Origin of the sequence: Pseudomonas sp. 21, from assembly GCF_000955805.1 — a bacterium.
Classification (GTDB): Bacteria; Pseudomonadota; Gammaproteobacteria; order Pseudomonadales; family Pseudomonadaceae; genus Pseudomonas.
Map to the genome: position 1 here is coordinate 1 of NZ_JYOA01000014.1, position 55136 is coordinate 55136.

The following is a 55136-nucleotide window of genomic DNA, read 5'->3' on the forward strand; positions in this document are numbered from 1 at the left end:
CCTCTCCCCCGCCCTCTCCCTGAAGGGAGAGGGAGCCGCCCGTGCCAGCTGACACATCAGTTTGATCCTGCACCGAACCAGTCCCCTCTCCCTTCGGAGCGGGGCGCGCAGCCAGGGTTAGGGAGAGGGCAAAGCCCAGGCAGGTATCTCCCGACAAGTGATCTTTGCACTTCCGCCCATCGAAAAACTGTCCACCTGATCAGCAATTGCATTGGTCGGAACGTCGCGCAGAACCCCACGGGCATTGTAGAATTACGCGCTTCATCAGCGACAGCCGCTCCGGAAGCACCCCCGTGAACACTCTCAAAGACAAAATTCGCAGCGAAGGCATCGTTCTTTCCGAACAGGTCCTCAAGGTAGACGCCTTCCTCAACCACCAGATCGACCCGGCGCTGATGAAGCAGATCGGCCACGAGTTTGCCGAACGCTTCAAGAACCAGGGCATCACCAAGATCGTCACCATCGAGGCCTCGGGCATCGCCCCGGCGATCATGGCCGGCCTTGAGCTGGGCATCCCGGTGATCTTCGCCCGCAAGTTCCAGTCGCTGACGCTGAAGAACGACCTGCTGATCTCCAAGGTGTTCTCCTTCACCAAGCAGACCGAAAGCACCATCGCCATCTCGGCCAAGCACCTGACCGCCGCCGACCACGTGCTGGTGGTGGACGACTTCCTCGCCAACGGCCATGCCGCCAAGGCGCTGATCGACCTGATCCAGCAGGCGGGCGCCAGCATCGCCGGCCTGGGCATCGTCATCGAGAAGTCCTTCCAGGAAGGCCGCGCCCTGCTGGAAAGCGAAGGCTTCCGAGTGGAATCCCTGGCTCGCGTGAAGTCGCTGGCCAACGGTCAGGTCGAGTTCCTCGAAGACTGATCCTGCGCCGTACAAAAAAGGCGGGCACCGACAGGGCCCGCCTTTTTTCATGCCCGCTCGACGGACCTGGCATGTCCTGTAGGAGCGAGCTTGCTCGCGAACCGCACGGCGCCGTTGCCATCCCGGAGAGCTTCGCAAGCCATAACGATGGCGCCCCCTCGCGCCTACAAGGTTTGTTCGGCGCTGGCTTTCAGGCCGGCCAGCACCAGGCGCTGGTACAGCTCCTCGCGCAGCCCATCCGGATTTGCCAGCCCCATGCGCTCCAGATGCGCCGGGTAGGCCTCCGGCGCCGGCGCATCGAGAGTCGCCTTGCCCAGCTCGAGAATCTCGCTCAGCTTCAGCTTGCTCTTGAGCCAACCCAGCGCGCGCAACAACTCGCGCTCCTGTTCGGTGAAGTCGCACCCCAAGGGGAACTCCGGCAGCAGATGACGATGCTGTCGCGCCGCGTCCCGCAGGCGCTCCGGGGTATTGTCGCGATAGCGCTGGTCCAGCTCGAAATCCTTCGGCAGCTTGCCAGCCTCCTGGGCCTGGGCGATCAGCTCGTCCTGGAAGCGCGAGTCGGCGATGGACAGCATGGCGGCGATCACCTCGGCATCGTTGCGGCCGCGCAGGTCGGCAACGCCGTACTCGGTCACCACCATGTCACGCAGATGCCGGGGAATGGTCGTGTGACCGTAGCTCCAGACGATGTTGGAGCTCAGCTCGCCCTCGGATTCGCGCCAGCTGCGCAGCATCAGGATCGAGCGTCCGCCCTCCAGCTCATGGGCCTGGGCGACGAAGTTGTACTGCCCGCCGACGCCGCTGAGTACCCGGCCGTCCTCCAGTTGGTCGGCCACGCCGGCGCCCAGCAGGGTGACGGTGAAGGCGCTGTTGATGAAACGCGCGTCGCGACGCTGCTCGCGCTTGAGCTCCTCGTCGCGGTAGAGGTTGTTGACGAAGCCGATGCCGGTCATGCCGATCCCGGCCAGCTCCTCGCGGGGCATTTCGCGCAGGCGCCGGTAGAAGGCCTGCGGGCCAAGGAAGAAGCCACCGTGCAGCCAGACGCCCGGCTCGGTCGGTGCGGCGCCGGGGCGCGCCGCTACCCGGCGGTTGAGCACACCCGCCTCGGCCAGGGCCAGCAGGCCGGGAACGAACATCTCGCTGCAGCCATACAGCCCGTGCTGGAAAGCGCCCAGCCCACCGTCGCGCTCGATCAGCCCGGTGTGGCGGGCGGTGGAGTCGAGGCTGTCGAGCAGCGCACGATAACCGTCGTTGTCACGCTGGCGGGTCAGCAGCGCCGAGGTCAGGGCATCGCCCATGGAACCGATGCCGATCTGCAGGGTGCCGCCGTCGCGCACCAGGGCGCTGGCGTGCAGGCCGATGCAGTGGTCCTGAAGGCCCACTGGCAGGTTGGGGGTGGAAAACAACGTGCTGCTGTCGCCCGGTGCATCCACCAGCAGGTCGAAGAAATCCTCGTCCACCTCGGCGTCGCCGGGCATGTACGGCAACTGGTCGTGGACGACGCCGATAATGACGATGGTTTCGCCCGCCGCGCGGCGACGCTGCAGCATCGGTAGCAGGTCGAGGGTGATGTCCGGGTTGCACGCCAGGCTCAGCTTGCCCGGCCGCGCCGGGTCGCGGGCCACCAGCTGGGCGACGGCGTTGACGCCCTTGGCGTTGATGTCGCGCGCCACGTGGCTGTAGTTGCAGCTGATGTAGTTCTGCTGCGCCGGGGCGCTGTCCAGCAGGCTGCCGGGCTGCAGGTAGAACTCTTCGACACGGATGTTTTCCGGCACGTTGCCGCTGCGCAGGTCGTGCAGGTAGTCCAGTTCCGGGTAGTCGCCGTAGATGCGCTCGACAAAGGGTTCGAGGAAGCGCCGCTGCAGCTCGCCGCCGGCCTGTGGGCGGCCCAGCGACAACGCGGTGTAGAGCGTCAGCTGTCGGCGCGGGTTCTCGCGCATGTGCCGGTACAGCGCATTGGCCAGCTGATTGGGCTTGCCCAGCCCGAGCGGCAGACCGAGGCGGATGTGCCCATCCAGGCGTTGCAGCAGTTGTTCGACGGCAGTTTCGATCGAGCAGGATTGCACCAGACGTTCCTCCTGATTCGTGTCAACGACAGGAGTTTGGACCGGTATTACGCAAAAGTTGCTCCCGCGACTCACAAGGTGACAAATCGCGGGCATGAAAAAGCCGCCCTTGGGCGGCTTTTTCGCACAGGTCGGCTGTTACAGGCCGGACATGTGGTGAATCGCAGCTTTCAGCTCGTCATCGGAGCAATCAGCGCAAGTGCCCTTGGGCGGCATGGCGTTGATACCCGAGATGGCCTTGGCCAGCAGGCCGTCGAGGCCGCCCTGCTCTTTCGCACGCTTGCCCCAGTCAGCCTTGTCGCCGACTTTCGGTGCGCCCAGCAGGCCGCTGCCGTGGCAGTTGGTGCAGACCTTGCCGACAATCTCTTCGCCCGAACGCGGAGCACCACCACCGCCAGCAGCGGCTACGGCGCCAACGCCTTCGCATTCCTTGCCCTGGACGCAGACTTTGCCGACAGGTTCGAGGCGCTTGGCAATGGCGTCATCGTTGGTCGCGGCCTGAACGCTCACTGCCCACAGGGCCAGTACGGCAGCTTGGGCTGCCAGGATTTTTCTAATCAGGTTCACCCTTTCACCCTCATCGTGGCTTATCACGCCCGGTCGCGGTGCAGTCACAGTCTCGGGCCGCGCGAGCGGGCGCAAGTATAACGGCAAAGCTTCGAAGCTCGAAACCATTGCGCCACCTCGCCGTGCTTTCTTACCGGGCTTTGCGGCATTAGGTCGCAGCTGATCTGGCCGGTCCTACCGGCTGTTCAAAAATTTGCCGGTGTGGTCGCGCTGATCAGTCGTGCCGGGGTTTCGAACGGATTGCGGAAGCGGTGCGGCTTGGTGCTGTCGAAATAGTAGCTGTCGCCACATTCGAGGACGAAGGTCTCGTCGCCGACGGTCAGTTCCAGACGGCCTTCGACCAGTACGCCGGTCTCTTCGCCTTCGTGGGCGTACATGTCGTCACCGGTGTCGGAGCCCGGCGGATAGGTCTCGTCGAGCAGGGTGATGGCACGGCTGGGGTAGTCCTTGCCGATCAGCTTCATGATGATCGAGCCGCTGGACAGGTCGCTGAGTTCGTCTGCCTTGTAGACCACAGGAGTGTTGCTGCTCTGCTCAAGATCGAGGGAAAAGAACTCGACCAGGGACATCGGAATACCACCCAGCACTTTCTTCAGCGAACTGATGGAGGGGCTGACGCTGTTCTTCTCGATCATCGAGATTGTGCTGTTGGTCACACCCGCCCGTTTGGCGAGTTCGCGCTGGGACAAACCTTTGAGCTTACGGATGGCTTGCAGACGAGCACCGACGTCCAAGGGTGGGGTCCTCCTTATTCTTGTGATCAGGCAGGCTCTGAAAGGCAGAACCCGCAGCGGCTTGAGCCGAGCGGGTTCCAAGTGCCACGTATCATGGCAACACCGTTCAGTATTTACAACAGATCGCCCGACGATCCTGCGCAAACTTTACGGGCGGTATCCGTCACTCGCCGCTATAGACCCGCGGGACCCGCTTGAGGTTGCAGAACAGCTGGTAGGGAATGCTGCCGCACAGGGAAGCCAGCTGGCTGGCGGGGACGTTCGGGCCCCAGAGTTCGACGCGACTGCCCAGGCCGGCCTGCGGCAGGTCGGTCAGGTCCACGGTGAGCATGTCCATGGACACACGGCCGATGATGCGGCTGGGCTTGCCGTCGATGAACACCGGCGTGCCGTCCGGCGCGTGGCGCGGATAGCCGTCGGCGTAGCCCATGGCAACCACGCCGACGCGCACCGGGCGCTCGGCAATGAAGCGCGCACCGTAGCCGACGGGCTCGCCGGCCGGCAGTTCGCGGATGCTGATGACCTGGGATTCCAGGGTCATCACCGGGCGCAGTTGGTCCGCCAGCGGATGGGTCTGCTCGAACGGAGTGGCGCCGTAGAGCATGATGCCGGGGCGCACCCAGTCGCTGGGCACTTCGGACCAGCCGAGGATGCCGGGGGAATTGCGCAGGCTGATCTCATGACCCTGGCCCGCGGCTTCGCGCACGGCCTGGAAAGCGGCGACCTGCTCCTCGGTGCGGGGGCAGTCCAGCTCGTCGGCGCGGGAGAAGTGGCTCATCAGCACGACCTTGGCCACATGGGGCAGCGCCTTCAGGCGCGCCAGCGCGGCAGCGTAGTCCTGCGGGAAGAAGCCGACGCGGTGCATGCCCGAGTCCATCTTCAGCCAGACGGTCAGCGGCTTGCTCGGGCGGGCACGCTCGATGGCCTCCAGCTGCCAGGCCGAGTGCACCACGCACCAGAAATCATGGGCGTCGATCAGCTCCAGTTCGCTGGCCTCGAAGAAGCCTTCGAGCAGCAGGATCGGCGCGCGGATGCCGGCTTCGCGCAGCTCCAGCGCTTCCTCGATACAGGCCACGGCGAAACCGTCGGCCTCGCCTTCCAGGGCGCGGGCGCAGACCACTGCACCGTGGCCGTAAGCGTCGGCCTTGACCACCGCCAGCGCTCGCGCGCCGGTGACTTCACGAGCCAGGCGGTAGTTGTGGCGCAGGGCGGCGAGGTCGATCAGGGCACGGGCGGGACGCATGGCGAGGCTCTCTTATGGTGGTTGGAACAAAAACGACGGACGAAAAAAACCCGGCGCTCCGGCCGGGCCACGCAAAACGGTCAGGGCAGTGCAGCGACGATGGAGACCTCGACGAGGATCTCCGGATAGCACAGCGCCGCCTGGACGGTGGCGCGCGCCGGGGCGCAGCCCTGCGGGACCCACTGGTCCCAGACGCCGTTCATGCCGGCGAAGTCGGCGGCGACGTCCTTGAGGTAGATGGTTGCCGAGAGGACACGCGACTTGTCGGTGCCGGCCTCGTCGAGCAGGCGCTCGACGCTGGCGAGGACTTCGCGGGTCTGTTGCTCGACTCCGGCGGAGAGGTCATCTGCCACCTGGCCGGCGAGGTACACCGTGCCGTTGTGGACGACGACCTGGCTCATCCGCTGATTAGTGTGCAGGCGCAGGATGGCCATCGTGGGCCTCCGAGGCAGAGCCGTAGCGGGAAATATCCAGGCCTTCGGTGCTGATCTGCGGGCGCTTCTTGGCCATCAGGTCGGCGAGGTAGCGACCCGAGCCGCAAGCCATGGTCCAGCCCAGGGTGCCGTGGCCGGTGTTGAGGAACAGGTTGCGGTAGCGGGTGGCGCCGACGATCGGGGTGCCGTCCGGGGTAGCCGGGCGCAGGCCGGTCCAGAATTCCGCCTGGCTGACATCGCCGCCTTCCGGATACAGGTCGGTGGTGATCATTTCCAGGGTGGCGCGGCGACGCGGGTTCAGCGACAGGTCGAAGCCGGCGATTTCCGCCATGCCGCCGACGCGGATGCGCTGGTCGAAGCGGGTGATCGCGACCTTGTAGGTCTCATCGAGAATGGTCGAGGTCGGCGCCATGTCCGGGTTGGTGATCGGCACGGTCAGCGAGTAGCCCTTGAGCGGGTAGACCGGGGCGTCGATGCCCAGCGGCTTGAGCATCTGCGGCGAATAGCTGCCCAGCGCCAGCACGTAGCGGTCGGCGGTGACCAGTTGGCCATCGACCCAGACGCCGTTGATGCGGTCGCCGGCGAAATCCAGGCGCTGGATGTCCTGGCCGAAGCGGAATTCCACGCCCAGGGCCTTGGCCATCTCGGCCAGCTTGGTGGTGAACATCTGGCAGTCGCCGGTCTGGTCGTTGGGCAGGCGCAGGGCGCCGACCAGCTTGTCCGCCACCTTGGCCAGGGCCGGCTCGACGCGGGCGATGCCGGCGCGGTCGAGCACTTCATAGGGCACGCCGGTGCTTTCCAGGACGGCGATGTCCTTGGCGGCCGAGTCCAGCTGGGCCTGGGTGCGGAACAGCTGGGTGGTGCCCAGGGAGCGGCCCTCGTAGGTGATGCCGGTCTCGGCACGCAGTTCGTCGAGGCAGTCGCGGCTGTACTCGGACAGGCGAACCATGCGCTCCTTGTTCACCGCGTAGCTCTTGGCGTTGCAGTTGCGCAGCATCTGCCACATCCAGGTGTACTGGCTCGGGTCACCGGTCAGCTTGATGGCCAGGGGAGCGTGGGTCTGCATCAGCCATTTCATGGCCTTCAGCGGAATACCCGGGGCGGCCCAGGGCGATGCATAGCCAGGCGACACCTGGCCGGCGTTGGCGAAGCTGGTTTCCAGGGCCGGGCCGGGCTGGCGGTCGACGACGACCACTTCGAAGCCGGCACGGGCGAGATAGTAAGCACTGGCGGTACCGATCACACCGCTGCCAAGCACCAGAACGCGCATCTTTGCCTCCTACGTCGCGCCAGGGGCGCAGACGTTTCTTATTCTGAACGTAGATGCGCGCAGTATAGGAAGTCAGGCTCAGCGATATTCACTGATTGCTATGCGGTATTTGACGAAAATTCCTGGCAAAAGCGGCTTTCACGGAGGGACATCCACCAGGATTACGGCGTTTTCACCCGAGACCGAAGGGTCGAGGATCTGGTGAGAATTTCGCCAGATCCAGAGGAAATAGCGAACGGAATGGGATTGACCAGAACTTCTCGCGCCAGAGCATTTGCCGACGGGAATTACCTGCTTCCGCCGCAGCTCCCCGGACTCGCCGCCGCAAGCGACGGCGAGCAGGGAAATCCCCTTGGCGCGCTTACTTGCGCACCCACTGGCCATTGACCTGTACGTACTGCCCCGAAGGGGTGCGCTCGATGGCCTTCTTGCCGGCCAGGGATTCCACGTCCTTGAGGGTGGCGCCACTCTGGCTGGCGACCTTCTGGTACTCGGCGCGGCGCGCGGCGTTGATCTGCGCGGCGACATCGGCGGCATCGCCGCCGTTCTTCACGACACCCAGGTAACCGTCGGCCTGCTCGCCGACCAGCCCCTGGGACTTGGCGCCGCCCAGCGCGGACATCGCCTGCTCCAGGCTCATGGCCATAACCGGCAGGCTCAGGCAGAGGGCGACCAGCGCGACGCCCAGTTTGCGGTGCAATCTCATGCAAAGGCTCCTTCTTTAGAACAGGCCGCTGTTCTCATTGATGATGCCGTCGAGCGCCTTGTCGACCTTGATATAGATCTCGTGCTCGATCTTCACGTTGAGGTTGATGTTGATCGGCTCCTTGGGCGCGGCCAGCTGCACGGTGGGCGTGCAGCCCTGGACGACGCCTGCCAGGAGCAGGAAGGGTAAAACGGCGCGAAGGCGCATCGGGGTTCTCCTTGCGGTCATGGTGCGGCGGCCGGGTCGTTGCGCAGGCGGTCCTGCACGCGCTTGCGGATGGTGTCGCTGACCCGGTCGCTCAGTTGCAGGCTGGTGAGCAGCTTGGGCACGTTCTCCTCCAGGTTGACGTTGAGGTTGATCGGCCGGCCCTGTTCCAGTTCGGGATTGCGCCCGCTCAGGCTCAGGGCGAGGAGCAGCTTGCCGGATTCATCATAATCCACGCGGCTGCTCAGCTTGTCGTAGCGGAAATCATCGATGGCGGTGGCCACCAGTTGCATGGCCGGGTTGCTCTGGCCCAGCGACTGGATCTTCGGCGAACGGAACTGCAGCACACCCGGCTGCCGCGCGGCCACTTCGCCATTGCGGATCACCAGCTTGCCCTCGTGCAGGCCCAGCGGCAGGTTGCCGTCGATGATGCCGTTGCCGGACAGACCTTCCGCCGGATACGCCGCGAGGATCGCCTCCAGCGCCAGCCCCTCCAGCTTCAGCGTCAGACCCTCGCGGCGCGCGGAAAGATCCACAGCCCCCGGCGGTAGCCATGCACGACCGTTGAACAAACCGAGCTCCGCCTGCTGCCAGTCGACCCGCCCGGCCAGCGGCGCGTCCAGCGAGCCCTTGTAGTTGCCCTGCAGCGACAGCGGGCCGAGGGTCACGCCGGGGTTGAGCGAGGCGACTTTCACCTGCGGCAACTGCAGCTCCAGCTGCGAGCCTTTCAGGGAAACCTTCGCCTGCAGGTCAAGGCCATGGACCTCGCTGCGGTCGTAGACGCCTTCCAGTCCGCTGCCGCGCAGGTTCAGCTCGAGACCCTGCGGCTCAGCGCCCGGCGGCAGGCGCCAGTTCAGGTCGAAGCTGGCCTTGCCGTTGTTCAGGCTGAGCAGCGCCGGCCAGTCGCCAAGTGACTTCTCCAGCGGGTTGCCGGTGCGCAGGAAGAACTCCGGCTGGCGCGCAACCAGCGCAACACCCTGCTTGGCGGAATTGTTCAGATCGACTTCGGCATTCAGCCCGCCGCTGTTCAGCAGGCGGCCCTTGAACTGCTGGCTGTCGAGGCTCGCCGCCAGCGTCCCGAGGGCATTCCAGGACAGCGGCTTGACGTGGGACTGGCGCAGCTCGCCCACGGCCAGTTTCAACGGCGCATTCAGTTGCAGGGTGGCCGGCGCATCACTGGCGTACCCCAGGCCCAACACACCTTTGCCCAGCGTGACGGCAAGCTTGCTGGCCTTGAGCAACTGCGGGCCGCTCAGCGTGCCGACCTGCCATTGCGCGCCATCGGCCAGGTTGAAACTCGCCGACTGCTGATCGAGGCGGCCGTCGAAACTCAGGTCGATACGACTGTTGTCGCCGCGCAGGCCGGCCATTTCCAGGTGCGGAATCTTGCCCTCCAGCCGCGAGTCCATCAGTTGCAGCGCCAGCGGCACCGCTTCCAGCAACGCCACGCGGGAACGCAGGCGCAGGTCGGCAGCGCCTACAGCGTGCAGGTCAGCGCGAACACTACCGGCCTCTTCGTCCACGCCGGGTTCCATATGCAGGGTCAGTCGTGCCGGGCGCAGGCCGACTGGCAGCGCCTGCAGCCAGTCGCCGTAGAGGTCCGACAGGCGCAGATCACCGCTGAGCACCGAGGGCCGCCAGCCGGCACCGCTGCCGTTGGCGATCAGCCGCAGGTCGCCCTGCAGGTTGCCCAGGCCCGGCAGCGGCCAGGGTTGCGGCAGTTGCAGGGACAGATCGATGTTGCCGCGGCCATCGCGCAGGCCGGGCCAGTCAGGCCAGGCAGCGTCTCCCGCCGATTGCGTGTCCCAGCTCAGGCGCAGGCGCCCGGCTTCGGGGATCGGCAACGGCAGGTTCGGCGTTGGCAACCACATGCCCAGCCAGTTGCGCACCGCCTGCACCGGCGGCACGGCGGGGCTGGCAAGGCTGCCGCTGAGCTGGCGGGCGCCCGGCGCCCAGGTCGAATCCAGCGACAGCAGCTGTTCGTTATCGAGGAAGCTGTCCAGCTGCAGGCGCCACTGCCCGTCGCCGGGCTGCAACAGGCCATTGAAGGCAAGCTGCTGCCCGCCCTGGCGCAGCTCGCCGCCCAGGGCCGCGGCGCCGCCCTGGATCTGCTGCCAGTGGGCGCTGCCGTTGAGGGTGCAACGCTGTTCGCGGGCACAGGGCAACTCGAGGAAAACCTGCTCCAGCGCCAGCCGCCCGGGCAGCAGCGCCAGCCAGCGATTGAGCTGCGCCAGGTCCGGCAGGGCAGCGTCCTCGTCTTCCGCCCTCTCTCCCGGCCATTGGCGGACATCGATCCTGCCGGCGGCCAGCTCCTTCAGGCGCCAGCGGCCGTCGGCATGTTCGGGCCAGCCAACGCGGACCTCGCGTAACTGGATGGCCAACCGCGCGCCATCGGCTGTCTGCCGCTGAAGCGTCATTTGCTCCAGGGTCAGCCCTTGTCGCGAAACGCTCAGGCCCTGCCACTGCTCGATGCTCACCCCGGCATTCGCCAGCAGCCGCGGAACCGCCAGCCACACCGCGCCGACCGCCAGTGCCAGGAGCAGCAACAGCAGCAGGAGGACGGTGCGCAGGCGGGGGAACGACATGCGAAGGCTCCGGAAAAAACACACGATTGCAGCCGGAAACGGCAGAACTCTGGCCTACAGGCTGGCCGCCCGGCGCGGGAAGTTCAAGGGATGCCAGTGATATTCCCTGCACAACCGACTATATTGCCGACATTCCCCCAAAGCTCATCCCAGAGTCTTTCCCATGAGAACCCAGCACCAAAGCCGCCGCGAACTGGACAAAATCGACCGCAACATCCTGCGCATCCTGCAGGAAGAGGGTCGCATCTCCTTCACCGAACTGGGCGAGCGCGTCGGTCTCTCCACCACGCCGTGCACCGAGCGCGTGCGCCGGCTGGAGCGCGAGGGGATCATCATGGGCTACAACGCCCGGCTGAACCCGCAGTACCTGAAAGCGAGCCTGCTGGTGTTCGTCGAAATCAGCCTGGACTACAAATCCGGTGACACCTTCGAGGACTTCCGCCGCTCGGTGCTCAAGCTGCCCCACGTGCTGGAGTGCCACCTGGTGTCGGGCCACTTCGACTACCTGGTGAAGGCGCGTATCTCGGAGATGGCCTCCTACCGCAAGCTGCTGGGCGACATCCTGCTCAAGCTGCCCCACGTCCGCGAGTCCAAGAGCTACATCGTGATGGAAGAGGTGAAGGAAAGCCTCACCCTGCCCATCCCCGACTAAATAGCCGGACTAGAAAGCCCGACTGGTTCCCCGCCGTTCCCGGCAGGCTCATCGAGTTTATTTACGACTTCCCGACGCTTTTTGCGCCGCTGCCTATTGGCTGGGCGGGAAGTCGGCGTTTATCCTGCGTAAAATTTTAACAACACAAAAATCAGGATATCGCACATGAACGCCCGCGTTCACCAGCCGGTGCACACCGACCGCCACGCCCCGTCCTACTACGCCGCGAGCGTCAATCGGCGCCTCGAAGTACCGCCCCTGGCCGGCGAGGAAAGGGCCGACGTGTGCATCATCGGCGGTGGCTTCTCCGGGCTGAACACGGCCATCGAACTGGCCGAGCGCGGGTTCTCGGTGATCCTGCTGGAAGCCCACCAGATCGGCTGGGGCGCCAGCGGCCGCAACGGCGGCCAACTGATCCGCGGCGTCGGCCACGGCCTGGAACAGTTCGAGCCGGTGATCGGCGCCGATGGCGTCCATGCCATCAAGCAGATGGGCCTGGAGGCGGTGGAAATCGTCCGCCGCCGCGTCGAGCAGTACGCCATCGACTGCGACCTGACCTGGGGCTACTGCGACCTGGCCAACAAGCCTTCCGACGTCGAAGGCTTCCAGGAAGACTTCGATGAACTGAAGAGCCTCGGTTATCGCCACGAACTGCGCATGGTGCCGAAGGAGGAGATGCGCTCCATCGTCGGCTCCGACCTCTATGTCGGCGGCATGGTGGACATGGGCTCGGGCCACCTGCACCCGCTCAACCTCGCCCTGGGTGAAGCCGCCGCGGCGCAGAGCCTGGGCGTGAAGCTGTTCGAGAACTCCGCCGTCACCGGCATCGACTACGGCAGCGAAGTGCGCGTGCGTACCGCCCAGGGCAGCGTGCGCGCCAAGTCCCTGGTGATCGCCTGCAACGCCTACCAGAACCGCCTCAATCCCTACCTCGACGGCAAGGTGCTGCCTGCCGGCAGCTACGTCATCGCCACCGAGCCGCTGTCCGCCGAACAGGCCCATGCGCTGCTGCCGCAGAACATGGCCGTGTGCGACCAGCGCGTGGCACTGGACTACTACCGCCTTTCCGCCGACAACCGCCTGCTGTTCGGCGGCGCCTGCCATTACTCCGGGCGCGACCCGGCGGACATCGCCGCGTATATGCGACCAAAGATGCTCAAGGTCTTCCCGCACCTGGAAAACCTGCGCATCGACTACCAGTGGGGCGGGATGATCGGCATCGGCGCCAACCGCCTGCCGCAGATCGGCCGCCTGCCCGACCAGCCCAACGTGTACTTTGCCCAGGCCTATGCCGGCCACGGCGTGAACGCCACGCACCTGGCCGGCAAGCTGCTCGCCGCGGCCATCGCCGGCCAGCAGGGCAGCGGTTTCGAGCTGTTCGCCAGGGTGCCGCACATCACCTTCCCCGGCGGCAAGCTGCTGCGCTCGCCATTGCTGGCCCTGGGCATGGCCTGGTACCGCTTCAAGGAAACCCTCGGCGGCTGACCGCCACGGCGATCCAGCGGCTAGAATCTTCCGCAGCCCGTCACCGGCGGGCTTGTCGGAGAGTCCCTTTGTTTCCACGCCTGCTCCTGCTGATCCTGCTGGCACTGGGTGGCTGCGCCAGCGCGCCGCCGCCCGAGCCGTCGCACGTGCTGCCAGTGCAAGGCACGCGGCTGGACAACCAGATCAGCGAACAGGCCGCCGCCCATCCCGGGCAATCCGGCTTCCACCTGCTGGCCTCCAGCGTCGACGCCTTCCTCGCCCGCGCCGAGCTGATCCGCAAGGCCCAGCGCAGCCTCGACGTGCAGTACTACATCGTCCACGACGGCCTCACCACCCGCGCGCTGATCCGCGAACTGCTGCACGCGGCGGACCGCGGCGTGCGCGTGCGCATCCTGATCGATGACACCAGCAGCGACGGCTGGGACTACGAGCTGGGTGCCCTCGCCGCCCACCCGAACATCCAGGTGCGCCTGTTCAACCCCCTGCACCTGGGCCGCAGCACCGGCATCACGCGCAACCTCGGGCGGCTGTTCAACCTCTCCGAACAACACCGGCGGATGCACAACAAACTGCTGCTGGCGGACAACAGCGTGGCCATCGTCGGCGGCCGCAACCTGGGCGACGAATACTTCGACGCCAAGGCCGAGATGAATTTCAGCGACCTCGACCTGATGGGCGTCGGCCCGGTGGCGCAGTCGCTGGGGCAGAGCTTCGACCAGTACTGGAACAGCCGCATCAGCCGGCCCATCGAGGACTACCTGTGGGGCGACCCGGACCTCGACGAACTCAGCCGCATGCGCCGCAAGCTGGACCACTACCTGGCGAAAGAGCGGGTGAAGAGCTCCAGCTACATCGCCCGGCTGAATCGCAACAGCGATCGCCCACACCTGCAGGATTGGCTGGACGACCTGGTCTGGGCGCCGGGCAAGGCGGTCTGGGACACCCCGCTGAAAGTCCTCGACCACGGCGATCCGAAGGGCGAGTACCTGCTCAGCACCCAGCTGCAGCCGCTGTTCGACGGGGTGTCGAAGGAACTGATCCTGGTCTCGGCCTACTTCGTGCCGACCAGCGCCGGTGTCGAGTACCTGACCCAGCGCGCCGACAACGGCGTCAGCGTGCGCCTGCTGACCAACTCACTGGAGGCGACCGACGTACCCGCCGTTCACGCCGGCTACGCGCCCTATCGGCTGGAGCTGCTGGAGCACGGGGTGAAGCTCTACGAGCTGCGCGCCGACCCGGACCAGCGCCTGTCCGGTGCACCGTGGATGGTGCGGGGATCGAGCAGCGCCAGCCTGCACAGCAAGGCGGCGGTGTTCGACCAGCGGAAGGTCTTCGTCGGCTCGCTGAACTTCGACCCGCGCTCGGTGCTGTGGAACACCGAGGTCGGCGTCATCGTCGACAGCCCGGAACTGGCCGACCAGGTGCGCCGCCTGGCGCTGGCGAGCATGTCGCCCAGCGTCAGCTACCAGGTGAAGATCGCGCCGGACAGCGACCCGCCGAAGCTGGTCTGGGTCGAGGAACGCGGCGGCAAGCTGGTGGCGCTGGAGCGTGAGCCGGGCAACGCCTGGCGCCGGCTCAACGCGTGGATCGCCGGCGCCATTGGGCTGGAGAAGATGCTCTAGGAGCGCTCCTGCTGCAGCTCGGCGTCGGTCGCGCGCATCACCGGCGGCAAGCCGCGATAGGACACCAGCACCACAAAGCCCGCAGCCCCCAGCGCCATCACCAGCGGCAGCGCATGGCCGCTTATCCACTGGCTGGCCGCGCCGGTGGCCAGCGGCCCGATCAGGCAGCCGATGCCCCAGAGCTGGGCGATGTGCGCATTGGCGCGCACCAGCGCGTCGTCACGGTAGCGCTCGCCAATCAGAATCAGCGACAGGGTGAACAACCCGCCCGCACTGGCGCCGAACAGCACCAGCACCGGCCAGATGGCGCTATGGTGCAGCAGCAGCGGCATGGCCAGGCTGCTGAGGAGCAGCACGATGCCGCAGCCCTTGAACAGCGTCTGCCGCGAGATGCGGTCGGCCAGCCAGCCGATGGGCAGTTGCAGCAGCGCATCGCCGACCACCACGGTGCTGACCATCGCCAGTGCCACGGCCTGGGTGAAGCCCTGCTGGATGCCATACACCGGCAGCAGGGTGAGGATCATGGCCTCGAAGCCGGCGAACAGCACCACCGCCCAGGCAATCGCCGGAAGCTGGGCGCAGAAGCTGAACAGCCCGCGCCCGTTGGCACTGTGCGGGTCGACCTTGGGCGCGCCGGTGCGGCCGAGCAGCAGCAGGGAGCCGCCCACCAGCAGGCAGACGCTGAACCAGAAACCACGGTCGTCGGCGGTGCCGATGAAGGTCAGCAGCACCGGGCCGGACAACTGGCTCAGTGCATAGCCGGTGCCATACAGGGCGACCAGGCGGCCACGCCATTTCTCGATGGCCAGCTGGTTGATCCAGCTCTCCCCGAGGATGAACACCACGGTCAGCTGGACGCCGATCAGCAGGCGCAGGATCAGCCAGACCGGATAGCTCTGCAGCAGCGCCAGCAGGCCCACCGAGAAGGCCCCGGAAATCAGGCAGATGCGCATCAGCAGCGGTGTGCCGACCCGCGCGGCGAGGCGGCCGGCGATCATTGCGCCCAACAGCACGCCCACCGCAGGCGTGGACGCCATGACGCCGATGGCGAAGTTGCCGTAACCCCAGCCCTCCAGTCGCAGAGAAACCAGCGGCATGGTCAGGCCCAGGGCCAGACCGATGCTGATCACGGCAGCACACACAGCAAAATAAGGACCCCAACGCATTGTCTTTCTCCCGTTCCATCCGGAGCGCACGCCAGGCGCGAGGGTGCCCGATGCGCAATGCACAGCGGCCGGGTTTCCCTGAGGGAAACCCGGCCGCGGGTGTGGCTCTTTGTCAGAGCCGGCCCCTGGATCGGGGCCGACCTGCTTCAGCCGAGGATCAGAGTTTGATCCAGGTGGCCTTCAGCTCGGTGTACTTGTCGAACGCGTGCAGCGACTTGTCGCGGCCGTTGCCGGACTGCTTGAAGCCGCCGAACGGAGCGGTCATGTCGCCGCCATCGTACTGGTTCACCCAGACGCTGCCGGCGCGCAGCGCCTTGGCGGTCAGGTGGGCCTTGGACAGGTCGCTGGTCCACACCGCGGCGGCCAGGCCGTACGGAGTGTCGTTGGCGATGCGTACGGCTTCTTCGGCATCGGTGAACTCGATGACCGACAGCACCGGGCCGAAGATCTCTTCACGGGCGATGCGCATGGCGTTGGTCACGCCGTCGAAGATGGTCGGCTCGACGTAGGTGCCGCCAGTCTCTTCCAGGGTGCGCTTGCCGCCAGCCACCAGCTTGGCGCCGTCGTCGTGGCCAGCCTGGATGTAGCTCAGCACGTTGTTCATCTGGGTGGTGTCGACCAGCGCACCGACGTTGGTTTCCGGGTCCAGCGGGTTGCCCGGTTTCCAGGCCTTGATGGCTTCGACGACCATTGGCACGAACTCGGCCTTGATCGACTTCTCCACCAGCAGGCGCGAGCCGGCGGTGCAGACTTCGCCCTGGTTGAAGGCGATGGCGCTGGCAGCGGCTTCAGCAGCGGCTTTCAGGTCCGGCGCGTCAGCGAAGACGATGTTCGGACTCTTGCCGCCGGCTTCCAGCCAGACGCGCTTCATGTTGGATTCGCCCGCGTAGACCATCAGCTGCTTGGCGATCTTGGTCGAACCGGTGAACACCAGGGTGTCGACGTCCATGTGCAGGGCCAGGGCCTTGCCCACGGTGTGGCCGAAGCCCGGCAGGACGTTGAACACGCCTTTCGGGATGCCGGCCTCGATGGCCAGCTGGGCGATGCGGATACCGGTCAGCGGGGACTTCTCGGAAGGCTTGAGGATCACCGAGTTACCGGTGGACAGCGCCGGGCCGAGCTTCCAGCAGGTCATCAGCAGCGGGAAGTTCCACGGCACGATGGCGGCAACGACGCCGACCGGCTCGCGGGTAACCAGGCCCAGTTCGTTGTGGGCGGTGGCGGCCACTTCGTCATAGATCTTGTCGATCGCCTCGCCGCTCCAGCGCAGGCTGTTGGCGGCGCTGGACACGTCGATGCTCAGCGAGTCGCTGATCGGCTTGCCCATGTCGAGGGTTTCCAGCAAGGCCAGTTCCTCGGCGTTCTCCAGCAGCAGCTCGGAGAAGCGGATCATGACCTTCTTGCGCTTGGCCGGGGCCAGGCGCGACCAGGAGCCGGAATCGAAGGCGGCACGGGCGACCTGCACGGCACTTTCGGCATCGGCCAGATCGCAGCTGGCGACCTTGGCCAGGAAGCGGCCATCCACAGGGCTGATGCAATCGAAGGTGGCGCCGGATGCGGCGTCGACGTATTCACCGTTGACGAAGGCGCGGCCTTCGATCTTCAGGTCCTTGGCGCGAGCTTCCCAATCGGCGCGAGTGAGGGTACCCATGACAACGTGTCCTCTTATTAATGTACTTATCAGGTGCAGGCGCCCGGCGGGCGCGCTGTCAAATATTCCGCAAGGCGGAGCAAACGCATGCTGTTGGCAACCCTAAACCGGAGGCCGCCAATTTTCAATATTTTTTACACTAAGCGGCCAAATGGCCTTGTCACGTTCGTTTTATTAAACATAGACTGCCCTGATTCGTCGGCTGATGGTTTTCCGACAGCCGCTTCGGAGTAAATATCCAACAGCGCTGCGCGTGCCCGCACGCACTCTCGCCAACAACTCTAAAGAACCGAGACCGCCATGAACGTCGAGCAGATCGTCGATTTCGCCCAGGCCACCACCGCCCCCGAACACTACCGCCCCGCTCCGGACCGCATCATCAAGGGCGACCCGGCGCAGAACGTGCGCAACCACTACGCCAGCGACTGCGGCCAGTTCAACGTGGGCATCTGGGAAGGCGAGCCGGGCCACTGGAACGTCAGCTACACCGAGCATGAATACTGCGAGATTCTCCAGGGCGTGTCGGTGATCCGTGACGCCAATGGCGGCGCCAAGACCGTGCGCGTCGGCGACCGCTTCGTCATCCCCGCCGGCTTCAGCGGCACCTGGGAAGTGCTGGAGCCCTGCCGCAAGGTCTACGTGATCTTCGAGCAGAAGGCCTGATCCACCGAACATGAAAAAGCCCGCCGATCGGCGGGCTTTTTTGTGCCCGCGGTTCCGTGAGAAACCGCGGGCAAGAAAAAACCCGCCACGAGGGCGGGTTTCTTCACAAGGGCGAAGATCAATTACTTGATCTTGGCTTCCTTGTAGATCACGTGCTTGCGAACAACCGGATCGTATTTCTTGATCTCGATTTTCTCAGGCTTGGTACGCTTGTTCTTGTCGGTGGTGTAGAAGTGGCCGGTACCGGCGCTGGACACCAAACGGATCAGTTCGCGCATGACTGCAGCTCCTTAGAATTTTTCGCCGCGGGCGCGCAGGTCGTTCAGAACGGCCTCGATGCCACGCTTGTCGATGATACGCATGCCTTTGGCGGAAACGCGCAGACGCACGAAGCGCTTCTCGGATTCAACCCAGAAACGGTGATGCTGCAGGTTCGGCAGGAAACGGCGACGGGTTTTGTTGTGTGCGTGGGAAATGTTATTCCCGGTAACCGGACCCTTACCGGTCACTTGGCAAACTCTCGACATGGCTCAGCCCTCTGTAAACCACATGCCAAACCCGGCATGGGTTGGCTGCTTAACTCAATAGGATTCTCAGTTTCACCGGGGTCTTAACTGCCGCTTCGCCGCGATCGAGTCGCAGGATCAGGCAGGGCCCCAGAAAAGAGCGCAGCTTTATATCAGAAAGTCACTTCACGCTGCAAGGGAAAGCATGACTCGGAAAAGCCGACGCCAGCCCCCGCGGGCCGCGGCACTGGTGCCGTTCGTCGCTTGTCATCGTTGTGACGGGCAGCGGCTTGGTCTAGGGTAGCTCCTTCGAGGCTGCCAACAGCCTTGCATGACCCGCCCAGCCTCGCGGATGGGCATCTTGCCAGCTTACACGGAGTCCGTCATGCGTCTTGCCCTTCTCGCCCTCCTTCTTTCCCCCGCCCTCGCCAGCGCCGCCTCGCTGAGCGTGTGCACCGAAGCCAGCCCCGAAGGCTTCGACGTGGTCCAGTACAACTCGCTGACCACCACCAACGCCTCGGCCGATGTGCTGATGAACCGCCTGGTGGACTTCGACGCGGCAAAGGGCGAAGTGGTGCCGAGCCTGGCCGAAAGCTGGAAGGTCTCCGATGACGGCCTGACCTATGACTTCCAGCTGCGCGACGGCGTAGCCTTCCACCACACCGACTACTTCAAGCCCAGCCGCGCGCTGAGCGCCGACGACGTGGTGTTCAGCTTCCAGCGCATGCTCGACCCGGCCCAGCCCTGGCACAAGGTCGCCCAGAGCGGTTTCCCCCATGCCCAGTCGATGCAGCTGCCGAGCCTGGTAAAGGCCGTGGAGAAGGTCGATGAGCACCATGTGCGCTTCAGCCTCAACCATCCGGACGCGACCTTCCTGGCCATGCTCAGCATGGGCTTCGCTTCCATTTATTCGGCCGAGTACGCCGACCAGCTGATGAAGGCCGGCACCCCGGAGAAGCTCAACGCCCAGCCGATCGGCACAGGGCCCTTCGTCTTCAAGCGCTTCCAGAAGGACGCCGTGGTGCGCTACAGCGCCAACGCCGAGTACTTCGGCGGCAAGCCGGCGGTGGATAACCTGGTGTTCGCCATCACCCCGGACGCCAGCGTGCGCCTGCAGAAGCTCAAGCGCGGCGAATGCCAGATCGCCCTGTCGCCCAAGCCGCTGGACGTCGAGGCCGCGCAGAAGAGCGCCGAGCTCAAGGTCGAACAGACCCCGGCGTTCATGACCGCCTTCGTCGGCATCAACAGCCAGCACCCGCCGCTGGACAACCCCAAGGTGCGCCAGGCGATCAACCTCGCCTTCGACAAGGGCAGCTACCTGAAGAGCGTGTTCGCCGGCAGCGCCACCGTCGCCGACGGCGTCTACCCGCCCAACACCTGGAGCTACGCCAAGGACATCCCCGGCTACCCGCGGGACCTGGACAAGGCCCGCGCCCTGCTGGCAGAAGCCGGACACAAGGACGGCTTCAAGACCACCGTCTGGACCCGCCCTTCCGGCAGCCTGCTCAACCCCAACCCCAGCGTCGGCGCGCAATTGCTGCAGGCGGACCTGGCGCAGATCGGCATCCAGGCCGAGATCCGCGTGATCGAATGGGGCGAGCTGATCCGCCGCGCCAAGGCCGGCGAGCATGACCTGCTGTTCATGGGCTGGGCCGGCGACAACGGCGACCCGGACAACTTCCTCACCCCGCAATTCTCCTGCGCCAGCGTGAAATCCGGCCTCAACTTCGCACGCTACTGCGACGAGAAGCTCGACGGCCTGATCAGCCAGGGCAAGGCGGTGGCCGACCAGGCCAAGCGCAGCGAGCTGTACCACCAGGCGCAACAGATCATCCACGACCAGGCGTTGTGGTTGCCGCTGGCGCACCCGACCGCCTCGGCGCTGACCCGCCAGAACGTGAAGGGCTACCTGGTAAGCCCGTTCGGTCGCCAGGACTTCTCGAAGGTGCAGCTGTAGCGCGCTACAGCATCCCCAGCTCGGCCATGGATTGCGGCTCACCGTCGCCGACGATGAAGTGATCCAGCACGCGTACGTCGATCAGCGCCAGCGCCTCGACGATGCGACGGGTCAGCAGGTCGTCGGACTGGCTCGGCTCGGCGATCCCGGAGGGGTGGTTGTGCGCCAGGATCAGCGCCGCGGCGTTGTGCGCCAGGGCACGCTTGACGATCTGCCGGGGGTAGACGCTGGCACTGTCGATGGAGCCGCGGAACAGCACTTCGAAGTCCAGCATGCGGTGGCGGTTGTCCATGAACAGGCAGGCGAACACCTCGTGGGGCTCGTGGCGCAGCCGTGCCTTGAGGAAGTCGCGCACCGCCTGCGGGCTCTCCAGAGCGGGGCCACGGCCCATGTCCTCGGCCAGGTGCCGGCGCCCCATCTCCAGCACCGCCTGGAGCTGGGTGAACTTGGCCGGCCCCAGCCCGCGATGACGGCAGAACGCTTCGAGATCGGCCTCCAGCAGCGCGCGCAGGCTGCCAAACTCGACCAGCAGCCGGCGCGCGAGGTCGACGGCACTGCAACCGGCGACACCGGTGCGCAGGAAGATGGCCAGCAATTCGGCATCGCTCAGGCTCGCCGCCCCCTGTTCGAGCAAGCGCTCCCGGGGGCGTTCCGACACAGGCCAATCGAGAATTCTCACGCAACCTCCCAGGTCTGGTCCGCCCGCTGTTCCGGCGCAGGCGCTGTGCTATCTTAGCCCCCTCGCTGCGCGCAGCCGGAGGCCTGGGGAGGCGTCATCGGCTTCAGCGCGCGTCATCCATTTCCGTATTTAAGGCTGGCCTATGCAGCGGCTCTATCGTAAACGCATCGTTCTGGGCGTCGGTGGCGGTATCGCCGCCTACAAGAGCGCCGAACTGGTCCGCCGGTTGCGCGACCAGGGCGCCGAGGTGCGTGTCGTGATGACCCAGGGCGGCCGCGAGTTCATCACCCCGCTCACCCTTCAGGCCCTTTCCGGCCATCCGGTACACCTGGACCTGCTCGACCCCGCCGCCGAAGCGGCCATGGGGCATATCGAACTGGCCCGCTGGGCCGACCTGGTGCTGATCGCCCCCGCCACCGCCGACCTCATGGCGCGCCTGGCCCAGGGCGTGGCCAACGACCTGCTGACCACCCTGGTGCTTGCCACCGACGCGCAGGTCGCCCTTGCGCCGGCGATGAACCAGGCCATGTGGCGCGACCCGGCCACCCAGGTGAATGCCGAGCTGCTGCGTTCGCGCGGCCTGCATTTCTTCGGCCCCGCCGCCGGCAGCCAGGCCTGCGGCGACGTTGGTCCGGGGCGCATGCTCGAGGCCGAAGAGTTGGCGCAACTGGCCGCCGACTGCTTCGAGTTCAAGGCCCTGACCGGCCAGCACATCCTGATCACCGCCGGGCCGACCCAGGAAAACATCGACCCGGTGCGCTACATCACCAACCACAGCTCCGGGAAGATGGGCTTCGCCCTGGCCGAAGCAGCCGCCGAAGCCGGCGCTCGTGTGACCCTGGTGACCGGTCCGGTGCACCTGCCAACCCCGGACCGCGTGAGCCGCGTCGACGTGGTCAGCGCCCGCGACATGCTCGCGGCCTGCGAAGCGGCAATGCCGGCGGACATCCTGATCGCCTCCGCCGCCGTGGCCGACTACCGCCCGGAGCTGGTCGCCACGCAGAAACTCAAGAAAGACCCCACCACCGGTGACGGCCTGCTCTTGCAGCTGGTGCGCAATCCCGACATTCTCGCCACCCTCTCGCTGCGCGAGGACCGGCCCTTCAGCGTCGGCTTCGCCGCGGAGACCGAGAACCTGCTCGAGTACGCCTCGCGCAAGCTCAAGGACAAGAATCTCGACCTGATCGTCGCCAATGACGTGGCAAATCCGTCCATCGGCTTCAATAGTGAAGAGAACGCCATCACGGTCATCGACCGCGAATTGCACAAGACTGCGTTCGCCCAGACCAGCAAGGGCAAGATTGCCCGCCAGCTGATCGCCTTCATCGCCGAACGCATCAATCAACACTGAGAACTCAATGCATTCCCTGCAAGCCAAGATCCTCGATCCCCGCCTGGGCAGCGACTTCCCGCTGCCGCAGTACGCCACTCCGGGTTCCGCCGGCCTCGACCTGCGCGCCATGCTTCAGGAGGACTGCGTCCTCGAGCCGGGCCAGACCGTACTGATCCCCACCGGCCTGTCCATCTACGTCGCCGATCCGGGCCTGGCCGCGCTGATCCTTCCGCGCTCGGGCCTGGGCCACAAGCACGGCATCGTGCTGGGCAACCTGGTCGGCCTGATCGACTCGGACTACCAGGGCGAGCTGATGGTCTCCTGCTGGAACCGCGGCCAGACGGCTTTCAAGATCGCCATCGGCGAGCGCATCGCCCAGCTGGTGCTGGTGCCCGTGGTGCAGGCGCATTTCGAGCTGGTCGAGAGTTTCGACGAGAGCCAGCGCGGCGCCGGCGGCTTCGGTCATTCCGGCAGCCATTGACCCTTTCTCTTTTCAGGATGAATCGCCGAGGAGACGTTGCATGAAACTTTTCCAACGCACTGCCAAGGACAGCGCCGAACTGCCGGAACTCGTGCCGGCGGAGAAGCCCGTCAAGGGGCCGGCGGCCAAGGTCGACCTCAAGCCACTGCTGCCCGCCCTGGTCCTCACCGTCGGCGGCGTGGCGGCGGCCGGCGCGCTGCTGTGGTTCAGCCTGTTCGGTCAGGCGGACAAGGCTCACATCGCACAACTGAGCAGCGCCTGGTCGGAAAGCCAGGCCGGCGCGCTGCGCCAGTCGCTCAGCCTGCTGGCCGCGGACAGCCGCGCCATGGCGAGCAACTCGCAATTGCTGCCAACCTTGCAGAGCAATGATCCGACGCGCATCGCCGCGCTGGAGAAGGCACTGGCCCAAGGCCATCTCGACGGGCTGGTGGACGTTCACCTGAACGCCAGCGGCCAGGCCGTTCAGGACACGTCCCGCCCCGGCCCGCTCAACTATGCCGCGCTGGACATGCTGCACCGCGTCGAAAGCGGCCAGGCCGTGGCGCCGGAAGCCTACAAGGTCGGCACCCGCTGGCTGGTCTACAGCCCCACCGCCTTGCGTGGCGCGGACAATTTGATCCAGGGTTCGCTGCTGCTGGTCGTCGACCTGCAGCGCCTGCTCGGCAGCCTGCCGCCGATGTCTGCCGATATCGGCCAGCTGCAGCTTTCCCAGCAGTTCGGCAACTCGCCGGCGCAGGTATTGCTGCAGCGTGGCCAGGCCAGTGAGGGTGCGCCGCTCAGCATCGCCAGCGGCAACCCGAACTGGAAGCTGAGCTTCACCCCCGGCCCGACCATCACCAATCCGCTGTACTCGCAAACCATGCTGGGTATCGCCGCGCTACTGGCACTGGTGGGCGGCCTGCTCGGCCTCTATCTTGCGCAAAGTGCGATGCAGCGCCGGGTCAGCAAGGATGCCCAGGCCCTGGGGCAGTTCATTCAGGAACTCGCCGGCCAACGCACTGCCAAAGCTCCTGAGCTGAGCCTGCCGAGCCTGCAGGCACTGGCTCAGGCGCTGGCCCGTCAGCCGCGCCGCAAGACCGAAACACCTGGTGCCAGCGCCCCCGCCGCGCCTGCAGCCGCCGTCCAGCCGGTTCCGGTTGTCGCCGCTGCCAGCGCCCCGGCCGCTGCCACCGAAACACCATTGGTCGATCCGCTATTCCAGAACACCGACATTCTGGACATCGACATTCTTGATGAAGACCAGGATCTCCTGGGATTGGAGCAAACAACCGCTATGAGCACGCCTAAAGCCCCGCAGCTGCCCGCCAGCATCTTCCGCGCCTACGACATCCGTGGCGTGGTCGGCGACACCCTGACCACCGAGACGGCCTACTGGGTCGGCCGTGCGATCGGTTCCGAAAGCCTTGCGCGCGGCGAGCCGTGCGTCTCCGTGGGCCGCGACGGCCGCCTGTCCGGCCCCGAACTGGTCCAGCACCTCATCCAGGGCCTGCTCGACTGCGGCTGCCAGGTCACCGACGTCGGCATGGTACCGACTCCGGTCCTGTACTACGCGGCCAACGTCCTGGAAGGCAAGTCGGGCGTGATGCTCACCGGCAGCCACAACCCGCCGGACTACAACGGCTTCAAGATCGTCGTCGCCGGCGAGACCCTGGCCAACGAGCAGATCCAGGCCCTGCGCGAGCGCATCCAGAATGGCGACCTCGCCTCCGGCGTGGGCAGCGTGCAGCAGGTCGACATCCTGCCGCGCTACTTCCAGCAGATCCGCGACGACATCGCCCTGGCCAAGCCGCTGAAAGTGGTGGTGGACTGCGGCAACGGCGTAGCCGGCGTGATCGCCCCGCAGCTGATCGAAGCCCTGGGCTGCACCGTGATCCCGCTGTACTGCGACGTCGACGGCACCTTCCCCAACCACCACCCGGACCCGGGCAAGCCGGAGAACCTGGAAGACCTGATCGCCAAGGTGAAAGAGACCGGCGCCGACCTCGGCCTGGCCTTCGACGGCGACGGCGACCGCGTGGGCGTGGTGACCAACGAAGGCACCATCATCTACCCCGACCGCCTGCTGATGCTGTTCGCCAAGGACGTGGTCTCGCGCAACCCGGGCGCCGACATCATCTTCGACGTCAAATGCACCCGTCGCCTGATCTCGCTGATCAGCGGCTACGGCGGCCGTCCGGTAATGTGGAAGACCGGCCACTCGCTGATCAAGAAGAAGATGAAGGAAACCGGCGCCCTGCTCGCCGGCGAGATGAGCGGCCACATCTTCTTCAAGGAACGCTGGTACGGCTTCGACGACGGCATCTACAGCGCCGCGCGCCTGCTGGAAATCATCAGCCTGGACAAGCGCGACGCCGAGCGCGTGTTCTCCGCGTTCCCGATGGACATCTCCACCCCGGAAATCAACATCACCGTCACCGATGAGGGCAAGTTCGCCCTGATCGAGGCACTGCAGGCCCGCGGCCAGTGGGGTGAAGCCAACCTCACCACCCTCGACGGCGTGCGTGTGGATTACCCCAAAGGCTGGGGCCTGGTTCGCGCGTCCAACACCACTCCGGTGCTGGTCCTGCGTTTCGAGGCGGATTCCCAGGAAGAACTGGAACGCATCAAGGAAGTGTTCCGCACCCAGCTGAAAGCGGTCGACCCCGCCCTCAGCCTGCCCTTCTGACCCTGTAGCACTATGCCGGAGCCCACCATGACCCAGAGCCGCGATGACGCTGCCCAGGTTGCCCGCGTCCTTGCCGAAGCCCTGCCCTATATCCGCCGTTTCGTCGGCAAGACGCTGGTGATCAAGTACGGCGGCAACGCCATGGAAACGGACGAGCTGAAGAACAGCTTCGCCCGCGACGTGGTGCTGATGAAAGCCGTCGGCATCAACCCGGTGGTGGTCCATGGGGGTGGTCCGCAGATCGGCGACCTGCTCAGCCGCCTGTCGATCGAGAGCCACTTCATCGATGGCATGCGCGTCACCGACGCGCAGACCATGGACGTGGTGGAGATGGTCCTCGGCGGCCAGGTGAACAAGGACATCGTCAACCTGATCAACCGTCACGGCGGCAGCGCCATCGGCCTGACCGGGAAAGACGCCGAGCTGATTCGTGCGAAGAAGCTCACCGTCACCCGCCAGACGCCGGAGATGACCAAGCCGGAAATCATCGACATCGGCCACGTGGGCGAAGTCACCGGGGTCAACGTCGACCTGCTGAACATGCTGGTACAGGGCGACTTCATTCCGGTCATCGCACCGATCGGCGTGGGCGCCAATGGCGAGTCCTACAACATCAATGCCGACCTCGTGGCCGGCAAGGTGGCCGAGGCGCTGAAGGCCGAGAAGCTGATGCTGCTCACCAACATCGCCGGCCTGATGGACAAGCAGGGCCAGGTCCTCACCGGCCTGACCACCGAGCAGGTCAACGAACTGATCGCCGACGGCACCATCTACGGCGGCATGCTGCCGAAGATCCGCTGCGCCCTGGAAGCGGTGCAAGGCGGGGTGACCAGCGCGCACATCATCGATGGCCGCGTCCCCAACGCCGTGCTGCTGGAAATCTTCACCGACAGCGGCGTCGGCACCCTGATCACCAATCGCAAGCAGCGCTGATCAAGGGACACCCGCCAGGAGCGATCCTCGCGGGTGTTTTTCTGTCTGTTCGAGGCCGCTTCAGCCTGATGGACGTCCTGCCTCGAACAGGTCTTCAGGAGATTTTGCATGGCCGCGTCCCCCGTTTCCCGCAACGACTTCAGTTTCTTCCACGGTCTGCGCGTGCGCTGGTCGGAGGTCGACCCGCAGGGCATCGTCTTCAACGGCAACTACCTGACCTATGCCGATGTCGCCACCACCGAGTACTACCGCCACCTGGGCGTGAGCTACCCGGCTGACCTGCTGCGCGGCGGCGGCGACCTGTTCGCGGTGAAGACCACCCTGGAATACCTGGCGCCCGCGCGCTTCGACGACTGGCTGGAACTGGGCGTGCGCGTCAGTCGACTGGGCCGCAGCAGCCTGACCTTCCAGGTGTCGATCTGGTGTGATGAAACCCTGCTGACGCTGGGGGAGCTGATCTACGCCTATGCCGGCGAAGACCGGACGAGCCAGCCCCTGCCGGACTGGCTGCGCGGGAAGATCAACGAATTCGAGCGCGTCTCGCCGCAACAGTAAGCGCGGCGAACGTCTGCCTCAGTTGCCGCCGGATATCTGGGCGAAACGTGCCCGGTCGGCGGCGAAGCTGTTCTGCGCCTGAGTGCGCAGCTGCTGATAGCGGGCGATGTCCTGCTGGAGGCGTTGCTCATCGCTGCGCAGGTTGCTCAGTTGCGCGACCAGGTCATCCGGCACCTGGCGCCCGGCGCGTTCCTGATCGGCGGCGCGGGCCTGCAGGTTGGCCTGCTGCGTCTTCAGCGACTGCAGGTTGCCCTTGGCCACGCTGGCCAGCCCGTCGAGCTCGGCCAGCTTGCGATCGCGGGCACGGTCGACGTCCTCCACGCTGGTGTACATGCGCATCAGTTGCTGGTCGGAACTGGCGCGCGCGGCATCCGCCTTGCGCTGCTCGATCTCGGCAGCGGTCGGCGCTGGCGGCACTTCACGGATCACCCGACCCTGGTCGTTGAGCACCTGGTAGCCCTTGCCGATGTACTGCGGCGGTACGCCCAGCCGGTCGATGACGGTAATGCCCCGGTCATCGACGTAACGGTACATCTCGACCGCACCGCCGGGACTGGCGACCGGTTTGCCGGCAGCGATCACCTGGCCTGCGAGCATGCCCCCCAGAAGCCCCATCAACACCCTGTAGCGGTAAGCACCCTGCTTGGCCATGCCCGACACCCTTGTTCCGGTTAGATACCGTACTGCGCCCGATAGGCCTCGACGGCCGCGAGATGCTGCTTGAGCTGCCCGTCACCGGCCAGATACTCCAGCACCTGCTCCAACGAGACAATGCTTACGACCGGGATCGAGAAGTCCCGTTCAACTTCCTGGATCGCCGACAGCTCGCCCTTGCCGCGCTCCTGGCGGTTCAGCGCGATCAGCACGCCGGCGGCCTGGGCCCCCTGCGCGTCGATGATCTGCATGACCTCGCGGATCGCAGTGCCGGCGGTGATCACGTCATCGATGATCAGCGCGCGGCCGGTCAGCGGCGCGCCGACCAGCGTGCCACCTTCGCCATGGTCCTTGGCTTCCTTGCGGTTGAAGCACCAGGGCAGGTCGCGGCCGTGCTGCTCCGCCAGCGCAATGGCTGTAGCGGCCGCCAGCGGGATTCCTTTATAGGCCGGGCCGAACAACACGTCGAAAGGTATGCCGCTGTCGACTACCGCGCTGGCGTAGAAACGACCCAGCTGGGACAGCGCAACGCCGGTGTTGAACAGCCCGGCATTGAAGAAGTACGGACTGGTGCGCCCGGACTTGAGGGTGAATTCGCCGAAACGAAGAACGCCGCGCTCGATGGCGAAGCGGATGAAATCGCGTTGATATGGCTGCATGGGAGAGAACCGGCCGGTATGAATTTAGCTAAACCGTTTGAGCTCGGGTATCATACACACACGTGATTTTGGGGGCCATTTATGCGGATCATCAGTGTGAACGTGAATGGTATTCAGGCTGCAGCCGAGCGTGGTTTGCTCAGTTGGCTGCAAGCCCAGAATGCCGACGTGATCTGCTTGCAGGATACCCGCGCCTCCGCTTTCGATCTGGATGACCCATCCTACCAACTGGATGGCTACTTCCTGTACGCCTGCGATGCCGAAGTGCCCAGTCAGGGCGGCGTCGCAATCTATAGTCGTCTGCAACCCAAGGCTGTCATAAGCGGCCTGGGTTTCGAGATGGCCGATCGTTACGGGCGCTACCTGCAAGCCGATTTCGATAAGGTGAGTATCGCCACTCTCCTGCTGCCTACCGGGCAGGAAGGGGACGAGAACCTGAACCACAAGTTCAAGTTCATGGACGATTTCGCCCAGTACATGAACAAGCAGCGCCGCAAGCGCCGCGAATACATCTATTGCGGCTCGCTGTACGTCGCGCACCAGAAGCTGGACGTGAAGAACTGGCGCGAATGCCAGCAATCGCCGGGCTTCATGGCGCCGGAGCGTGGCTGGATGGATGAGATCTTCGGCACCATGGGCTACGTCGACGCCCTGCGCGAGGTCAACCGCGAAGGCGACCAGTACAGCTGGTGGCCGGACAGCGAGCAGGCCGACCTGCTCAACCTGGGCTGGCGCTTCGACTATCAGATCCTCACGCCGGGTCTGCGCCGCTTCGTGCGCAGCGCCAAGCTGCCGCGCCAGCCGCGCTTCTCCCAGCATGCGCCGCTGATCGTCGATTACGACTGGACCCTGAGCATCTGAGTCCTGTCGTGCCGTCGCAAGGCGGACAGAAAAAAGCCGGCTTCGAGCCGGCTTTTTCGTACCTGGAGCCCAGCGCCTACTTGAGCGGGCGCCAGGTGAAGGGATAGCGATAATCCAGCCCTTCGTTGGCCTTGATCCCGGCGATGATGGTGAGCACCAGCGCGCCGATGCTCACCAGCCCCAGCAGGAAGAAGCCAATCACCACCAGCATCAGCAGGCAGCTGACCACGACCGCGAGGCTCACGGTGATCTGGAAGTTCAGCGCTTCCTTGCCCTGGCGGTCCACGAACGGGTCCGATTCACGCTTGATCTGCCAGACGATCAGCGGCCCGAGCAGGTTTCCGAAGGGGAAGATGAAGCCGAGGAAGGCGGCGAAGTGGCAGAACATCGCCCACTGGCGGGCTTCCTGGCTCGGCTGAACCTGCTGTACCGGTACTTCGTCGCTCATCCTTTCGCTCCTTGCCGTTGGGTATCGAGTGCGGATCAGTCCGCCAGCGCGGCGCGCTGCAGTTCGAACAGTTCGCGCAGGCCCTGCTGCGCCAGCTCCAGCATGGCATTCAGCTCGGCCGGCTGGAAGGGCGCGCCCTCGGCGGTGCCCTGGACTTCGATGAAGCCGCCGGCATCGGTCATGACCACGTTCAGGTCGGTCTCGGCGGCGGAATCTTCCAGGTAGTCCAGGTCCAGCACCGGCTCGCCCTGGTACATGCCCACGGAAACGGCAGCGACCATCTGCTTGAGCGGGTTGCCCTTGAGCGCGCCACGCTTCTTCAGCACGGCCAGGGCGTCGATCAGCGCCACGGTGGCGCCGGTGATGGAAGCGGTGCGGGTGCCGCCATCGGCCTGGATCACATCGCAGTCGATGTACAGGGTGTTCTCGCCCAGCTTGGACAGGTCCAGCGCAGCGCGCAGGGATCGGCCGATCAGGCGCTGGATTTCCAGGGTGCGGCCACCCTGCTTGCCGCGCGCGGCTTCACGCTGGTTACGCTCGCCGGTGGAACGCGGCAGCATGCCGTATTCGGCGGTCAGCCAGCCCTGGCCCTGGCCCTTGAGGAAGCGCGGCACACCGGATTCGGCGCTGACGGTGCAGATCACCTTGGTGTCGCCGAACTCGACCAGCACGGAGCCCTCGGCGTGCTTGGTGTAATGGCGGGTGATACGGATCGGGCGCAGTTGGTCGGCGGCGCGGCCACTGGGACGGTTCATGGAGGCATCCTGTACAGATTACTGGCGGGGGAATGTCCGCCATTATAGAGGCCAGCGGACGGGCGCAACCACCGCCGGCGTGCTGCGGCGCGCTACGCTGGGGTACAATTGCCGGTTTCCGACGACCTGTCGGCCGTTTTTCCAGCCCATTCAGAGAGGTGACTCCATGGTCCACAGCATGACCGCCTTCGCCCGCGTCGAGCGCGCCAGCACCCATGGAACCCTGAGCTGGGAGCTGCGCTCGGTCAACCACCGCTACCTCGAACCCAACCTGCGCCTGCCCGAAGCCTTCCGCGACCTCGAAGGCGCGGTGCGCGAGGCGCTGCGCCAGGGCCTGTCGCGCGGCAAGGTGGAATGCACCCTGCGCTTCAACGAGGAAAACGCCGGCAAGGCGCTGCAGGTCGACCGCGAGCGCGCCGCGCAACTGGTCGCCGCCGCCGAGGCCGTCGCCGACCTGATCAGGAATCCCGCCCCGCTCGACCCGCTGGCCGTGCTGGCCTGGCCCGGCGTACTGGTGGGCGACGCCGCCGATCCGCAGGCGCTCAACGCCAGCGCGCTGGCCGCCTTCACCCAGGCTCTGGACGAGCTCAAGGCCGGCCGCGCCCGCGAAGGCGCGGAGCTGTCGAAGATCATCGACGAGCGCCTGACAGCCATGCAGGAAGACGTGGCGAACCTGCGCCAGCTGGTGCCGGAAATGCTCGCCAACCAGCGCCAGAAGGTGCTCGACCGCTTCTCCGAGATGAAAGCCGAGCTCGACCCGCAGCGCCTGGAGCAGGAAATGGTCCTGCTGGCGCAGAAGAGCGACGTCGCCGAGGAACTGGACCGCCTGACCACCCACGTCACCGAAGTACGTCGCGTGCTCAAGGCTGGCGGCGCCGCCGGTCGGCGCCTGGACTTCCTGATGCAGGAACTCAACCGCGAGGCCAACACCTTAGGTTCGAAGGCTTTCGACCCGCGCTCCACCCAGGCTGCGGTCAACCTCAAGGTCCTGATCGAGCAGATGCGCGAACAGGTCCAGAATATCGAGTAAGCCGGACGCATCCGGCCCCCATCCACCGCAACTCCAGGAAAGCGCCATGTCCGGCACCCTGTACATCGTTTCCGCGCCGTCGGGCGCCGGCAAGACCAGCCTGGTCAAGGCCCTGCTCGACGCCATGCCCAGCGTGCGCGTCTCCGTCTCCCACACCACCCGCGGCATGCGCCCGGGCGAAGTGGACGGGGTGAACTACCACTTCGTCGGCCACGACACCTTCCGCGCCATGCTCGAGCGCAATGAATTCCTCGAGCACGCGCAGGTCTTCGACAACCTCTACGGCACCTCCCAGCGCTGGGTCGAGAAGACCCTCGCCGAAGGCAACGACCTGATCCTGGAGATCGACTGGCAGGGCGCGCAGCAGGTGCGCCGGCTGATGCCCCAGGCGCAGTCGATCTTCATCCTGCCGCCGACCCAGGAAGCCCTGCGCCAGCGCCTGACCAACCGCGGCCAGGACAGCGACGAGGTGATCGAGCGGCGCATGCAGGAAGCCGTCAGCGAAATGAGCCACTATGTGGAATACGATCACCTGGTGATCAACGACGATTTCGCCCACGCGCTGGAAGACCTCAAGGCGATCTTCCGTGCCCGCCAGCTCCGTCAGGATGCCCAGCAGCAACGTCACACCGAGCTGCTGCAACGCCTGTTGGCCTGAAGTCGCCGAGAGAAGGCACTTCCATAAAGATTGGCGATTTTTTAGACTACCCAGTCCGCCCGGCATTTTCCGGGCCTACATTTTAGTAACGAGGAACACCATGGCCCGCGTCACCGTTGAAGACTGCCTGGACAACGTCGATAACCGTTTCGAGCTGGTCATGCTCGCCACCAAGCGTTCGCGTCAGCTGGCCACTGGCGGCAAAGAGCCGAAGGTACCGTGGGAAAACGACAAGCCCACCGTCGTTGCCCTGCGTGAAATCGCTTCCGGCCTGATCGACAACGAAATCGTTCTGCTGGAGGACGTGGTTGAAGAAGAACCGCTGTTCGCTGCCTTCGAAGACGAGGCCAACAACGAGGCCCTGTAAGTCGATGTCCGGCCGACGAATCGGTGCACTGCGACGTACCGCTCGGCAGGGGGTGAACCCATGCCGAGCATAGATGCCTTCGCCGATCGTCTGTCGAGCTATCTGGGCCCGGACCAGGTCAACCTGGTCCGCCGCGCCTACTACTACGCCGAGCAGGCCCATGACGGGCAGCGCCGCCGCAGCGGCGAGGCTTACGTCACCCATCCGCTCGCCGTCGCCAATATCCTCGCCGACATGCACATGGACCATCAGAGCCTGATGGCGGCCATGCTGCACGACGTGATCGAGGACACCGGCATCGCCAAGGAAGCGCTCACCGCGCAGTTCGGCGAGACCGTCTCGGAACTCGTGGATGGGGTCAGCAAGCTGACCCAGATGAACTTCGAGTCCAAGGCCGAGGCGCAGGCCGAGAACTTCCAGAAGATGGCCATGGCCATGGCGCGCGACATCCGCGTGATCCTGGTGAAGCTGGCCGACCGCCTGCACAACATGCGCACGCTGGAAGTGCTGTCCGGTGAGAAGCGCCGGCGCATCGCCAAGGAAACCCTGGAAATCTACGCACCCATCGCCAACCGGCTGGGCATGCACAGCATGCGCGTGGAATTCGAGGACCTGGGCTTCAAGGCCATGCACCCGATGCGCTCCGAGCGCATCCGCCAGGCCGTGAAGAAGGCTCGTGGCAACCGCCGCGAGATCGTCGGCAAGATTCAGGAATCGCTGGTCAACTGCCTCGCCCGCGAAAACATGGAAGGCCAGGTCCTGGGCCGCGAGAAGCACCTGTTCAGCATCTACAAGAAGATGCGCGGCAAGCGCAAGGCGTTCAACGAGATCATGGACGTCTACGCCTTCCGCATCGTGGTCGACAAGGTTGACACCTGCTACCGCGTGCTCGGCGCCGTGCACAACCTGTACAAGCCGTTCCCCGGCCGCTTCAAGGACTACATCGCGATTCCCAAGGCCAACGGCTACCAGTCGTTGCACACCACGCTGTTCGGCATGCACGGCGTGCCCATCGAAATCCAGATCCGCACCCGCGAGATGGAAGAGATGGCCAACCACGGCATCGCCGCGCACTGGCTGTACAAGTCCAGTGAAGAGGAAGCGCAGAAAGGCACCCATGCCCGCGCCCGCCAGTGGGTAAAGGGCATCCTCGAACTGCAGCAACGCGCCGGCAACTCGCTGGAATTCATCGAGAACGTGAAGATCGACCTGTTCCCGGACGAGGTCTACGTCTTCACGCCCAAGGGCCGCATCATGGAGCTGCCCAAGGGCTCCACGGCCGTCGACTTCGCCTACGCGGTGCACACCGATGTCGGCAACAGCTGTATCGCCTGCCGTATCAACCGCCGCCTGGCGCCGCTGTCCGAACCGCTGCAGAGCGGTGCGACAGTGGAAATCGTCACCGCGCCGGGCACCCGGCCGAACCCGGCCTGGCTCAACTTCGTGGTCACCGGCAAGGCGCGCACGCACATCCGCCACGCGCTCAAGCTGCAGCGCCGCTCCGAGTCGATCAACCTCGGCGAGCGCCTGCTGAACAAGACCCTCGCCGGCTTCGACAGCCACCTGGAGAAGATCCCGCAGGAGCGCATCCAGGGCGTGCTCAACGAGTACCGCATGGAAGTCTTCGAGGACCTGCTCGAAGAGATCGGCCTGGGCAACCGCATGGCCTACGTGGTCGCGCGCCGCCTGCTGTCCAGCGAAGGCGAACAGGCGCCCAGCGCCGAAGGGCCGCTGGCGATCCGCGGTACCGAAGGCCTGGTGCTCAGCTACGCCAAGTGCTGCACGCCGATCCCGGGCGACCCGATCGTCGGCCACCTGTCCGCCGGCAAGGGCATGGTCGTGCACCTGGAGAACTGCCGGAACATCAGCGAAATTCGCCACAATCCGGAAAAGTGCATCCAGCTCAGCTGGGCCAAGGATGTCACCGGCGAATTCAACGTCGAACTGCGTGTCGAGCTGGAACACCAGCGCGGCCTGATCGCCCTGCTGGCGACCAGCGTCAACGCCGCCGACGGCAACATCGAGAAGATCAGCATGGACGAGCGCGACGGTCGCATCAGCGTGGTCCAGCTCGTCGTCAGCGTGCACGACCGTGTGCACCTGGCCCGCGTCATCAAGAAGCTGCGCGCGCTCAAGGGCGTGATCCGCATCACCCGCATGCGCAGCTGATCCCACCCCGTTAGGAGTCGACATGACCAAGACCGTTATCCACACCGACAAAGCCCCGGCCGCCATCGGCACTTACTCCCAGGCGATCAAGGCTGGCAACACCGTCTATGTCTCCGGCCAGATCCCGCTGGACCCGAAAACCATGGAACTGGTCGAGGGCTTCGAAGAGCAGACCGTCCAGGTCTTCGAGAACCTGAAAGCCGTCATCGAAGCGTCCGGCGGCTACCTGCACGACGTCGCCAAGCTGAACATCTTCCTCACCGACCTGTCGCACTTCGCCAAGGTCAACGAGATCATGGGCAAGTACTTCGTCCAGCCCTACCCGGCCCGCGCCGCCATCGGCGTCGCCGCCCTGCCCAAGGGCGCCCAGGTCGAGATGGACGCCATCGTCGTCCTGGAATAAGCGCTGCGAAAAACCTACGGGGCCCTCGGAGGGTCTGATGTCGTTTCGACGTGGCCGCGACGGAGCCGCATTTTGCGCAGGGCGAGGCGCGAATCGTGTGGTTTGGTCATTCCAAATGAACGATGAGTAACGAAGCGCTGCGCAAAATGCGGCCCGTCCCTTCGGGTTGTGCGTCAAATCACGCCATGCGTCGTTGCGGGGCTAGGTAAGGGAGCGCCATTACCGTCGCCCCGCGTCTAGCCTGGCGTGATTTGACGCGGCAACGCGGCTCACGGCGAAACGACATCAGACCCTCTCCCCGTTCCTTTGTCTGCAAGGAGCAAACATGCGTCGCGCCCTGATCCTGAGCGCCCTGATCGGCCTGCTCACCGGCTGCGCCGGCACCCCGTCCGACCCTTCCGGCGTCTGGGTCAACCAGGCCGCCATCGATGCCGCCGGCAAGGGTGGCAAGCTGCGCGAGGCGCTGCTGGCCTACGGCCCGAACCTGGAATGGAAGCTGGACACCAAGGCCAGCCAGGCCACCTTCAGCAACGGCTTCGAGCTCGGCGAAGGCCAGCTGACCGCCGAAGATCCCAAGCACTACCGCGTCGACTTCTACGGCAGCAACCAGGAATCCCTGGAGCTGGACGGCAAGGAGCTGGTGCAGGTGGGCAGCGACAACTGGCCCGAGCAGCGCTTCCTGCGTCCCAAGCAGCAGCCCGCCGCGCAGAGCCCGGCCGGCAGCACCTTCGAGAACGCCCTCTACGCCGCCTACCTGAACGGCACCTGGATCATCGAGGAAGGCGAAGGCAAGGGCAGCAAGGTCAAGTTCGCCGCCAACGGCAGCCTCGAAGGCATGCCCGGCTTCGACCGCTACGCGCTGTGCCTGGCCGGCGACTGCGCCGCCATGAGCGGTGACAACGACAGCATCTGGCTGCAACAAGGCCAGCAGGGCCGCGAGTTCCTGTTCGAGCGTGACGGCGACAAGCTGGAGCTGTTCGAGGCGGTGAACCGCGCCCAGTCCGACGAGATGCCGCAATACGCGCCCGGCAACAAGGTCTGGACCCTTGAGCGCGACTGATCCGTGTGGGCGGGCCGGCGTGCTCGACTACTTCAGTCAACGCAGCCCGCTCCACAGCAGCCAGCTACCCAGCGCCAGCAACAGGCCGCCACAAAGGCGGTCCAGCGCCGTGACCCGGCGCTTCAGCCAGCCGCGCCAGCGCGGGCGATCCAGCAGGCGCACCAGCGCCATGTCCCACAGCAGCACCACCGCGCCCATCCACAACACACAGGCGCCCAGCGCCCAGGCCGGCAGGTGGAACTGGCCAAGGACGCCGAACAGCCCGGTGTAGAAGATCGGCAGCTTGGGGTTCAGGCTGCTGGCCAGCAGGCCTTCGCGCATCCCCCGCAGAAATCCCCCGCTCCGCTGCTCGCCCGGCTCCGTGGGAATGTTCAGCTCCCGACGCGCCAGCAGCGCCTGCGTGCCGAGCCAGACAAAGTAGGCGCCCCCCAGCAGCTGAACCACCCGCAGTCCGTGGCTGGCCACTTCAGGTAGCAGGCCGAGCACGAACAACACCAGCAGCATGCTCGCCAGATTGGCCAGGGCGATGCCCGCTGCGCAGCCATCAGCATGACGGCGGCCGCGCAACAAAGCGGCGCGGATCAGCAGGAAGAAATCCGGCCCCGGCGACAGCAGGGCGGCAAAATGGGTGCTGGCGACCAGCGCGAAGGCGGCGAACATGACGATCTCCCGGATAGCGGCGTCGCGCAGTCTGGAAGCGTCGGGGGTCGCCGGTCTTGGAAGAAAGTCAGGTGCGCGTGGTGTGCAGGAAGCGTCCGGGCGTGACGCCGGTGAAGCGGCGGAAGGTGCCGGCAAAGTGCGCCTGGTCGTAGAAGCCCAGCGCCAGCGCGACGTCCAGCGGCTTCTCGCCGGCCACCAGCAGGCGCTTGGCCTCGCGGATGCGTCGCTGCAGCAGGTAGGTGTGCGGCGGCACGCCGTAGGCGTTGCGGAAGGCTTCGATCAGGTGGCGCGGATGGCGCTGCAACAGCGCGGCGAGGGCTTCCAGGCTGACCGCCTCGCGATAATGCGCCTCCAGGTAGTCCCGCAACCTGGCGGTGACGCTGCCATCGCGCGATGCCGAAGCGTTCGGGCGCATGCCGCCGTGGCGGACAAATACCAGCTCCAGCAGCGCCAACAGTTCGCTTTCCAGTGCCAACGCGTCGTTGCGCTCGAACTCCGTGGCGACGCGCCGCAGCGCCTCCGCCACCTGACCGTCATCGTGCGGATTGAGCGCCTGGAAGCCGCGCGGCAACTGCTTGCGGCCCAGCAGCGGGAGCAGGCGCGACTCCTCGATGTAAAGCATGCGATAGACCAGCCGCTCGGACTCGGCATTGCCGGTATGTGGCTCCTCCGGGTTCATCAGCGACAGGGTACCGGCCGGCAGCACGTGGTGCGCGCCACGGCACTGGTAGCCGCCGGCGCCCTGCAGGATGGCGCCGATGGCGAAGGCATCGTGGCTATGACGCCCGAACGGCTGGCCGGAGAAGTCCGCGTGGAACAACTCCACCCCCGGCAACCAGGGGCGCGCCAGCAGCCGGTTGGCGTCCATCTCAGTCCTGCTTGCCGGCGAGGATCGCCGCGTAGCCTTCGCGGAAGCTCGGGTAGCGCGGCTCCCAGCCCAGCGCACGGGCGCGGGCGTTGCTGCAGCGCTTGCTGCCGGCCCGGCGCACGGTCTGCTCGTCGGCCCAGTGGGTCACGCCGAGGTGCTCGCGCAGCCAGGCGACCACGTCATGCAACGCGGCGGGATCGTTGTCGACGCCGAGGTAGCAGGCCTCCAGAGCAACACCATTGCGATCGGCTTCCAGCAGATGCGCCAGCAGGCCGGCACAGTCCTCGGCGTGAATGCGGTTGGCGTACAGCGGTGGCTCGCTGGCGACGCGGTAGCCCTCGCGCACCTGCTTGAGCAGCCACTCGCGGCCGGGGCCGTAGATGCCGGTGAGACGCACGACACTGGCGGGAATGCCGCTCTGCAGCGCCACCTGCTCGGCTTCGAGCATCACGCTGCCGGAATAGCTTTCGGCCTCGGCCGGCGAGGTCTCGTCGATCCACTCGCCATCGCGCTGGGCGTAAACGCCGCTGCTGGAGACGAACAACAGGCGCTTGGGCATTTGCCCACGCTGCTGCAGCCAGCCGAGCGTGTTGCGCAGGCCTTCGACGTAAGCCGCGCGATAACCGGCTTCGTCGTGCTGGGTCGCGGCGGCGCAGTACACCAGGTAATCGAGCTTGCCGATCGGCCAGGAATCGGGGCACTCCAGCTGGCCCAGGTCACCCGCCACCGGCAGCACTTCCAGCGGCAGTGCGGCGATGGTGCGACGCAGGCCGTGGACACGCCAGTCACGCGCGGCCAGTTGGCGCCCCAGGCGACTGCCAACGTCGCCACAACCGACGATCATCAGGCTGGGGAAGGTGCTCTTGCTCATGCTTGGCTCCGCGAATCAAAGCTCGGCAGTTTAGCGCGGTTGGTTCGCGGCGGTGCAGCCGCTATGCTTGGGCCACCTCAACGGACTTAGTCGCCATGACCCTTACCGAACTGCGCTACATCGTCACGCTTGCCCAGGAGCAACACTTCGGCCGCGCCGCGGAGCGCTGCCACGTCAGCCAGCCGACGCTGTCGGTGGGCGTGAAGAAGCTGGAAGACGAGCTCGGCGTACTGATCTTCGAACGCAGCAAGAGCGCGGTGCGCCTGACCCCGGTCGGCGAAGGCATCGTGGCGCAGGCGCAGAAGGTGCTGGAACAGGCCCAGGGCATCCGCGAACTGGCCCAGGCCGGCAAGAACCAGCTGACCTCGCCGCTCAAGGTCGGCGCGATCTACACCATCGGCCCGTACCTGTTCCCGCACCTGATCCCGCAGCTGCACCGGGTCGCCCCGCAGATGCCGCTGTACATCGAGGAAAACTTCACCCACATCCTGCGCGACAAGCTGCGCACCGGCGAACTGGACGCGATCATCATCGCCCTGCCGTTCCAGGAAGCCGACGTGCTGACCCTGCAGTTGTTCGACGAGCCCTTCTACGTGCTGATGCCGGCGGACCATCAATGGACCGCGAAGAAAACCATCGACCCGGAACTGCTCAACGACAAGAGCCTGCTGCTGCTCGGCGAGGGCCACTGCTTCCGCGACCAGGTCCTGGAAGCCTGCCCGACGACTCACAAGGGCAGCGAAAACAAGCACACCACGGTGGAATCCAGCTCGCTGGAAACCATTCGCCACATGGTCGCCTCCGGCCTGGGCGTGTCGGTGCTGCCCTTCTCTGCCGTGGACAGCCACCACTACGCGCCGGGCGTGCTGGAAGTGCGTCCGTTCAGCGCGCCCGTGCCCTTCCGCACCGTCGCCATTGCCTGGCGCGCCAGCTTCCCGCGGCCGCGCGCCATCGAGGTGCTGGCCGACTCGATCCGCCTCTGTTCGGTCGCCAAGCCGACCGTCAAGGGTGAAGCCGAGCCGGCATGACCGATCTGTCTAATGTCCCGGTCACCGCGCTCAAGGGCGTAGGCGCCGCGCTGGAGGAAAAGCTGGCAAAGGTCGGCCTGGAGAACCTCCAGGACATCCTCTTCCACCTGCCGCTGCGCTACCAGGACCGTACCCGCATCACTCCCATCGGCGCGTTGCGCCCGGGGCAGGATGCGGTGGTCGAAGGCGTGGTCTCCGGCGCCGACGTGGTGATGGGCAAGCGTCGCAGCCTGCTGGTGCGCCTGCAGGACGGGACTGGCGTGCTGAGCTTGCGTTTCTACCACTTCAGCCAGGCGCAGAAGGAAAACCTCAAGCGCGGCACGCACCTTCGTTGCTACGGCGAAGCGCGCCCCGGCGCTTCGGGCCTGGAGATCTACCACCCCGAATACCGCTCCCTCACCGACGCCGCCGCGGCGCCGGTGGAGCAGACGCTGACGCCGATCTACCCGACCACCGAAGGCCTCACCCAGCAGCGCCTGCGCCAGCTCAGCGAGCAGACCCTGGCGCGCCTGGGCCCGTCGAGCCTGCCGGACTGGCTGCCGGCCGAGCTGGCCCGCGACTACCGGCTGGGCCCGCTGGACGAAGCCATCCGCTACCTGCACCGGCCACCGCCGGACGCCGACCTGGAAGAACTCGCCGAAGGCCGCCACTGGGCCCAGCATCGCCTCGCTTTCGAAGAACTGCTGACCCACCAGCTGTCGCTGCAGCGCCTGCGCGAGAGCGTGCGCTCCCAGGCCGCGCCGCAGCTGCCGCCGGCCAAGCGGCTGCCAGCGCTGTACCTGAAGAACCTCGGCTTCAAGCCCACCGGCGCGCAGCAGCGAGTCGGCGCGGAAATCGCCTACGACCTCGCCCAGCCCGAACCCATGCTACGCCTGGTGCAGGGTGACGTCGGTGCCGGCAAGACCGTGGTCGCCGCCCTCGCCGCCCTGCAGGCGCTGGAAGCCGGCTACCAGGTGGCGCTGATGGCGCCCACCGAGATCCTCGCCGAGCAGCACTTCCTCAACTTCACCAAGTGGCTGCAGCCGCTGGGCATCGAAGTCGCCTGGCTGGCCGGCAAGCTCAAGGGCAAGGCCCGCGCCAGCGCGCTGGAACAGATCGCCGGCGGCGCGCCGATGATCGTCGGCACCCATGCGCTGTTCCAGGACGAGGTGAAGTTCAAGCGCCTGGCCCTGGTGATCATCGATGAGCAGCACCGCTTCGGCGTGCAGCAGCGCCTTGCCCTGCGCCAGAAAGGCGTCGACGGTCGGCTCTGCCCGCACCAGTTGATCATGACTGCCACCCCCATTCCGCGGACCCTGGCGATGAGCGCCTACGCCGACCTGGACACCTCGATCCTCGACGAGCTGCCGCCCGGCCGTACGCCGGTGAACACCGTACTGGTGGCCGACAGCCGCCGCATCGAAGTGATCGAGCGGGTGCGCGCCGCCTGCGCAGAAGGCCGCCAGGCCTACTGGGTGTGCACATTGATCGAAGAATCCGAAGAGCTGACCTGCCAGGCCGCGGAAACCACCTACGAGGAACTCTCCTCGGCGCTGGGCGAACTGCGCGTGGGCCTGATCCACGGGCGCATGAAGCCGGCGGACAAGGCCGTGGTCATGGAAGCCTTCAAGGAAGGCATGCTGCAGTTGCTGGTGGCGACCACGGTGATCGAGGTCGGCGTGGACGTGCCCAACGCCAGCCTGATGATCATCGAGAACCCCGAGCGCCTGGGCCTGGCCCAGCTGCACCAGCTGCGCGGCCGTGTCGGCCGGGGCAGCGCGGCGAGCCACTGCGTGCTGCTCTACCACCCGCCGCTGTCGCAGATCGGCCGCGAGCGCCTGGGCATCATGCGCGAGACCTGCGACGGCTTCGTCATCGCCGAAAAGGACCTGGAACTGCGCGGCCCCGGCGAAATGCTTGGCACCCGCCAGACCGGCCTGCTGCAATTCAAGGTGGCCGACCTGATGCGCGACGCCGACCTCCTGCCGGCGGTGCGCGATGCCGCCCAGGCCCTGCTGGCGCACTGGCCGCAATCGGTCAGCCCGTTGCTGGCACGCTGGCTGAGACACGGGCAGCAATACGGACAAGTGTGATCTATTTCACTTTCATCGGTCGGTTGACTGCTCGGTCACGCTGACTGCGTGGTTATACTCCGACCCAGCCGTTGATAACCGGATCACATTCATGAGCGACGCCGCACGCGCCCCATCCGACTCCTCGCAGGCCCCCGAGGTCATCCTGCAGCTGCTCGCCAAGCTGGGCATACCGTCTCGCGAAGTCTGCGATGTCACCACGCTTCCGGCCACGCGCCGGGTGCAGGCCAGCCTGCTGGAAGATGCCGTCGGCACCCTGCTGGTGCTGTTCCCGCAAAGCCAGCTACTGGACCTGAATCGCCTGGCCGAACTCACCGGGCGCAAACTGGTGGCGGTCAAGCCTGACCGCCTGGAGCGCATGCTCGGCAAGCACCAGCTCGGCCGCCTGCCGGCGCTGCCGCCGCTGACCAGTTCGCCGTGCCTGTATGACGAGCGCCTGCTGCAGGAACCCCAGCTGCTGGTCGAGTCCGGCACGCCGGGCACACTGCTGGAGATTCCCACCGCGTCCTTCCGTAGCCTGCTGGAGAAAGCCAGCGCGGCGCGCTTCGGCGTGGCGCTGGAGTCGATCCGGCCGAACCTCGACCGCCCGGACGACGACCGCAAGGAAATCACCCAGGCCGTGCAGGCGTTCACCGCCCGCCGCATCCAGCAGCGCCTCGAGGAAACCATCGAGATTCCGCCGCTGCCGGAAACCGCGCAGAAGATCATCAAGCTGCGCGTGGACCCCAACGCCACGGTGGACGACATCACCGGCGTGGTGGAAACCGATCCGGCACTGGCCGCGCAGGTGGTCAGCTGGGCCGCCTCGCCCTACTACGCCGCGCCCGGCAAGATCCGCTCGGTGGAGGACGCCATCGTCCGCGTACTGGGCTTCGACCTGGTGATCAACCTGGCTCTCGGCCTGGCCCTGGGCAAGACCCTGAGCCTGCCCAAGGACCAGCCGCAGCACGCCACGCCCTACTGGCACCAGGCGATCTACACCGCCGCGGTGATCGAGGGACTGACCCGCGCCGTGCCGCGCGCCGAGCGCCCGGAAGCCGGCCTGACCTACCTCGGCGGCCTGCTGCACAGCATCGGCTACCTGGTCCTGGCGCACATCTTCCCGCCGCACTTCTCGCTGATCTGCCGGCACCTGGAAGTGAACCCGCACGTCGAGCACAACCTCGTCGAGCAGCACCTGCTGGGTATCACCCGCGAGCAGATCGGCGCCTGGCTGATGCGCACCTGGGACATGCCGGAAGAGATCTACACCGCCCTGCGCTTCCAGCACGACCCGTCCTACGCCGGCGACTGCTCGGCCTACGCCAACCTGGTCTGCCTGGCCACCCGCCTGCTGCGCAACCACGGCATCGGCAGCGGCCCGGAGACCGACATTCCGCAGGACCTGCTGGATCGCCTGGACATCCCGCGCGAGAAGGCGGAAGACGCCGTGCGCAAGGTACTCGACGCCGAAGCGGTGCTGCGCGAGCTGGCCAGCCAGTTCAATCCCGGCCACTGAGCGAAACCGCTCTATCTTCTGTAGGAGCGAGCTTGCTCGCGAACCGGAATCGCTCGGCGCTATGGGTTCGCGAGCAAGCTCGCTCCTACAATCGCTTTCATTGCCCCATGAAAAAGGCCCCGTCAGGGGCCTTTTTTCTGCTCATCGAAAGCGCCTCAGGCGGCTTTCTTGTCGCTCGCCGGCGCGGCCTTCTTCTTCGGCTTGAGGTACTTCACCAGGCCCTGGAACCAGATCACCAGGCCAGGGTTGCCCTGGATCTGGATGTCCTTGTTCTGGATGCCCTGCATGAACGCCAGTTGCGGGTTCTTCGAAGTCATGGTGGCGAAGCCGTAGGCGCCGTCCTTGAAGCCCAGCGCGAAGGCCGGCTGCGGATGGGTGCCGCGACGGGCGCTGACCTTGAGGTCCTTGACGATGTAGTGGCGGGCAACCTTGCCGTCGAGGGTGTGGAGCTGGAACACCAGGTCCTTGCCTTCGAGCTGCTTCTGGAACGCCGGATTTTCGCGACTGGCCTTGGCCATCAGGCGACCGAGCATCCACAGGAGTAGACGGAATTTCATGCACAAACCTCGACGTTCGAGACAAAAGTCTGCGCATTGTAGCCAGTTTGAAAACGGACTACATCCGGTCTTTTGGAGGGATTATGTAACTGGAGGAGGCAACCCGGAGCCGCTCTGGCTCCGGGTCAGACGCGATCAGTTGACGGCGTCTTTCAGCGCCTTGCCCGGTTTGAAGGCAACGGTATTGCTGGCTTTGATCTTGACCGGCTGGCCGGTTTGCGGGTTCTTGCCGGTACGGGCGCCACGGTGGCGCTGAACGAAGGTACCGAAACCGACAAGGGTAACGCTGTCCTTGCGGTTGAGCGCGCCAGTGATTTCATCCAGCAGCGCGTTCAGCACCTTGTTGGCTTGTTCTTTGGTGAGGTCGGCCTTCTCGGCGATCGCGGCGGCGAGTTCTGGTTTACGCATAAATGCCTCTTTGACGGTTTGTTGTTGTTGTGTCCGTGCTGTCTTCCCAACAGCGCCCAAAGCACCGCAGGCTTGCCGTACAGGCTCTAGGCTGCGGCAGACGGGGGGAGAATGGCACGCCGCCGGCTGGTACGCCAGTATCGTCTGACAATTTGCGGGCCGTTTCCCAAGGCAAAAACGCCATTGGCGACGCCTGTCACGCCAGTAGTACCGGCAACTCCTTGTTCAGGGAAAGTTTTTCGCTCACGGCGGCCCCGGTTAGCGCATATCCGAGCAATCGACCGGCGGTATCCCGGCACAGCACCTTGAGGTCCGGGCCAGAGCCTTCCACCCGCCATTCGCCCTCGCTGCCACGCGGCGGCGGCGACACCACCAGGGGGCACACCGGCGTCTTCACGGTCACCGGCATGGCACCGTAGGTCACCGGCGTCGGTTTGCCGGCCAGGGTCTGCGCCAGTGCGCGGGCGCAGGACATCAGTGGCATCACGTAGAGCAGGTTGAGGCCATCGACTTCGGCGCAGTCGCCCAGGGCGTAGATATTGGCGTGGGAGGTGCGCAGCTCGCGGTTGACCATCACGCCACGGTTGATGTCCAGCCCGGCGGCGGCGGCCAGGTCGATGCGCGGGCGCAGGCCGACGGCAGAAACAACCAGGTCGCAGGGGATCACCTGGCCATCGGAAAGATGCGCCTCCAGTGCATCACCGGCGCGCACCAGGCTGTTCAGCACCGGGCCGAGGTGGAAGCGCACGCCGAGGCCTTCCAGCCCCTGCTGCACTGCCTGGGCGGCAGCCGGGTGAAGCAGGCCGGGCATGACCTGCTCGCAGGGCGCCACGACGTCGAGCTGATAGCCACCGCTGGAGAGGTCGTTGGCGAACTCGCAGCCGATCAGGCCGGCGCCCAGCAGCAGCACGCGGCGCTTGCCGGCGGCGGCGCTGCGGAAGCGCGCGTAGTCTTCCAGGTCGTTGATCGGGAAGATCAGGTCCTGGGCATCGCCCTCGACCGGTACGCGGATGGTCTCGGCGCCCCAGGCCAGCACGAGGTCGCGGTAGTGGATTTCTTCTTCGCCGATCCAGATGCGCCGGTGGCCCGGGTCGATGCCGGTGACACGGGTATGGGTGAGGATGCGCGCCTTGAGCTGGTCGGCCATCGCGCCGGCCTCGGCCATGGCCAGGCCGTCGGCGTCCTTGTCCTTGGAGAAGCCGGTGGAGAGCATCGGCTTGGAGTAGGAGCGACCGTCGTCGGCGGTGATCAGCAGCAGCGGCGTCTCGCTGTCCAGCTTGCGCCACTCGCGGGCCAGGTTGTAGCCGGCGAGGCCAGTTCCGATGATCACCAGCGGTGCGTTTTCGCTCATTACTCTCTCACCTCAAAATCGCCACAGCGTAAAGACGGAATGGCGGCGCGGAAGCCGCCGCATGTTAGTTCTGTCACCCAGAATCCATTCAGGACCTGGCGAGCCAGAGCAGAACAAGGCGGAAGCGAGCGAGGGAGCGGAGTGTACTTCAGTACATGAGCATGACTCGCTCCGCTCGCCCCTCCGGGGCCGCACTAAAGTGCGTTAGCCACAAGTGGCTTCCGAGTTCGCTTCCAACGCAGTTATGCCGACGCGCAGCCCGGTCAAGGATGGATTCTCAGGAGATTTCGATCATCTCGAAGTCCATCTTGCCCACGCCGCAATCCGGGCAGACCCAGTCCGCCGGGATGTCTTCCCAGCGCGTGCCGGGGGCGATGCCCTCGTCCGGCAGGCCCAGTGCCTCGTCGTAGATGAAGCCACAGACCACGCATTGCCATTTGCGCATCAGCAAAGCCCTCCTGCGATTGCCCGGTGAAGCTAACGTATCGGCGCGCACCGGCCAACGGCGGGCGCGACGCCGGGCTCCGTCAACAGGGTCAACCCGGCGCGCCTCCAGTCTACCGCGTCAGGCGCGGGCTTGCGGGGTGCGCAAACGCAGACGGCGGCCCGAAGGCCGCCGTCGCGGGAATCGATCCGGGCGGGATCAGCCGATTTCGATCATCTCGAAATCCAGCTTGCCGACGCCGCAATCCGGGCACAGCCAGTCTTCCGGCACGTCTTCCCAGCGGGTACCGGCGGCGATGCCCTCTTCCGGCCAACCCTTGGTCTCGTCATAGATCAGGCCACAAACCACGCACTGCCACTTCTTCATCAGCTATCACCCTCATGTTCTTGTCGCTTGGACGTCGGTGCATCCAATGTCCGGCTTTGTACTGGCGATGGGCTTGCGGCGCAAGCCCCATGAAAAACGCCGGGCGGCCGGCCAAACCTTTGGTGGGGTTTGGCGTAATGCACTCTTGCGGACAACGCAATCGGCCGCGCAAAGGCGCCATGTTAAGCTGCCGCGTCCCTGGCCAACCGCAGTCGAAGCCGTGCCCGAAGCCGCCCTGATCCACCCGCCCCGCTGGCTCACCTCCGCCCAGTTGCACCCCGCTCCCGCCGCCCAGGTCGTGGACTGGCTGTTCGACGAAGGCTCGCTGACGCGCCGGCTGACGGCCCTCTCCGGCGACAACTTCGCCGTGCAGCCACTGGCCGAGGGCTGGCACCGCCTGCGCACCGACGAGTGCGCCGCGCTGGGCGTACCGGACGGCAGCCAGGGCTGGGTGCGCGAGGTCTACCTGAAAGGCCACGGCACGCCCTGGGTATTCGCCCGCAGCGTCGCCGCACGCTCGGCGCTGGAAGGTTCAGGCTTCGACCTGCGCCTGCTCGGCACGCGCTCCCTGGGTGAGCTGCTGTTCAGCGACCGCGCCTTCCAGCGCGGCCCCATCGAAGTCTGCCGCTACCCGGCCGCCAGCCTGCCGGCCGACGTTCGCGCCGAGCGCCTCTGGGGCCGCCGCTCCTGCTTCAGCCGCGACGGCCTGGGCGTGCTGGTCGCCGAGGTTTTCCTGCCGTCACTGTGGCACCGGGTGGAACAACAGCCCGTATAATTCCCGGATCGTTTTCCGGAGGCCGCCATGTTCGTCGCCCTGATCAAACCCCTTGCCCGCCTGCATCCCCGCGCCTGGGACTTCATCCAGCTGACGCGCATGGACAAGCCGATCGGCATCTACCTGCTGCTCTGGCCGACGCTGTGGGCGCTGTGGATGGCCAGCGGCGGCGTGCCGAGCGTGAAGAACCTGGTGATCTTCGTCCTCGGCACCGTGCTGATGCGCATGGCCGGCTGCGTGATCAATGACTTCGCCGATCGCAAGCTCGACGGCCATGTCGAACGCACCAAGGCGCGCCCGCTGGCGACCGGCAAAATCACCGTGCGCGAGGCCTGGATTGCCTTCTTCACGCTACTGGGGCTGAGTTTCCTGCTGGTGCTGTGCACCAACGCGCAGACCATCTGGCTGTCCTTCGGCGGCGCAGCGGTGGCGGCGCTCTACCCGTTCATGAAGCGCTACACCTACTACCCGCAGGTGGTCCTGGGCGCGGCGTTCTCCTGGGGCATCCCGATGGCCTTCACCGCGGCCAGCGGCACGCTGCCGGCGGTGGCCTGGCTGCTGTTCTTCGCCAACGTGCTGTGGACGGTTGCGTACGACACCTACTACGCGATGACCGACCGCGAAGACGACCTGAAGATGGGCATGAAGTCCACGGCGATCCTCTTCGGCGACGCCGACCGGGTGATCAACCTGAGCCTGCAGGGGCTGATGCTCCTGCTGCTGGTCCTGGCCGGCAATAAACTGGCCATGCACCTGTATTACTACCTGGGCCTGGCCGTGGCGGCGGGCTGCTTCGCCTGGCAATTCCACTCGACCCGCGACCGCGAGCCGATGAAGTGCTTCAAGGCCTTCCTGCACAACCACTGGGCGGGGCTGGCGATCTTCCTCGGCACCGTGCTGGACTTCGCCCTGCGCTGAGGCAAACCCTGTAGGAGCGAGCTTGCTCGCGAACCCGCTGGACACCCAAGGTGCCAGGCCAGGTTCGCGAGCAAGCTCGCTCCTACAAACCGCTTTACGGCTTGGCCATGTGCCAGACGCCCATCTTGCCTTCACCGGTCATGTCGCCAGCCTTCTTGTCCTGCACGAAGGTGTACAGCGGCTTGCCCTTGTAGGCCCACTGGGCGCTGCCGTCGTCACGCTTGATCAGCGTCCAGTCACCCATGGCGCTGTCATCCGCAACGGCCATCAGCGGAGGCCAGTTCTGCGCGCAGCCGCCGTTGCACATCGACTTGCCGCCGCTGTCCTTGTCGAAGGTGTAGAGCGTCATGCCCTTGGCATCGACCAGCATGCCGTTCTTCTCCATGCCGGGGCCGGCGGCCAGGGCAGACATCGCGGGCAGCATCAGGCCCAGTGCCAGGGCCGGGAATAGCAGTTTCATAACGCTTCTCCTCTGGTGAGGTGGAAACGGCGCGAGCATCGACGCAAAGGCGGCGGGATTGCAGGCAGGGCCGGCCAGGGCGACGTCGTCAACGCACTCACTACCGTCATCGCAAGACTCCGGCAGGCTCTCTGCCGGGCACACCGCCGACCGGGCCGGTGGGTTCCGCTTGTGCCGCGCGGTAAACGCGTGGCGACCCAGTGAGCATAGACGAGCGCTCTGGCACGAGGCTCAGCTACCATCGCGGTGTCACATTCATGAAATATTTCCGTTATCTAATGCGGCGCATTACAGAAATTCTGAGGCCTCAGCATGGTTGGCAAGACAATCCTCATCGTCGATGACGAAGCTCCGATCCGGGAAATGATCGCCGTGGCCCTGGAGATGGCCGGCTACGAGTGCCTGGAGGCGGACAGCGCCCAGCAGGCACACGCGGTGATCGTCGACCGCAAGCCGGACCTGATCCTGCTCGACTGGATGCTTCCGGGCACCTCCGGCATCGAACTGGCCCGCCGCCTCAAGCGCGACGAGCTGACCTCGGCCATTCCGATCATCATGCTCACCGCCAAGGGCGAAGAGGACAACAAGATCCAGGGTCTGGAAGTCGGCGCGGATGACTACATCACCAAGCCCTTCTCCCCGCGCGAACTGGTTGCCCGCCTGAAGGCCGTGCTGCGCCGCACCGGCGCCGGCGACAGCGAGACGCCGATCGAAGTCGGCGGCCTGATGCTCGACCCGATCAGCCACCGCGTGACCATCGACGGCAAGCCCGCCGATATGGGCCCGACCGAATACCGTCTGCTGCAGTTCTTCATGACCCACCAGGAGCGCGCCTATACCCGCGGCCAGCTGCTGGACCAGGTCTGGGGTGGCAACGTCTACGTCGAGGAGCGCACCGTCGACGTGCATATCCGCCGTCTGCGCAAGGCCCTGGGCGAGGTCTACGAAAATCTGGTTCAGACCGTGCGCGGCACCGGGTATCGTTTCTCGACCAAAAGCTGATCGAGTCGACACCGACTCGCCGGGCACAAGGAACGGAATTTCGTGACCCAGAACTGGAGTGGCGTGCTGATACGCCACCTGCTGCTAGTCGTAGCCGCCGGCGCGCTGCTCGGCCTGATCACCGGCCAGTACGGCTGGGCCATCGCCGTGGCGCTGGCCGCCTACCTCGGCTGGTCGACCTGGCAGCTGCTGCGCCTGCACAAGTGGCTGAAGAACCACCAGCCCGATGAAGCTCCGCCCGATGGCTACGGCCTGTGGGGCGAGGTGTTCGACAGCATCTACCACCTGCAGCGGCGCAACCAGCGCGCCCGCGGGCGCCTGCAGGCAGTGATCGACCGCATGCAGGAATCCACCGCGGCGCTGCGCGACGGCATGATCCTGCTGGACCGCGACGGTAACCTGGAGTGGTGGAACCAGTCCGCCGAGCGCCTGCTGGGCCTCAAGAGCCCGCAGGACGGCGGCCAGCCAGTGACCAACCTGGTTCGCCATCCGCGCTTCAAGGAATACTTCGAGGGCGAGGACTACCGCGAGCCGCTGGAGCTCTCTTCGCCGATCAACGACAACCTGCGCCTGCAGTTCCACATCACCCTCTACGGCGCCGGCGAGCACCTGATGCTGGTGCGCGACGTGACCCGCGTCCACCAGCTGGAACAGATGCGCAAGGACTTCGTCGCCAACGTCTCCCACGAGTTGCGCACGCCATTGACGGTGATCGCCGGCTACCTGGAGACGCTGCTCGACAACGTCGAGGACGTGAACCCGCGCTGGACCCGCGCGCTGCAGCAGATGCAGCAGCAGGCCGGGCGCATGCAGAACCTGCTCAACGACCTGCTCCTGCTGGCCAAGCTGGAAGCCACCGATTACCCCGCGGACAACAAGCCGGTGGCGGTGGACCTGATGCTGCTGTCGATCCGCAACGACGCCCAGGCGCTGTCCGGCGCGCGCAACCATCGCATCAGCCTGGAAGCCGATTCGAAGGTGAAACTCAAGGGCAGCGAGGCAGAACTGCGCAGCGCCTTCTCCAACCTGGTGTTCAACGCCGTGAAGTACACCCCCGACGAAGGCGAGATCCGCATCCGCTGGTGGGGCGACGAACAGGGCGCGCACCTGGCCGTGCAGGACAGCGGCATCGGCATCGATCCCAAGCACCTGCCGCGCCTGACCGAGCGCTTCTACCGCGTCGACTCCAGCCGCAACGCCAGCACCGGCGGCACCGGCCTGGGCCTGGCCATCGTCAAGCACGTCCTGCTGCGCCATCGCAGCACCCTGGACATCAGCAGCGTCCCGGGCAAGGGCAGCAGCTTCACCTGCCACTTCCCGCCGCAACAGGTCGAGAGCCGCGCATAGCAGGCCTCCACTTCGGCTCTTGCATGAGCGGGCTTGCCAGCCGGGCCCGCTGAACCGCATTCTTGTCCGTCCATTTGCAAACCAACAGAACCATGGACCCTTCCCCTAGTAGCAACTTCCTCACTTATTTCGCCGATTTCGGCCTGATCCTGTTCGCCCTGTTCCTCGTCGTGCTCAACGGCTTCTTCGTCGCCGCCGAGTTCGCCATGGTCAAGCTGCGCTCCACCCGTGTGGAGACCATCGCCAACCAGCACGGCTGGCGCGGCACCATCCTGCGCAAGGTGCACAACCAGCTCGACGCCTATCTTTCCGCCTGCCAGCTGGGCATCACCCTCGCATCGCTGGGCCTGGGCTGGGTCGGCGAGCCGGCCTTCGCCGAGCTGCTGGAGCCGCTGCTGGCCGCGATTGGCGTGCACTCCGAGGAAGTCATCCGCGGCGTGTCGTTCTTCACCGCGTTCTTCATCATTTCCTATCTGCACATCGTGGTCGGCGAGCTCGCGCCCAAGTCCTGGGCGATCCGCAAGCCGGAGCTGCTGTCGCTGTGGACCGCGGTGCCGCTCTATCTCTTCTACTGGGCCATGTACCCGGCCATCTGGCTGCTCAACGCCAGTGCCAACGCCATCCTCAAGATCGCCGGGCAAGGAGAGCCGGGGCCGCGCCACGAGCACCACTACAGCCGCGACGAGCTCAAGCTGATCCTGCACTCCAGCCGTGCCCATGACCCCAGTGACCAGGGCATGCGCGTGCTGGCTTCGGCGGTGGAGCTGGGCGAGCTGGAAGTCGCCGACTGGGCCAACTCCCGCGAGGACCTGGTCTACCTCGAGCGCACGGCGCCGCTGGATGACATCCTCGCCACCATTCGCCGCCACAAGTACAGCCGCTACCCGGTGTACGACAGCGAGAAGAACGAGTTCATCGGCCTGTTGCACATCAAGGACCTGCTGCTGGCCCTGGCCACGCTGGACAGCCTGCCGGAGTCCTTCGATCTCGACGAGCTGACCCACCCGCTGGAAATGGTCACCAAGCACCTACCGCTGGCGCGTCTGCTGGAGCAGTTCCGCCAGGGCGGCTCGCACTTCGCGCTGGTGGAGGAAGCCGACCACAAGGTGGTCGGCTACCTGACCATGGAGGACGTGCTGGAAGTGCTGGTGGGCGATATCCAGGACGAGCACCGCAAGGCCGAGCGCGGCATCGTCGCCTACCAGCCCGGCAAGCTGCTGGTGCGTGGCGATACCCCGCTGTTCAAGCTGGAGCGCCTGCTGGGCATCGACCTGGATCACATCGAGGCCGACACCCTCGCCGGCCTGGTCTACGACACGCTCAAGCGCGTGCCGGAGGAAGAGGAAGTCCTGGATACCGAAGGCCTGCGCATCATCGTGAAGAAGATGAAAGGCCCGAAGATCGTCCTCGCCAAGGTGGTCAAGCTCGACTGAGCCTGTTGCCCCTGAATGAAAAAGGCTGCCCTCGGGCAGCCTTTTTCTTTGGCTCTTCGTAGGAGCGAGCTTGCTCGCGAACAGTGCTTGACGATGCGCCGGAGCCGGGCGGGTTCGCGAGCAAGCTCGCTCCTGCACGGACGCCGCGCTGAACTCAGTGCTCCCGGACCACCGCGAAATTCGGCAGCGTATCCACCGGCTGGGAGAAGTCGTAGGGGATCGAGACCAGGTCCAGGCCGACGTTGCGTTGCACCACGAAGTGCAGGTGCGGGCCGCTGCTGTTGCCGGTGTTGCCCGACTGCGCCAGCGGCGTGCCGGTGCCGACGCGCTGGCCCTCGTGCACCAGCACCGAGCCGCGCATCAGGTGCAGGTACACCCCCATGGTGCCGTCGTCGTGCAGGACCCGCACGAAGTTGCCGGAGGGATTCTTGCCCCGCCCGCTCTGGCCGTTCTCGATCTTCACCACAGTGCCGCCGCGAGCCGCGATGATCGGCGTGCCCACCGGCATGGCGATGTCCATGGCGTAGCGACCCTTGGGCGTGAAGTGGCTGTAGCGGCCGTTGGCGCCCTGGGTCAGACGGAACGGCCCCCCCACCCAGGGCAAGGCGTACTGGTAGGACAAGGGCGTCGGGCGCGGATCACCCAGCGCGTAGCGCAGCTTGGGCTTGTAGCGCAACGGCTTGGCGGGGTCGAGCGGGGCCAGGGTAGCGAGGCGGATCGAGCTGCGCGGCGCCAGCACCCAGCGGATCGGCCGCTCCGGCGCGCCCACGGCATTCTGTACGCCGGTCACGCTCAGCTCGACTTCCACGGGCGCATACAGGTCGTTGCGCACCTGCAGCGTCTCACCGCCGGCGTGCTTCCTGGTCTCCAGCTTCACCTGTTCTTCCAGGTGCTCGACCATGCGGTCGCGGAAAACGAAGACAGCCGCACCCGCCACGGCCTTGTCCGTGTAGGTGACCACGCCGTTGGCGTCGGTGTACTTGTAGATGGTCACGGCCGAAGCCGTCCCGGAAGCGGCCAATAGACCACACAGGAGGATACTGCGCCCTAGCATGTCGACTCTGGTTATAGGTATGGCGACGCTGGCAAGACTAGCAGCGTCGCCCCTGCGTCGCGACCTGCCGCCGGTCGGCCTGTGAAGCAGTACTACCCACCGGTCGGCCCATTTGTAACCGGATCAGGCTCCGGGCACGTAATGCTTCTGGGTGCTGCCGCGGGCGATCAGGCGCGACAGGTAGTCGAGCTTCTGTGGATCACGGTCGACGAAGCGGAAAGTCAGTTGCAGCCATTCGCTATCCGGCTTGGGCTCCAGCGCCGCCACGGCATGCAGGTAGCCGTTGAGGCGAGCGACATCGCTGTCTTCTTCCAGGTCGAGCACGGCGCTTTCCAGTACCTGCGGCAGCGGCGTTCCGCGCTTCACCACCAGCAGCGCTTCCTTGAGGCTGAGCGCCTTGATCACACAGGGCAGGTTCGCCGAAGGCAGGCGCAGTTGCCCCTGCTGGCCCTTGGCGCCGCTACGCGCGGCCGGAGCGGCGCCCGCCGGTGCCGCAGCAGCCGGAGCGGCGCGAGGTGCTGGGGATGTTGCCGCCGGGCGCACGACTTCGGCCTTGCCACCGGTAAGGGCGGCCAGGGAGTCGTTGGGCATGGAGCCGACCAGACTGCGCTGCGGTGCCTGCGCCGCGAGGGCTTCCAGCTTGCCGGCACGCGACAGCGCCTTCTTCACCTTGCTCACCAGCTGGTCGTTGGAGAACGGCTTGCCGATGAAGTCGGAGACGCCGGCCTGGATGGCCTGCACCACGTTGTCCTTGTCGCCGCGGCTGGTGACCATGATGAAGGGCGTGGTCTTCAGGCTGTCCTGCTCGCGGCACCAGGTGAGCAGCTCGATGCCCGACAGCTCGGGCATTTCCCAGTCGCAGAGGATCAGGTCCACGGCCTGGCGTGCGAGGAATTGCTGCGCCTTGCGGCCGTTGACCGCTTCTTCGATCTGCAGACCGGGGAAATGGTCCCGCAGTCCCTTCTTCACCAGGTCACGGATGAACGGAGCGTCATCCACCACCAGCACACTGACCTTGCCCATCGGCATCTCCCGAAAACGATAGGGCGAAGGATAGCCTTGCCGGGTGGCTACATGCCATTGGTGAGGGACCGCCCGGCCATAAAATGACGAACCCGGCGCGCGGGCCGGGTTCGTTCTGGTACGGGCGTCTGGCTTATTCGGCCTTGTCGGCCTTGCCAGCGGTGCCCTGCACTTCTTCCTTCATGCGGGTCAGGCCGATGTGGCGGACATCGGTGCCGCGCACCAGGTAGATCACCAGTTCGGCGATGTTGCGCGCGTGGTCGCCGATGCGCTCCAGCGAGCGCAGGGCCCAGATGACGTTGAGCACGCGGGAGATCGCCCGCGGGTCTTCCATCATGTAGGTGACCAGCTCGCGCAGGGCGGTCTTGTATTCGCGGTCGACGGTCTTGTCGTACTGCGCCACCGACAGCGCGAGGTCGGCGTCGAAGCGGGCGAAGGCGTCCAGCGCCTCCTGCACCATCTTGCGCACCTGGTTGCCGATGTGACGCACCTCGACATAGCCGCGCGGCGACTCGCCTTCCTCGCACAGCTGGATGGCGCGGCGGGCGATCTTCGAGGCTTCGTCACCGATGCGCTCGAGGTCGATCACCGACTTGGAGATGCTGATGATCAGGCGCAGGTCGGAGGCAGCCGGCTGGCGGCGGGCGAGGATGCGCAGGCATTCCTCGTCGATGTTGCGCTCCATCTGGTTGATCTGGTCGTCGATCTCGCGCACCTGCTGGGCGAGACCGGAGTCAGCGTCGATCAGCGCGTTGACGGCGTCGTTGACCTGCTTCTCCACCAGGCCGCCCATGGCCAGCAGATGGCTGCGCACATCTTCCAGCTCGGCGTTGAACTGCTGCGAGATGTGGTGGGTGAGGCTTTCTTTGTTGATCATGTTCGCTCCGCGAAAGCCGCAGGCTCCGGGCCG

The 55136-nt window shown here is 65.8% G+C and carries 56 protein-coding genes; 26 read left to right on the forward strand and 30 right to left on the reverse strand.

Features of this window, described 5'->3' with window-relative positions; all coding sequences use genetic code 11:
• Window positions 1-293 precede the first annotated feature (293 nt).
• The gene (locus UB43_RS27095) at window positions 294-869 is read left to right on the forward strand and encodes a xanthine phosphoribosyltransferase (protein ID WP_045217657.1); all 576 of its coding nucleotides are present in this window, start codon (window positions 294-296) and stop codon (window positions 867-869) included.
• A gap of 164 nt (window positions 870-1033) precedes the next feature.
• Here UB43_RS27095 and UB43_RS27100 read toward each other — a convergent pair whose 3' ends face one another.
• From UB43_RS27100 to UB43_RS27140, 9 genes are all read right to left on the reverse strand, one after another.
• Window positions 1034-2809, reverse strand: a complete 1776-nt coding sequence (locus UB43_RS27100) for an acetyl-CoA hydrolase/transferase C-terminal domain-containing protein (RefSeq protein ID WP_156160510.1) — start codon at window positions 2807-2809, stop codon at window positions 1034-1036.
• A 264-nt stretch (window positions 2810-3073) separates the two neighbouring features.
• Entirely contained in the window at window positions 3074-3502 is a 429-nt protein-coding gene (locus tag UB43_RS27105; RefSeq protein WP_045217660.1) for a cytochrome c5 family protein, read from the reverse strand.
• A 185-nt stretch (window positions 3503-3687) separates the two neighbouring features.
• On the reverse strand, window positions 3688-4236 hold the full coding sequence (locus UB43_RS27110) for a cupin domain-containing protein (protein WP_037009703.1): 549 nt from the start codon (window positions 4234-4236) through the stop codon (window positions 3688-3690).
• A gap of 163 nt (window positions 4237-4399) precedes the next feature.
• The gene (alr, locus tag UB43_RS27115; RefSeq protein WP_045217664.1) at window positions 4400-5479 is read right to left on the reverse strand and encodes an alanine racemase; all 1080 of its coding nucleotides are present in this window, start codon (window positions 5477-5479) and stop codon (window positions 4400-4402) included.
• 80 nt (window positions 5480-5559) lie between these two features.
• Complete coding sequence (locus UB43_RS27120) at window positions 5560-5913, reverse strand: RidA family protein (RefSeq protein WP_045217666.1); 354 nt, start codon at window positions 5911-5913, stop codon at window positions 5560-5562.
• Entirely contained in the window at window positions 5888-7183 is a 1296-nt protein-coding gene (dadA, locus tag UB43_RS27125; protein ID WP_045217668.1) for a D-amino acid dehydrogenase, read from the reverse strand. The genes UB43_RS27120 and dadA overlap by 26 nt, the downstream gene beginning before the upstream one ends.
• Window positions 7184-7544: 361 nt before the next feature.
• Window positions 7545-7889: a YdbL family protein gene (locus tag UB43_RS27130; protein ID WP_045217669.1), complete on the reverse strand. Its 345-nt coding sequence runs from the start codon at window positions 7887-7889 to the stop codon at window positions 7545-7547.
• A gap of 15 nt (window positions 7890-7904) precedes the next feature.
• Window positions 7905-8096, reverse strand: a complete 192-nt coding sequence (locus UB43_RS27135) for a YnbE family lipoprotein (protein ID WP_024762075.1) — start codon at window positions 8094-8096, stop codon at window positions 7905-7907.
• Between the two features lie 17 nt (window positions 8097-8113).
• Complete coding sequence (locus UB43_RS27140; protein ID WP_045217671.1) at window positions 8114-10678, reverse strand: YdbH domain-containing protein; 2565 nt, start codon at window positions 10676-10678, stop codon at window positions 8114-8116.
• Between the two features lie 163 nt (window positions 10679-10841).
• Here UB43_RS27140 and dadR point away from each other — a divergent pair, with 163 nt between their 5' ends.
• The 3 genes from dadR (at window position 10842) to UB43_RS27155 (ending at window position 14437) form a co-directional block, all read left to right on the forward strand.
• A complete protein-coding gene (gene dadR, locus UB43_RS27145; RefSeq protein ID WP_015479539.1) occupies window positions 10842-11330 on the forward strand; it encodes a transcriptional regulator DadR in 489 nt (162 codons plus the stop codon).
• A gap of 165 nt (window positions 11331-11495) precedes the next feature.
• Window positions 11496-12815, forward strand: a complete 1320-nt coding sequence (locus tag UB43_RS27150) for an FAD-binding oxidoreductase (protein WP_045217676.1) — start codon at window positions 11496-11498, stop codon at window positions 12813-12815.
• Window positions 12816-12883: 68 nt separating this feature from the next.
• Window positions 12884-14437, forward strand: coding sequence for a phospholipase D family protein (locus UB43_RS27155; protein WP_045217678.1), 1554 nt, complete (start codon window positions 12884-12886; stop codon window positions 14435-14437).
• On the opposite strand, the gene UB43_RS27160 is transcribed toward UB43_RS27155, so the two are convergent.
• Together UB43_RS27160 and UB43_RS27165 are read right to left on the reverse strand one after the other, a co-directional pair.
• Window positions 14434-15603 (reverse strand): MFS transporter, encoded by a 1170-nt coding sequence (locus UB43_RS27160; RefSeq protein WP_045217680.1) that lies wholly within the window; start codon window positions 15601-15603, stop codon window positions 14434-14436. The two genes, UB43_RS27155 and UB43_RS27160, sit on opposite strands and share 4 nt — an antisense overlap.
• 157 nt (window positions 15604-15760) lie before the next feature.
• Window positions 15761-17254: an aldehyde dehydrogenase gene (locus tag UB43_RS27165; RefSeq protein WP_045217682.1), complete on the reverse strand. Its 1494-nt coding sequence runs from the start codon at window positions 17252-17254 to the stop codon at window positions 15761-15763.
• Between the two features lie 300 nt (window positions 17255-17554).
• On the opposite strand from UB43_RS27165, the gene UB43_RS27170 reads away from it, so the two are divergent.
• Complete coding sequence (locus UB43_RS27170; RefSeq protein WP_024762072.1) at window positions 17555-17917, forward strand: cupin domain-containing protein; 363 nt, start codon at window positions 17555-17557, stop codon at window positions 17915-17917.
• Window positions 17918-18039: 122 nt separating this feature from the next.
• Here UB43_RS27170 and rpmG read toward each other — a convergent pair whose 3' ends face one another.
• Entirely contained in the window at window positions 18040-18195 is a 156-nt protein-coding gene (rpmG, locus tag UB43_RS27175) for a 50S ribosomal protein L33 (protein ID WP_017520721.1), read from the reverse strand.
• A 12-nt stretch (window positions 18196-18207) separates the two neighbouring features.
• Window positions 18208-18444 carry a 50S ribosomal protein L28 gene (gene rpmB / locus UB43_RS27180; protein WP_009614118.1) on the reverse strand — a complete coding sequence of 79 codons (237 nt, stop codon included), beginning with the start codon at window positions 18442-18444 and terminating at the stop codon, window positions 18208-18210.
• A gap of 364 nt (window positions 18445-18808) precedes the next feature.
• Between rpmB and UB43_RS27185 the strand changes: the two genes are divergently transcribed.
• Entirely contained in the window at window positions 18809-20380 is a 1572-nt protein-coding gene (locus UB43_RS27185; RefSeq protein WP_045217687.1) for an ABC transporter substrate-binding protein, read from the forward strand.
• 4 nt (window positions 20381-20384) lie between these two features.
• Here UB43_RS27185 and radC read toward each other — a convergent pair whose 3' ends face one another.
• A complete protein-coding gene (gene radC, locus UB43_RS27190) occupies window positions 20385-21059 on the reverse strand; it encodes a DNA repair protein RadC (protein ID WP_045217689.1) in 675 nt (224 codons plus the stop codon).
• Between the two features lie 142 nt (window positions 21060-21201).
• On the opposite strand from radC, the gene coaBC reads away from it, so the two are divergent.
• The 5 genes from coaBC (at window position 21202) to UB43_RS27215 (ending at window position 27026) form a co-directional block, all read left to right on the forward strand.
• On the forward strand, window positions 21202-22410 hold the full coding sequence (gene coaBC, locus UB43_RS27195) for a bifunctional phosphopantothenoylcysteine decarboxylase/phosphopantothenate--cysteine ligase CoaBC (RefSeq protein ID WP_045217692.1): 1209 nt from the start codon (window positions 21202-21204) through the stop codon (window positions 22408-22410).
• 7 nt (window positions 22411-22417) lie between these two features.
• Window positions 22418-22873, forward strand: coding sequence for a dUTP diphosphatase (gene dut / locus UB43_RS27200; RefSeq protein ID WP_045217694.1), 456 nt, complete (start codon window positions 22418-22420; stop codon window positions 22871-22873).
• A gap of 40 nt (window positions 22874-22913) precedes the next feature.
• Complete coding sequence (locus UB43_RS27205) at window positions 22914-25538, forward strand: phosphomannomutase/phosphoglucomutase (RefSeq protein WP_045217696.1); 2625 nt, start codon at window positions 22914-22916, stop codon at window positions 25536-25538.
• 27 nt (window positions 25539-25565) lie between these two features.
• Window positions 25566-26471 carry an acetylglutamate kinase gene (argB, locus tag UB43_RS27210; protein ID WP_024762065.1) on the forward strand — a complete coding sequence of 302 codons (906 nt, stop codon included), beginning with the start codon at window positions 25566-25568 and terminating at the stop codon, window positions 26469-26471.
• A gap of 108 nt (window positions 26472-26579) precedes the next feature.
• On the forward strand, window positions 26580-27026 hold the full coding sequence (locus UB43_RS27215) for a thioesterase family protein (protein WP_045217698.1): 447 nt from the start codon (window positions 26580-26582) through the stop codon (window positions 27024-27026).
• A gap of 18 nt (window positions 27027-27044) precedes the next feature.
• On the opposite strand, the gene UB43_RS27220 is transcribed toward UB43_RS27215, so the two are convergent.
• Both UB43_RS27220 and pyrE read right to left on the reverse strand, forming a co-directional pair.
• Window positions 27045-27623, reverse strand: a complete 579-nt coding sequence (locus UB43_RS27220; RefSeq protein WP_045217759.1) for a hypothetical protein — start codon at window positions 27621-27623, stop codon at window positions 27045-27047.
• A 74-nt stretch (window positions 27624-27697) separates the two neighbouring features.
• Window positions 27698-28339, reverse strand: a complete 642-nt coding sequence (gene pyrE / locus UB43_RS27225; protein ID WP_045217699.1) for an orotate phosphoribosyltransferase — start codon at window positions 28337-28339, stop codon at window positions 27698-27700.
• Between the two features lie 81 nt (window positions 28340-28420).
• On the opposite strand from pyrE, the gene UB43_RS27230 reads away from it, so the two are divergent.
• Window positions 28421-29200, forward strand: a complete 780-nt coding sequence (locus UB43_RS27230) for an exodeoxyribonuclease III (protein WP_045217700.1) — start codon at window positions 28421-28423, stop codon at window positions 29198-29200.
• 76 nt (window positions 29201-29276) lie between these two features.
• Here the strand turns inward: UB43_RS27230 and UB43_RS27235 are convergent, their stop codons facing one another.
• A complete protein-coding gene (locus UB43_RS27235; protein WP_045217702.1) occupies window positions 29277-29648 on the reverse strand; it encodes a DUF4870 domain-containing protein in 372 nt (123 codons plus the stop codon).
• Window positions 29649-29683: 35 nt separating this feature from the next.
• Window positions 29684-30403: a ribonuclease PH gene (gene rph / locus UB43_RS27240; RefSeq protein ID WP_015479557.1), complete on the reverse strand. Its 720-nt coding sequence runs from the start codon at window positions 30401-30403 to the stop codon at window positions 29684-29686.
• Window positions 30404-30569: 166 nt separating this feature from the next.
• On the opposite strand from rph, the gene UB43_RS27245 reads away from it, so the two are divergent.
• The 6 genes from UB43_RS27245 (at window position 30570) to UB43_RS27270 (ending at window position 36090) form a co-directional block, all read left to right on the forward strand.
• Window positions 30570-31433: a YicC/YloC family endoribonuclease gene (locus tag UB43_RS27245; protein ID WP_045217704.1), complete on the forward strand. Its 864-nt coding sequence runs from the start codon at window positions 30570-30572 to the stop codon at window positions 31431-31433.
• Between the two features lie 46 nt (window positions 31434-31479).
• Window positions 31480-32091, forward strand: a complete 612-nt coding sequence (gene gmk / locus UB43_RS27250) for a guanylate kinase (protein ID WP_045217706.1) — start codon at window positions 31480-31482, stop codon at window positions 32089-32091.
• A 100-nt stretch (window positions 32092-32191) separates the two neighbouring features.
• Window positions 32192-32458, forward strand: a complete 267-nt coding sequence (rpoZ, locus tag UB43_RS27255) for a DNA-directed RNA polymerase subunit omega (protein WP_045217709.1) — start codon at window positions 32192-32194, stop codon at window positions 32456-32458.
• Window positions 32459-32518: 60 nt separating this feature from the next.
• A complete protein-coding gene (gene spoT, locus UB43_RS27260) occupies window positions 32519-34627 on the forward strand; it encodes a bifunctional GTP diphosphokinase/guanosine-3',5'-bis pyrophosphate 3'-pyrophosphohydrolase (RefSeq protein ID WP_045217711.1) in 2109 nt (702 codons plus the stop codon).
• Between the two features lie 22 nt (window positions 34628-34649).
• Entirely contained in the window at window positions 34650-35030 is a 381-nt protein-coding gene (locus UB43_RS27265; RefSeq protein ID WP_017520704.1) for a RidA family protein, read from the forward strand.
• Window positions 35031-35355: 325 nt separating this feature from the next.
• On the forward strand, window positions 35356-36090 hold the full coding sequence (locus UB43_RS27270) for a hypothetical protein (RefSeq protein ID WP_045217714.1): 735 nt from the start codon (window positions 35356-35358) through the stop codon (window positions 36088-36090).
• Between the two features lie 36 nt (window positions 36091-36126).
• Here the strand turns inward: UB43_RS27270 and UB43_RS27275 are convergent, their stop codons facing one another.
• The 3 genes from UB43_RS27275 to UB43_RS27285 all read right to left on the reverse strand — a co-directional run bounded on the left by UB43_RS27275 (window position 36127) and on the right by UB43_RS27285 (window position 38489).
• Window positions 36127-36750, reverse strand: coding sequence for a LysE family translocator (locus UB43_RS27275; protein WP_045217716.1), 624 nt, complete (start codon window positions 36748-36750; stop codon window positions 36127-36129).
• 67 nt (window positions 36751-36817) lie between these two features.
• Window positions 36818-37618, reverse strand: a complete 801-nt coding sequence (locus UB43_RS27280; protein ID WP_045217718.1) for an AraC family transcriptional regulator — start codon at window positions 37616-37618, stop codon at window positions 36818-36820.
• Between the two features lies 1 nt (window position 37619).
• On the reverse strand, window positions 37620-38489 hold the full coding sequence (locus UB43_RS27285; RefSeq protein ID WP_045217720.1) for an NAD-dependent epimerase/dehydratase family protein: 870 nt from the start codon (window positions 38487-38489) through the stop codon (window positions 37620-37622).
• A gap of 95 nt (window positions 38490-38584) precedes the next feature.
• Here UB43_RS27285 and UB43_RS27290 point away from each other — a divergent pair, with 95 nt between their 5' ends.
• From UB43_RS27290 to UB43_RS27300, 3 genes are all read left to right on the forward strand, one after another.
• Window positions 38585-39517, forward strand: a complete 933-nt coding sequence (locus UB43_RS27290; protein ID WP_037016754.1) for a hydrogen peroxide-inducible genes activator — start codon at window positions 38585-38587, stop codon at window positions 39515-39517.
• A complete protein-coding gene (gene recG, locus UB43_RS27295; RefSeq protein WP_045217723.1) occupies window positions 39514-41589 on the forward strand; it encodes an ATP-dependent DNA helicase RecG in 2076 nt (691 codons plus the stop codon). Before UB43_RS27290 ends, recG begins: the two co-directional genes overlap by 4 nt.
• A 91-nt stretch (window positions 41590-41680) precedes the next feature.
• A complete protein-coding gene (locus UB43_RS27300) occupies window positions 41681-43087 on the forward strand; it encodes an aminoacyl-tRNA deacylase and HDOD domain-containing protein (protein ID WP_045217725.1) in 1407 nt (468 codons plus the stop codon).
• Between the two features lie 155 nt (window positions 43088-43242).
• Here UB43_RS27300 and UB43_RS27305 read toward each other — a convergent pair whose 3' ends face one another.
• The 5 genes from UB43_RS27305 to UB43_RS27325 form a co-directional block, all read right to left on the reverse strand.
• A complete protein-coding gene (locus UB43_RS27305) occupies window positions 43243-43644 on the reverse strand; it encodes a hypothetical protein (protein WP_045217727.1) in 402 nt (133 codons plus the stop codon).
• A 135-nt stretch (window positions 43645-43779) separates the two neighbouring features.
• Window positions 43780-44052: an HU family DNA-binding protein gene (locus UB43_RS27310; RefSeq protein WP_017520695.1), complete on the reverse strand. Its 273-nt coding sequence runs from the start codon at window positions 44050-44052 to the stop codon at window positions 43780-43782.
• A gap of 196 nt (window positions 44053-44248) precedes the next feature.
• Complete coding sequence (locus UB43_RS27315) at window positions 44249-45403, reverse strand: NAD(P)/FAD-dependent oxidoreductase (RefSeq protein ID WP_045217728.1); 1155 nt, start codon at window positions 45401-45403, stop codon at window positions 44249-44251.
• 277 nt (window positions 45404-45680) lie between these two features.
• Entirely contained in the window at window positions 45681-45848 is a 168-nt protein-coding gene (locus UB43_RS27320; RefSeq protein WP_045217729.1) for a rubredoxin, read from the reverse strand.
• 198 nt (window positions 45849-46046) lie between these two features.
• On the reverse strand, window positions 46047-46214 hold the full coding sequence (locus UB43_RS27325) for a rubredoxin (RefSeq protein WP_015479573.1): 168 nt from the start codon (window positions 46212-46214) through the stop codon (window positions 46047-46049).
• A gap of 235 nt (window positions 46215-46449) precedes the next feature.
• Here UB43_RS27325 and UB43_RS27330 point away from each other — a divergent pair, with 235 nt between their 5' ends.
• Window positions 46450-46989: a chorismate lyase gene (locus UB43_RS27330; protein ID WP_177329825.1), complete on the forward strand. Its 540-nt coding sequence runs from the start codon at window positions 46450-46452 to the stop codon at window positions 46987-46989.
• Window positions 46990-47016: 27 nt separating this feature from the next.
• Window positions 47017-47907 (forward strand): 4-hydroxybenzoate octaprenyltransferase, encoded by an 891-nt coding sequence (gene ubiA / locus UB43_RS27335; RefSeq protein ID WP_045217733.1) that lies wholly within the window; start codon window positions 47017-47019, stop codon window positions 47905-47907.
• A 94-nt stretch (window positions 47908-48001) separates the two neighbouring features.
• On the opposite strand, the gene UB43_RS27340 is transcribed toward ubiA, so the two are convergent.
• On the reverse strand, window positions 48002-48367 hold the full coding sequence (locus tag UB43_RS27340; protein WP_045217735.1) for a hypothetical protein: 366 nt from the start codon (window positions 48365-48367) through the stop codon (window positions 48002-48004).
• Between the two features lie 312 nt (window positions 48368-48679).
• Here UB43_RS27340 and phoB point away from each other — a divergent pair, with 312 nt between their 5' ends.
• The 3 genes from phoB (at window position 48680) to UB43_RS27355 (ending at window position 52149) form a co-directional block, all read left to right on the forward strand.
• The gene (gene phoB, locus UB43_RS27345; protein ID WP_045217737.1) at window positions 48680-49369 is read left to right on the forward strand and encodes a phosphate regulon transcriptional regulator PhoB; all 690 of its coding nucleotides are present in this window, start codon (window positions 48680-48682) and stop codon (window positions 49367-49369) included.
• Between the two features lie 42 nt (window positions 49370-49411).
• Entirely contained in the window at window positions 49412-50716 is a 1305-nt protein-coding gene (gene phoR, locus UB43_RS27350) for a phosphate regulon sensor histidine kinase PhoR (protein ID WP_045217738.1), read from the forward strand.
• A gap of 92 nt (window positions 50717-50808) precedes the next feature.
• The gene (locus tag UB43_RS27355) at window positions 50809-52149 is read left to right on the forward strand and encodes a hemolysin family protein (RefSeq protein WP_045217740.1); all 1341 of its coding nucleotides are present in this window, start codon (window positions 50809-50811) and stop codon (window positions 52147-52149) included.
• Between the two features lie 154 nt (window positions 52150-52303).
• Here the strand turns inward: UB43_RS27355 and UB43_RS27360 are convergent, their stop codons facing one another.
• The 3 genes from UB43_RS27360 to phoU all read right to left on the reverse strand — a co-directional run bounded on the left by UB43_RS27360 (window position 52304) and on the right by phoU (window position 55103).
• On the reverse strand, window positions 52304-53203 hold the full coding sequence (locus tag UB43_RS27360; protein ID WP_045217743.1) for a peptidoglycan DD-metalloendopeptidase family protein: 900 nt from the start codon (window positions 53201-53203) through the stop codon (window positions 52304-52306).
• A 123-nt stretch (window positions 53204-53326) separates the two neighbouring features.
• On the reverse strand, window positions 53327-54226 hold the full coding sequence (locus tag UB43_RS27365; RefSeq protein WP_045217745.1) for a response regulator: 900 nt from the start codon (window positions 54224-54226) through the stop codon (window positions 53327-53329).
• A gap of 133 nt (window positions 54227-54359) precedes the next feature.
• The gene (gene phoU, locus UB43_RS27370) at window positions 54360-55103 is read right to left on the reverse strand and encodes a phosphate signaling complex protein PhoU (RefSeq protein ID WP_045217747.1); all 744 of its coding nucleotides are present in this window, start codon (window positions 55101-55103) and stop codon (window positions 54360-54362) included.
• Window positions 55104-55136: the final 33 nt, after the last annotated feature.

What these genes read in the sequence shown, in the direction of transcription:
- UB43_RS27100 (WP_156160510.1), bottom strand. Translation starts at nt 2,809, where the DNA reads ATGCGCGAGAACCCGCGCCGACAGCTGACGCTCTACACCGCGTTGTCG.
- alr (WP_045217664.1), bottom strand. Translation starts at nt 5,479, where the DNA reads ATGCGTCCCGCCCGTGCCCTGATCGACCTCGCCGCCCTGCGCCACAAC.
- UB43_RS27120 (WP_045217666.1), bottom strand. Translation starts at nt 5,913, where the DNA reads ATGGCCATCCTGCGCCTGCACACTAATCAGCGGATGAGCCAGGTCGTC.
- dadA (WP_045217668.1), bottom strand. Translation starts at nt 7,183, where the DNA reads ATGCGCGTTCTGGTGCTTGGCAGCGGTGTGATCGGTACCGCCAGTGCT.
- UB43_RS27130 (WP_045217669.1), bottom strand. Translation starts at nt 7,889, where the DNA reads ATGAGATTGCACCGCAAACTGGGCGTCGCGCTGGTCGCCCTCTGCCTG.
- UB43_RS27135 (WP_024762075.1), bottom strand. Translation starts at nt 8,096, where the DNA reads ATGCGCCTTCGCGCCGTTTTACCCTTCCTGCTCCTGGCAGGCGTCGTC.
- UB43_RS27140 (WP_045217671.1), bottom strand. Translation starts at nt 10,678, where the DNA reads ATGTCGTTCCCCCGCCTGCGCACCGTCCTCCTGCTGCTGTTGCTGCTC.
- dadR (WP_015479539.1), top strand. Translation starts at nt 10,842, where the DNA reads ATGAGAACCCAGCACCAAAGCCGCCGCGAACTGGACAAAATCGACCGC.
- UB43_RS27150 (WP_045217676.1), top strand. Translation starts at nt 11,496, where the DNA reads ATGAACGCCCGCGTTCACCAGCCGGTGCACACCGACCGCCACGCCCCG.
- UB43_RS27160 (WP_045217680.1), bottom strand. Translation starts at nt 15,603, where the DNA reads ATGCGTTGGGGTCCTTATTTTGCTGTGTGTGCTGCCGTGATCAGCATC.
- UB43_RS27165 (WP_045217682.1), bottom strand. Translation starts at nt 17,254, where the DNA reads ATGGGTACCCTCACTCGCGCCGATTGGGAAGCTCGCGCCAAGGACCTG.
- UB43_RS27170 (WP_024762072.1), top strand. Translation starts at nt 17,555, where the DNA reads ATGAACGTCGAGCAGATCGTCGATTTCGCCCAGGCCACCACCGCCCCC.
- rpmG (WP_017520721.1), bottom strand. Translation starts at nt 18,195, where the DNA reads ATGCGCGAACTGATCCGTTTGGTGTCCAGCGCCGGTACCGGCCACTTC.
- rpmB (WP_009614118.1), bottom strand. Translation starts at nt 18,444, where the DNA reads ATGTCGAGAGTTTGCCAAGTGACCGGTAAGGGTCCGGTTACCGGGAAT.
- UB43_RS27185 (WP_045217687.1), top strand. Translation starts at nt 18,809, where the DNA reads ATGCGTCTTGCCCTTCTCGCCCTCCTTCTTTCCCCCGCCCTCGCCAGC.
- coaBC (WP_045217692.1), top strand. Translation starts at nt 21,202, where the DNA reads ATGCAGCGGCTCTATCGTAAACGCATCGTTCTGGGCGTCGGTGGCGGT.
- dut (WP_045217694.1), top strand. Translation starts at nt 22,418, where the DNA reads ATGCATTCCCTGCAAGCCAAGATCCTCGATCCCCGCCTGGGCAGCGAC.
- UB43_RS27205 (WP_045217696.1), top strand. Translation starts at nt 22,914, where the DNA reads ATGAAACTTTTCCAACGCACTGCCAAGGACAGCGCCGAACTGCCGGAA.
- argB (WP_024762065.1), top strand. Translation starts at nt 25,566, where the DNA reads ATGACCCAGAGCCGCGATGACGCTGCCCAGGTTGCCCGCGTCCTTGCC.
- UB43_RS27215 (WP_045217698.1), top strand. Translation starts at nt 26,580, where the DNA reads ATGGCCGCGTCCCCCGTTTCCCGCAACGACTTCAGTTTCTTCCACGGT.
- UB43_RS27220 (WP_045217759.1), bottom strand. Translation starts at nt 27,623, where the DNA reads ATGCTCGCAGGCCAGGTGATCGCTGCCGGCAAACCGGTCGCCAGTCCC.
- pyrE (WP_045217699.1), bottom strand. Translation starts at nt 28,339, where the DNA reads ATGCAGCCATATCAACGCGATTTCATCCGCTTCGCCATCGAGCGCGGC.
- UB43_RS27230 (WP_045217700.1), top strand. Translation starts at nt 28,421, where the DNA reads ATGCGGATCATCAGTGTGAACGTGAATGGTATTCAGGCTGCAGCCGAG.
- UB43_RS27235 (WP_045217702.1), bottom strand. Translation starts at nt 29,648, where the DNA reads ATGAGCGACGAAGTACCGGTACAGCAGGTTCAGCCGAGCCAGGAAGCC.
- rph (WP_015479557.1), bottom strand. Translation starts at nt 30,403, where the DNA reads ATGAACCGTCCCAGTGGCCGCGCCGCCGACCAACTGCGCCCGATCCGT.
- UB43_RS27245 (WP_045217704.1), top strand. Translation starts at nt 30,570, where the DNA reads ATGGTCCACAGCATGACCGCCTTCGCCCGCGTCGAGCGCGCCAGCACC.
- gmk (WP_045217706.1), top strand. Translation starts at nt 31,480, where the DNA reads ATGTCCGGCACCCTGTACATCGTTTCCGCGCCGTCGGGCGCCGGCAAG.
- rpoZ (WP_045217709.1), top strand. Translation starts at nt 32,192, where the DNA reads ATGGCCCGCGTCACCGTTGAAGACTGCCTGGACAACGTCGATAACCGT.
- spoT (WP_045217711.1), top strand. Translation starts at nt 32,519, where the DNA reads ATGCCGAGCATAGATGCCTTCGCCGATCGTCTGTCGAGCTATCTGGGC.
- UB43_RS27265 (WP_017520704.1), top strand. Translation starts at nt 34,650, where the DNA reads ATGACCAAGACCGTTATCCACACCGACAAAGCCCCGGCCGCCATCGGC.
- UB43_RS27270 (WP_045217714.1), top strand. Translation starts at nt 35,356, where the DNA reads ATGCGTCGCGCCCTGATCCTGAGCGCCCTGATCGGCCTGCTCACCGGC.
- UB43_RS27275 (WP_045217716.1), bottom strand. Translation starts at nt 36,750, where the DNA reads ATGTTCGCCGCCTTCGCGCTGGTCGCCAGCACCCATTTTGCCGCCCTG.
- UB43_RS27280 (WP_045217718.1), bottom strand. Translation starts at nt 37,618, where the DNA reads ATGGACGCCAACCGGCTGCTGGCGCGCCCCTGGTTGCCGGGGGTGGAG.
- UB43_RS27285 (WP_045217720.1), bottom strand. Translation starts at nt 38,489, where the DNA reads ATGAGCAAGAGCACCTTCCCCAGCCTGATGATCGTCGGTTGTGGCGAC.
- UB43_RS27290 (WP_037016754.1), top strand. Translation starts at nt 38,585, where the DNA reads ATGACCCTTACCGAACTGCGCTACATCGTCACGCTTGCCCAGGAGCAA.
- recG (WP_045217723.1), top strand. Translation starts at nt 39,514, where the DNA reads ATGACCGATCTGTCTAATGTCCCGGTCACCGCGCTCAAGGGCGTAGGC.
- UB43_RS27300 (WP_045217725.1), top strand. Translation starts at nt 41,681, where the DNA reads ATGAGCGACGCCGCACGCGCCCCATCCGACTCCTCGCAGGCCCCCGAG.
- UB43_RS27305 (WP_045217727.1), bottom strand. Translation starts at nt 43,644, where the DNA reads ATGAAATTCCGTCTACTCCTGTGGATGCTCGGTCGCCTGATGGCCAAG.
- UB43_RS27310 (WP_017520695.1), bottom strand. Translation starts at nt 44,052, where the DNA reads ATGCGTAAACCAGAACTCGCCGCCGCGATCGCCGAGAAGGCCGACCTC.
- UB43_RS27315 (WP_045217728.1), bottom strand. Translation starts at nt 45,403, where the DNA reads ATGAGCGAAAACGCACCGCTGGTGATCATCGGAACTGGCCTCGCCGGC.
- UB43_RS27320 (WP_045217729.1), bottom strand. Translation starts at nt 45,848, where the DNA reads ATGCGCAAATGGCAATGCGTGGTCTGTGGCTTCATCTACGACGAGGCA.
- UB43_RS27325 (WP_015479573.1), bottom strand. Translation starts at nt 46,214, where the DNA reads ATGAAGAAGTGGCAGTGCGTGGTTTGTGGCCTGATCTATGACGAGACC.
- ubiA (WP_045217733.1), top strand. Translation starts at nt 47,017, where the DNA reads ATGTTCGTCGCCCTGATCAAACCCCTTGCCCGCCTGCATCCCCGCGCC.
- UB43_RS27340 (WP_045217735.1), bottom strand. Translation starts at nt 48,367, where the DNA reads ATGAAACTGCTATTCCCGGCCCTGGCACTGGGCCTGATGCTGCCCGCG.
- phoB (WP_045217737.1), top strand. Translation starts at nt 48,680, where the DNA reads ATGGTTGGCAAGACAATCCTCATCGTCGATGACGAAGCTCCGATCCGG.
- UB43_RS27355 (WP_045217740.1), top strand. Translation starts at nt 50,809, where the DNA reads ATGGACCCTTCCCCTAGTAGCAACTTCCTCACTTATTTCGCCGATTTC.
- UB43_RS27360 (WP_045217743.1), bottom strand. Translation starts at nt 53,203, where the DNA reads ATGCTAGGGCGCAGTATCCTCCTGTGTGGTCTATTGGCCGCTTCCGGG.
- UB43_RS27365 (WP_045217745.1), bottom strand. Translation starts at nt 54,226, where the DNA reads ATGGGCAAGGTCAGTGTGCTGGTGGTGGATGACGCTCCGTTCATCCGT.
- phoU (WP_045217747.1), bottom strand. Translation starts at nt 55,103, where the DNA reads ATGATCAACAAAGAAAGCCTCACCCACCACATCTCGCAGCAGTTCAAC.